The organism is Streptomyces sp. NPDC104831, assembly GCF_055583025.1.
In genome coordinates this window covers 31,458-75,927 of sequence record NZ_JBVJOT010000045.1, presented here as the reverse complement: position 1 = coordinate 75,927, position 44,470 = coordinate 31,458, and the positions used below count along the sequence as shown (strand labels likewise).

Annotated in this window: 36 protein-coding genes; 13 read left to right on the top strand and 23 right to left on the bottom strand. The window is 72.6% G+C overall.

Features of this window, described 5'->3' with window-relative positions:
- Positions 1 to 295: 295 nt before the first annotated feature.
- Entirely contained in the window at positions 296 to 685 is a 390-nt protein-coding gene (locus tag ACZ63H_RS27705) for a peptidase inhibitor family I36 protein (RefSeq protein WP_469869539.1), read from the bottom strand.
- 151 nt (positions 686 to 836) lie between these two features.
- Here ACZ63H_RS27705 and ACZ63H_RS27700 point away from each other — a divergent pair, with 151 nt between their 5' ends.
- A complete protein-coding gene (locus tag ACZ63H_RS27700) occupies positions 837 to 1,796 on the top strand; it encodes a LysR family transcriptional regulator (RefSeq protein ID WP_469869537.1) in 960 nt (319 codons plus the stop codon).
- 436 nt (positions 1,797 to 2,232) lie between these two features.
- Here ACZ63H_RS27700 and ACZ63H_RS27695 read toward each other — a convergent pair whose 3' ends face one another.
- A complete protein-coding gene (locus ACZ63H_RS27695) occupies positions 2,233 to 3,462 on the bottom strand; it encodes a Cmx/CmrA family chloramphenicol efflux MFS transporter (RefSeq protein WP_469869535.1) in 1,230 nt (409 codons plus the stop codon).
- Between the two features lie 175 nt (positions 3,463 to 3,637).
- On the opposite strand from ACZ63H_RS27695, the gene ACZ63H_RS27690 reads away from it, so the two are divergent.
- Both ACZ63H_RS27690 and ACZ63H_RS27685 read left to right on the top strand, forming a co-directional pair.
- Entirely contained in the window at positions 3,638 to 4,048 is a 411-nt protein-coding gene (locus tag ACZ63H_RS27690) for a RidA family protein (RefSeq protein WP_469869533.1), read from the top strand.
- Between the two features lie 50 nt (positions 4,049 to 4,098).
- Positions 4,099 to 4,677, top strand: a complete 579-nt coding sequence (locus tag ACZ63H_RS27685; RefSeq protein WP_469869531.1) for a TetR/AcrR family transcriptional regulator — start codon at positions 4,099 to 4,101, stop codon at positions 4,675 to 4,677.
- 135 nt (positions 4,678 to 4,812) lie between these two features.
- Here the strand turns inward: ACZ63H_RS27685 and ACZ63H_RS27680 are convergent, their stop codons facing one another.
- Genes ACZ63H_RS27680 through ACZ63H_RS27665 form a run of 4 tightly spaced genes read right to left on the bottom strand, consistent with a single transcriptional unit; the run spans position 4,813 to position 11,565 of the window.
- On the bottom strand, positions 4,813 to 7,614 hold the full coding sequence (locus tag ACZ63H_RS27680; protein WP_469869529.1) for a DUF5682 family protein: 2,802 nt from the start codon (positions 7,612 to 7,614) through the stop codon (positions 4,813 to 4,815).
- Positions 7,615 to 7,631: 17 nt separating this feature from the next.
- A complete protein-coding gene (locus ACZ63H_RS27675; RefSeq protein ID WP_469869549.1) occupies positions 7,632 to 8,744 on the bottom strand; it encodes an ATP-binding protein in 1,113 nt (370 codons plus the stop codon).
- Positions 8,745 to 8,794: 50 nt separating this feature from the next.
- Positions 8,795 to 10,216 carry a vWA domain-containing protein gene (locus ACZ63H_RS27670; RefSeq protein WP_469869527.1) on the bottom strand — a complete coding sequence of 474 codons (1,422 nt, stop codon included), beginning with the start codon at positions 10,214 to 10,216 and terminating at the stop codon, positions 8,795 to 8,797.
- A complete protein-coding gene (locus ACZ63H_RS27665; RefSeq protein WP_469869547.1) occupies positions 10,213 to 11,565 on the bottom strand; it encodes a hypothetical protein in 1,353 nt (450 codons plus the stop codon). Before ACZ63H_RS27665 ends, ACZ63H_RS27670 begins: the two co-directional genes overlap by 4 nt.
- Positions 11,566 to 12,405: 840 nt before the next feature.
- On the opposite strand from ACZ63H_RS27665, the gene ACZ63H_RS27660 reads away from it, so the two are divergent.
- The 3 genes from ACZ63H_RS27660 to ACZ63H_RS27650 are packed head-to-tail and all read left to right on the top strand — an operon-like array spanning position 12,406 to position 15,870.
- Entirely contained in the window at positions 12,406 to 13,158 is a 753-nt protein-coding gene (locus tag ACZ63H_RS27660; RefSeq protein WP_469869525.1) for an ABC transporter ATP-binding protein, read from the top strand.
- Positions 13,159 to 13,163: 5 nt separating this feature from the next.
- Positions 13,164 to 14,534, top strand: coding sequence for an FtsX-like permease family protein (locus ACZ63H_RS27655; RefSeq protein ID WP_469869545.1), 1,371 nt, complete (start codon positions 13,164 to 13,166; stop codon positions 14,532 to 14,534).
- Positions 14,527 to 15,870, top strand: coding sequence for a sensor histidine kinase (locus ACZ63H_RS27650; protein ID WP_469869523.1), 1,344 nt, complete (start codon positions 14,527 to 14,529; stop codon positions 15,868 to 15,870). Before ACZ63H_RS27655 ends, ACZ63H_RS27650 begins: the two co-directional genes overlap by 8 nt.
- Positions 15,871 to 15,874: 4 nt before the next feature.
- On the opposite strand, the gene ACZ63H_RS27645 is transcribed toward ACZ63H_RS27650, so the two are convergent.
- A complete protein-coding gene (locus ACZ63H_RS27645) occupies positions 15,875 to 16,540 on the bottom strand; it encodes a LuxR C-terminal-related transcriptional regulator (protein ID WP_469869521.1) in 666 nt (221 codons plus the stop codon).
- A 166-nt stretch (positions 16,541 to 16,706) separates the two neighbouring features.
- Entirely contained in the window at positions 16,707 to 17,660 is a 954-nt protein-coding gene (locus ACZ63H_RS27640; protein ID WP_469869519.1) for a LysR family transcriptional regulator, read from the bottom strand.
- 119 nt (positions 17,661 to 17,779) lie between these two features.
- Between ACZ63H_RS27640 and ACZ63H_RS27635 the strand changes: the two genes are divergently transcribed.
- Positions 17,780 to 18,682, top strand: coding sequence for an alpha/beta fold hydrolase (locus ACZ63H_RS27635; RefSeq protein WP_469869517.1), 903 nt, complete (start codon positions 17,780 to 17,782; stop codon positions 18,680 to 18,682).
- A 105-nt stretch (positions 18,683 to 18,787) separates the two neighbouring features.
- Here the strand turns inward: ACZ63H_RS27635 and ACZ63H_RS27630 are convergent, their stop codons facing one another.
- Positions 18,788 to 20,314 (bottom strand): alpha/beta hydrolase domain-containing protein, encoded by a 1,527-nt coding sequence (locus ACZ63H_RS27630; RefSeq protein WP_469869515.1) that lies wholly within the window; start codon positions 20,312 to 20,314, stop codon positions 18,788 to 18,790.
- Positions 20,315 to 20,563: 249 nt separating this feature from the next.
- On the opposite strand from ACZ63H_RS27630, the gene ACZ63H_RS27625 reads away from it, so the two are divergent.
- Together ACZ63H_RS27625 and ACZ63H_RS27620 are read left to right on the top strand one after the other, a co-directional pair.
- Positions 20,564 to 21,754: an NAD(P)/FAD-dependent oxidoreductase gene (locus tag ACZ63H_RS27625; RefSeq protein WP_469869513.1), complete on the top strand. Its 1,191-nt coding sequence runs from the start codon at positions 20,564 to 20,566 to the stop codon at positions 21,752 to 21,754.
- Positions 21,755 to 21,764: 10 nt separating this feature from the next.
- Complete coding sequence (locus tag ACZ63H_RS27620; RefSeq protein WP_469869511.1) at positions 21,765 to 22,703, top strand: sigma-70 family RNA polymerase sigma factor; 939 nt, start codon at positions 21,765 to 21,767, stop codon at positions 22,701 to 22,703.
- A gap of 435 nt (positions 22,704 to 23,138) precedes the next feature.
- On the opposite strand, the gene ACZ63H_RS27615 is transcribed toward ACZ63H_RS27620, so the two are convergent.
- The gene (locus tag ACZ63H_RS27615) at positions 23,139 to 23,636 is read right to left on the bottom strand and encodes a MarR family winged helix-turn-helix transcriptional regulator (protein ID WP_469869509.1); all 498 of its coding nucleotides are present in this window, start codon (positions 23,634 to 23,636) and stop codon (positions 23,139 to 23,141) included.
- 232 nt (positions 23,637 to 23,868) lie between these two features.
- Between ACZ63H_RS27615 and ACZ63H_RS27610 the strand changes: the two genes are divergently transcribed.
- From ACZ63H_RS27610 to ACZ63H_RS27600, 3 genes are all read left to right on the top strand, one after another.
- Positions 23,869 to 25,401: an MFS transporter gene (locus tag ACZ63H_RS27610; RefSeq protein WP_469869507.1), complete on the top strand. Its 1,533-nt coding sequence runs from the start codon at positions 23,869 to 23,871 to the stop codon at positions 25,399 to 25,401.
- A gap of 248 nt (positions 25,402 to 25,649) precedes the next feature.
- Entirely contained in the window at positions 25,650 to 26,309 is a 660-nt protein-coding gene (locus ACZ63H_RS27605) for a M15 family metallopeptidase (protein WP_469869505.1), read from the top strand.
- A gap of 153 nt (positions 26,310 to 26,462) precedes the next feature.
- Positions 26,463 to 27,302 (top strand): SDR family NAD(P)-dependent oxidoreductase, encoded by an 840-nt coding sequence (locus tag ACZ63H_RS27600; RefSeq protein ID WP_469869503.1) that lies wholly within the window; start codon positions 26,463 to 26,465, stop codon positions 27,300 to 27,302.
- On the opposite strand, the gene ACZ63H_RS27595 is transcribed toward ACZ63H_RS27600, so the two are convergent.
- Both ACZ63H_RS27595 and ACZ63H_RS27590 read right to left on the bottom strand, forming a co-directional pair.
- Complete coding sequence (locus ACZ63H_RS27595) at positions 27,272 to 28,504, bottom strand: MFS transporter (protein WP_469869501.1); 1,233 nt, start codon at positions 28,502 to 28,504, stop codon at positions 27,272 to 27,274. The genes ACZ63H_RS27600 and ACZ63H_RS27595 overlap by 31 nt on opposite strands.
- Positions 28,505 to 28,659: 155 nt before the next feature.
- The gene (locus tag ACZ63H_RS27590) at positions 28,660 to 29,955 is read right to left on the bottom strand and encodes an extracellular catalytic domain type 1 short-chain-length polyhydroxyalkanoate depolymerase (protein WP_469869499.1); all 1,296 of its coding nucleotides are present in this window, start codon (positions 29,953 to 29,955) and stop codon (positions 28,660 to 28,662) included.
- Between the two features lie 241 nt (positions 29,956 to 30,196).
- On the opposite strand from ACZ63H_RS27590, the gene ACZ63H_RS27585 reads away from it, so the two are divergent.
- Entirely contained in the window at positions 30,197 to 31,555 is a 1,359-nt protein-coding gene (locus ACZ63H_RS27585; RefSeq protein WP_469869497.1) for a glycoside hydrolase family 10 protein, read from the top strand.
- A 124-nt stretch (positions 31,556 to 31,679) separates the two neighbouring features.
- On the opposite strand, the gene ACZ63H_RS27580 is transcribed toward ACZ63H_RS27585, so the two are convergent.
- The 11 genes from ACZ63H_RS27580 to lanKC form a co-directional block, all read right to left on the bottom strand.
- Positions 31,680 to 32,042, bottom strand: a complete 363-nt coding sequence (locus ACZ63H_RS27580) for a hypothetical protein (RefSeq protein WP_469869495.1) — start codon at positions 32,040 to 32,042, stop codon at positions 31,680 to 31,682.
- Between the two features lie 155 nt (positions 32,043 to 32,197).
- Positions 32,198 to 33,202, bottom strand: coding sequence for an ABC transporter substrate-binding protein (locus ACZ63H_RS27575; protein ID WP_469869493.1), 1,005 nt, complete (start codon positions 33,200 to 33,202; stop codon positions 32,198 to 32,200).
- A gap of 8 nt (positions 33,203 to 33,210) precedes the next feature.
- Positions 33,211 to 33,978 (bottom strand): ABC transporter ATP-binding protein, encoded by a 768-nt coding sequence (locus ACZ63H_RS27570; protein WP_469869491.1) that lies wholly within the window; start codon positions 33,976 to 33,978, stop codon positions 33,211 to 33,213.
- Positions 33,979 to 33,980: 2 nt separating this feature from the next.
- Entirely contained in the window at positions 33,981 to 35,036 is a 1,056-nt protein-coding gene (locus tag ACZ63H_RS27565) for a FecCD family ABC transporter permease (RefSeq protein ID WP_469869543.1), read from the bottom strand.
- Between the two features lie 397 nt (positions 35,037 to 35,433).
- Positions 35,434 to 36,768 (bottom strand): diaminopimelate decarboxylase, encoded by a 1,335-nt coding sequence (gene lysA, locus ACZ63H_RS27560; protein WP_469869489.1) that lies wholly within the window; start codon positions 36,766 to 36,768, stop codon positions 35,434 to 35,436.
- 13 nt (positions 36,769 to 36,781) lie between these two features.
- A complete protein-coding gene (locus ACZ63H_RS27555; protein WP_469869487.1) occupies positions 36,782 to 37,114 on the bottom strand; it encodes an SAV_915 family protein in 333 nt (110 codons plus the stop codon).
- A 474-nt stretch (positions 37,115 to 37,588) separates the two neighbouring features.
- Positions 37,589 to 39,361, bottom strand: coding sequence for an ABC transporter ATP-binding protein (locus tag ACZ63H_RS27550; protein WP_469869485.1), 1,773 nt, complete (start codon positions 39,359 to 39,361; stop codon positions 37,589 to 37,591).
- Entirely contained in the window at positions 39,358 to 41,097 is a 1,740-nt protein-coding gene (locus ACZ63H_RS27545; RefSeq protein ID WP_469869483.1) for an ABC transporter ATP-binding protein, read from the bottom strand. Before ACZ63H_RS27545 ends, ACZ63H_RS27550 begins: the two co-directional genes overlap by 4 nt.
- Positions 41,098 to 41,248: 151 nt before the next feature.
- Positions 41,249 to 41,359, bottom strand: a complete 111-nt coding sequence (locus ACZ63H_RS27540; protein ID WP_469869481.1) for a SapB/AmfS family lanthipeptide — start codon at positions 41,357 to 41,359, stop codon at positions 41,249 to 41,251.
- 66 nt (positions 41,360 to 41,425) lie between these two features.
- Positions 41,426 to 41,536: a SapB/AmfS family lanthipeptide gene (locus ACZ63H_RS27535; RefSeq protein ID WP_469869479.1), complete on the bottom strand. Its 111-nt coding sequence runs from the start codon at positions 41,534 to 41,536 to the stop codon at positions 41,426 to 41,428.
- Positions 41,508 to 44,201: a class III lanthionine synthetase LanKC gene (lanKC, locus tag ACZ63H_RS27530; protein WP_469869477.1), complete on the bottom strand. Its 2,694-nt coding sequence runs from the start codon at positions 44,199 to 44,201 to the stop codon at positions 41,508 to 41,510. Before lanKC ends, ACZ63H_RS27535 begins: the two co-directional genes overlap by 29 nt.
- Between the last annotated feature and the right edge of the window lie 269 nt (positions 44,202 to 44,470).

Genomic DNA, 44,470 nt, shown 5'->3' with positions numbered 1-44,470 from the left:
GCTTATTCCCGTGGCCCCCCCCCCCCCCCCCCTCCCCCTCCCCCCCCCCCCCCCCCCCCCCCCCCCCCCCCCCCCCCCCCCCCCCCCCCCCCCAGGACCGGAGCGAACCATTCCCATGGGAGTGACCGAACCGGCTTCCCGGCGTCGCGGCGGGTGAGGGCGAGCATAGCGCCGTCGACGGACGGGAGGACGCCCGTGGCTGCCGCCGCCCCCGCGACGGCTTCCAGGCCGGCCGGCACTCGCCTCCTCGCAGGAGGTGCGGCTCGGCAGCCGCGTCACACGACGAGGGTCCCGGTCACTCGTTGACGATGCGGTAGGCGCTGACCCATCCTCCGATCGAGCTGTAGCCGGAACCGTCGATGATGATCGAACCCCCGGTGCAGTTGAAGTTGTCCCACAGCTCCACCCTGCGGTGGGCGACCTCCGTGCGGGCGGAGCGGACTCGGTCGTTCCAGTTGTCGCCGACGTACTTGCACTCCCCCACGTTGCCGAAGAACCACGTGTCCACACCGCCCCATCCCGTGCCGGAGTAGGCGTGCCAGCCGGCGGCCGCCAGCCGGGCGGAGGAGGCGGAGGACGAGGGCGCGAGGTGCCGGGCGGCGGATGACGGCTGGGCCATGACGGCCGTGCCGGCCAGCAGGGCCAGCGTCGCCACGGATGAGGCGATCGTGCGTCGCAGGTTCATGGGATGCCTCCGGTGCTGTGCGGCGGTGCCGGTGCGGGCGGAACCGCCCTGTGGCATGGTCGGGTTCTCGTGTCAGATTCTTGCCGAATGCGGACTTCGTCCACCATGCTCCACCGATGACAAAAGCTACGCGATCCATACACTTCTGGTTATGACGGACTCGAAGGACGGCGGCGGTGGGTGCGGGGCGCCCTCCCTCTCTCGCCCGCCCCGCTCGGAGCCGACCGTGCACCAGTTGCGACTGCTGCTGGTCCTCGCGGAGGAACTGCACTTCGGCCGGGCGGCGGCCAGGCTGTTCATCACGCAGCCCGCGCTGAGCCGGCAGATCACCCTGCTCGAACGACGCCTGGGAATCGCCCTCTTCGCGCGCAGCAGCCGCACCGTGGAGGCCACCGCGGCGTGCCGGGCACTCCTGCCGGAGGCCCGCGCCGCCGTCGAGGCGATGGAACGGCTGCGCCGGTCCGCGGACGCACACCACCGGCAACTCGCCGGACGGCTCGTGGTGGGGTCCATCGGCGCCGAGTCGTCGATACGGCACGCGCGGGCCATCCTGGCGGAGCTGCGCACCCGCCACCCCGAACTCACCGTCGAGCTGCGCAACCAGCATCTCGCCGACCACATGACGGAGTTGCTCAACGGCGAGGTGGACGTGGCGTTCCTGCGCCCGCCGGTTCCCCCGGGCATCCAGATCCGGCACCTGGCCACCGAACCACGCGTCGCCTGCCTGCCCGCCGAGGACGCCCTGGCCTCGCGGCCGGCCATCAGCCTGGCCGACCTCGCCGGCCGCCCCGTCGTGAACCTTCCCGCGCAACTCCCCCGCCTGTGGTGGGACTTCTGGGCTGTCGACCCCCGCCCGGACGGCTCCCCCGTCCGCTACGGGCCGGTCGTCTCCGACATGGAGGCGCTGCTGCACGTCGTCGCGGAAGGCACGGCGATGGCGTTCCTGCCGGCCGCGGCCCGCGAATTCTTCCCCCGCCCCGGCGTGAGCTACGTCGATGTCACCGACCTTCCGCCGAGCACCTCGGCCCTCGCCTGGGCGGCCGCCCATCGCGACCGCCCCGCCGTCGCCGCGATCCGGCAGGCCGCCACCTCGGCCTGGCCGCCTCGCTGATGACGGGGGCGGGAACGGACCCTTCCTGCCCGTGTGCGGCCTGACCGGACCCGGAACAGGCGAGTCCGGGTGCGCCGAGGCACGGGCGGCGAGCGGCTCGTCGCCGGCGACCGTGAGCGGGTCTCCGGGCCGCCGAGCGGGTGCGGGCCCGAGGCGTGGCACAACCCGTCCTGTGCGGGCCGCGGTACCGCCGGATCGTCGGGCCCGGCCCACCCCGCCGCCGCCCCGGTACGCCGGGGCGGCGGGAGCGCCGGTCTGCTCGGTGCCCGCCCGCGGGGCGGGCCCGGCCCGGGCGGCGCTGCTCACCGGGGGCTGTGCGAGGAGGACGCCACACGGTCGATCCGAGCGGGGCGCCGGCGCAAGCGGCCCGGGCGCCGTCCGGGCCCCCGGCGCCGTCTTCGCCCGGGCCGTCCGGAGCCGGGGCCGTCGCGCCGGGTCACGCGGGGGTCCCGGTGCGCTCCCGACCCCGGCGCGCGCCGCTGCCGCCTGCCGTGACCGCACCGCCCCGGGGCGGCCGGGAGCGGTACTGGAGGTGCCCTGCCCACAGGGTGCCGAGGAGGCCGGCGGTGGCGAGCGCGGCTCCGGCCCAGGCCACCGAGGCGAAGCCGAACCCGGCGTCGATGAACATGCCGCCGAGGGCCGGCGCGAGCGTGTTGCCGACGTTGAAGGCGGAGGTGTTGGCGGCGCCGACCAGGGTCGGCGCGCCGGGCGCCACGACGAAGACGCGGGACTGCAGGACCGGGTTGGTGACGTATCCGGCCAGGCCGAGGGCGAAGACCAGGACCACGGTGACGACGGTGTTCTCCGCCAGGACGGCGAGCAGCGCGGAGGCCGCGGCGAGGACGCCGGTGCCGAGCGCGAGCGTGCGGATCGGGTACGCCTCGGCGGTCCTGCCGCCGACGACCAGGCCGAGCAGTCCGCCGACGCCGAACAGCGCCAGCAGGACGGGCACCCAGCCGTCGGCCAGCCCGGTGACATGGGTGAGCACCGAGGCGAGGTAGCTGAACGTGACGATGACGGCACCGAAGGAGAACGCCGTCACGGCGTACGAAAGCCACAGCTGCGGCCGGGCCATGGCCCGCAGTTCGGCACGTACGGTACGCGTCTGCTCCGCGGGGCCCCGCCCGCCGGGGATGGCGAACACCGAGCAGACGAGGCCGGCGAGGGTGAGTACGGCCACGCCCCAGAAGGCGGCTCGCCATCCGGCGAACTGGCTGAGCAGCGTGCCCGCGGGGACGCCGATGATGGTGGCGAGGGTGAGCCCGCCGGCGACGACCGCGACCGCCTTCCCCTTGGCGTTCGCCGGGACGAGGGCGACGGCGGTGGCCACGGCGACGCCCCAGAAGCCCGCGTAGGCGAGGGCGCTGACGACACGCGTGGCGAACAGGACTCCGTAGCCCGGCGCGAGGGCGCCGGCGATGTGCGCGGCGATGAAGACGGCCTGCAGCGCGACCAGGGCAGTGCGGCGGGGCCAGGAGAGCGTGGCGACCGCGAGGAGCGGTGCGCCGACCACCATGCCGATGGCGAACGCCGAGATCAGCAGCCCGGCATCGGGGATGGAGACACCCAGGTCGTCCGCCAGATCGGGGAGCAGGCCGGAGAGCATGAACTCCGATGTGCCCTGGGTGAAGATTCCCAAGCCGAGGACGTAGACGGCAAGGGGCATGGCGTGCCTCCAAGTACGGGGACGCGGAACGGTGTTGTGTCCGGTCGCGAGCGGAAGGGCGACTTCGGGAGCGACGCTAACACTTAATGAAGCATTTGCTTCAAAACAGGGGTGCGGTGTCCTACACTCGCCTTCCGTCAGCCTTCCCCCGCTTTCCCGCTCCAAGGAGGAGTTCATGACCGACGCATCCGGTGCCCCGCAGCGCGTCCGCGTCACCGCCGATCCCGACTGGTACGCCCCCGCGGGCATCGCGCTCGGCATCCGCGTCGGCGACCTCGTCTTCACCTCGGGTCAGGGCCCGATCGACGAGCACGGCACGACGGTCGGCAAGGGCGACTTCGAGGCCCAGGCCCGCCAGGCGCTGGCCAATCTCGCCCTCGTCCTGAAGAACGCCGGTTCCGCTCTGGACCAGGTCGTCAAGGCGACCGTGTTCGTCACCGACATCGCCCGGCAGCAGGACGCCTTCGCGCGCCTGAGGGCCGAGTACCTCGTCCCGCACACGTTCGCCGAGTCCTTCGTCGAGGTCTCCTCCCTCGCCGATCCGGACTGGCTGATAGAGATCGAGGCCGTCGCGGTGGCGGGTTGATCCGCCCCCGCGTTTCCGTGCGACCGCTCCGGCGTTCGTAGACTGCGGGTATGGCCAGGCCCAGGAAGTTCGACGAGACGCAGGCCCTCACCGCCGCCATGGAGACCTTCTGGCGGCGGGGGTACGAGGCGACCTCGACCCGGGACCTGTCCGGCTCGACCGGCCTCGGCCAGTCGAGCCTGTACAACGTCTTCGGCGACAAGCGCGCGTTGTACCTGCGGGCCCTGCGCCGCTACTACGAGACGTACACCGCCGAGCAGACCGCCCTCCTCGGCCGGCCCGGCCCCGTCAAGGACCGGCTGCGGGACCTGATGGTGCGGGCCATCGACACCGACCTGTCGGACCCCGGCGCCTCCGGGTGCTTCTCGATCAACGCGTCGGTCGAGAAAGCCGACGCGGACGACGACGTACGGGAGGAGGTCCGCCGGCACTTCACCACGGTCGAGCAGGCGCTGGCCGAGGCCATCGCCCGGGGGCAGCGCTCCGGCGAGATCTCCCCGGAGCGGAGCGCCGGGACACTCGCCCGCCAGATCCTCAGCACGTACTACGGACTGCGTGTGCTCGCCCGGATCCAGAAGGACAGGGACGCCCTGCTCAGCGTGGTGGAAAGCACCCTCACCGCCCTCTGACACCGGCCCCCGGAGCCCTCGGCGGCGCCACGTCGCGCCGGACGAGCGCCCACCGCGGTGCCGCGGTGCGTCCGGGTGACAGCCGGTCGGGCCCGGGCCGCCGCACCGGCGTGCGGTGGCCCGGCCGCCGGGGTGTCAGGAAGTGGTCAGGAGTTCCTCCAGTGCCTGGGCGGTCCCCGGGTGGCGGGCGAGCAGCACCGCGCCGGTGCCGGGCGGTGCGGGCGTGTGCCAGCCGCCCTCGCAGCCCAGCAGGTCCGCCACCGCGTCGCAGGTCGCGGGGTGGACTGGGAGCAGCGGCACGCCGCCGGGCGCGGCCGTGCCGTCGCGTGACGGGCGGGCCGTCGCCGGGTCGGCCTGCCAGGGTGGTACCCAGGTGTCCAGGGCCGCCAGCCGGCCCGGGAAGATCCGGCCGGCCTCGCGGATCAGCAGGGGCGCCAGGTCGGCGCCGCTGCCCCGCACCGTGGTGATCAGCGTCGGCAGCCAGGGCAGCAGCACCGGGTCGGGCAGCCGCGCGAAGGCGTGGGAGACGGCCTCGACGGCGAAGTCGGCCAGGCCGGGCACCGGTTCCAGGGCGTGCAGGAACCCGCTGAGGTAGCGCGGATAGGCGGGCAGGGTCAGGGGGTTGCCGAGCAGTTCGTCGCAGCGGGCCCGCAGGTCCGCGCGGGAGAGGTGCCCGAGCTGGGTCCTGGCCGCCCACAGCAGTGCCGTCTTGGCGGCCTCCTCGGGGCGGGACCGGGCGACGGCCAGTTCCAGCTGGTTGCGGTCGCAGCCGAGGGAGAGGGCGAGGCCCTCCATGCTGAACAGGAAGCCCAGCATGGCCGCGACCTGGCGGACGCTCGCGTCGTCGTCGGCGAACGCCGTCGGCAGCAGCGTGCAGTAGTGGGCGTAGCCGGTCTTGACGAAGGACTCGATCCAGGCGGGCAGGGACGGCTCGCTGGTGCGGTAGTAGGCCAGCAGTCCGCGCACCCGGCGCAGCACCTCCGGTGCGCCGTCGACGCTCCGCTCGGTCGCCAGCACCTGAAGGGCGTGCCGGCCGAGTTCGTCGGCGAGGCGGTGGCTGCGCAGGTAGAGGGTGGCGTCCTCGACGGCCTCGAGGACGGTCGCCGTGGTCGCGTGCGGGCCGTACGCGGTGCGCCGCAGCCGCTGTTCGAGGACCTGCTCGATGCCGACGCCCTCGTAGCCCAGCTCGATCAGGGCGCGCTGGTGGGTGCCGAGGGCCAGGTCCCAGGACTCCTGGAGGGAGCGCTCGCCGAGCCGCCTCTCGCCCATGACGGTGCGTGCGGCGCCGTGCGGCATCAGGTACCGCAGCATCCACAGCACGTCGGAGCACTGCTGGAGTTCCGGCCGGGACGCCATGTCGAGCAGCGCCCGTTGCACGCCGCGCCGCTGGAGTTCGAGGTTCAGCGGGGCCAGCCGGTCGTGCACGTCGCGGGCGAGGGGCGGCAAGGCGTCGTAGCCGACCCGGCCGACGCGGTCGCCGCCGAGCATGATCTCCACGAGGCGGCGCACATCGCGCCGGCCGGGCACGGTGTCCTTCTCGATGCAGGTGACCGCCGCGTCCTGGAAGTCGTACGGCGTGGGTCTGGCCCGGTCGCGCATCCCGGCGAGCAGGATCGACGTCTCGAACACCGCGATGGCGTCGGCGGTGGAGGCGAGATAGCCGTTGCGGCGGGCGGCGCGCACGATCTCCACGGACCAGCCGAGCAGTTCGGCCTCGTCGAGGCGGTCCAGGACGGGGGGCCGCCGGAGGAATCCGGTGAGCCGGTCCGGGGCGTCGGGTCCGGCGGCCGGTGCCGGGAGGGCGGCCTTCGCGGCCTTCCCGGGCGTCTTCGCACCCGCCTGGCCGGCCAGCCGGTAGGGCTTGACCCGGGTGCGCTTGAGGTTCTTCGCCCACTGGGCCGCGGCGATGGACACCGAGCCGGCGGCGAGGCCGAACTGGGCCTCGATCGCGGCGTGGCTGGAGGGGATCAGCCCGTGCTGCCACTTGGTGGCGCTGGGCGGGCCGATCCGGAAGGTTCCGGCGCCGTGGACGCCGAACTCGGCGACGCGGCTGGCCGCGTGGAAGGCGCCGCACACGTAGAGGGCGTCGGCCGGGTCGGTGCCGGTCGCGGTCATGTGCTCGCGCATCCGCGTCCACATGTACCGCTCGCGGTCCTCGTCGACGCGGACCCGGTGCGCTTCGCCGGGCGCGAGGCGCCGGAAGAGGCTGCCGATCAGCAGCATGACCTGGCGGTAGGTGTCGTGGTCGCTGTCGCCGAGCGGCAGTTCGACGTACTGGTGCCACCACTCCGACCAGTGCCGTACCCGCCCGTGCCGCAGCAGGTGTTCCTCCAGTTCGGCGAAGCGCGGGCGCAGGTCGCCGATCTCGACGCCGACGGCGTCGCCGTGCAGCGCCGCCTCCTCCTCGGCGGGCGGCGCGTCCGGGCCGGCGGGCGCGGCGGAGCCGTCCCCGCTCTCCTGCCACTGGAAGACGTGGTCGGAGGAGCGGTCCACGAGGACGAGTTCGACGCCCGGGGTGTCCAGGGCGTAGGCGATCGCCTGGTACTCGGCCGACGCCTCGGTGATCGGGGCGACGACCGACAGCGGGGCCCATTCGGCGGGGAAGCCGTCGACCTCGGTGGCATAGGCCTGCACCGCGACCGGCAGCCGGCAGTTGCGCAGTTCGGTCAGGAGGGGGGCCATGTCCTCGCAGAGTTCCAGGTAGACCACCTTGGGCTGTTTCTCGCGCAGCCTGCGCGCCATGGCGAGCGCGGAGGCGGGTGAGTGGTGGCAGACCGGGAAGATCTCCAGCGGTTCGCGCACCGCGCGGTCGACGTCGTCGACGATGCCGAGGAGGATGCCCTCCAGGGCGTCGGGCCCGTCGGCGAACGCGGCGGCGGCCTCCTGGAGTTGCGCGCGCAGGGCGGTGAAGGTCCCCTCGTTCACCGTGCTCTCCATGGTGCTGTTCCGGGCGGTCACGACAGGGTGGCGATCGCGTCGCGGCCGCCCTCGAGGAACTCCGGCCAGGGGCCGCCCTCCTCCTTGCTGCGCGGCTCCACGACGCCGTGCAGGTACTTGTTGAGGATGGCCAGGTCCTCCGGTTCGCGCCGGGCGAGGGAACCGACGAGCGAGGAGGCGAGGGTGCGGGCGGTCAGTGCGCGCTCGCCGAAGAAGTCGCCGTGCAGGACCGCGTCCTCCAGGACGCCGATCTGCTCGGCGGTGGAGAGCGCGGACTCCAGCTTCTCGTCGTCGCTGCCGGCCGCGGCGGCCGAGGCGCGCAGGTCGGCGAAGCTCCGCAGCAGCACGTCCAGCAGGGTGGGCGGCACGTCCAGTTCGATCTGGTGGCGGCGCAGGAGTTCCTCGGTGCGGAAGCGGACGATCTCCGCCTCGCTCTTCTTGTTGGTGACCACCGGGATGCGGACGAAGTTGAAGCGGCGCTTGAGCGCGGAGGACAGGTCGTTGACGCCCCGGTCGCGGCTGTTGGCGGTGGCGATGACGGAGAAGCCCGGCTTGGCGAAGACGATGTTGTCGCTGTCGAGTTCGGGGACCGAGATGTACTTCTCGGACAGGATGGAGATCAGGGCGTCCTGGACGTCGCTGGTGGAGCGGGTCAGCTCCTCGAAGCGGCCGATGACACCGTTCTCCATCGCGGTCATGATCGGGGAGGGGATCATCGACTCCCGGGACTGGCCCTTGGCGATGACCATGGACACGTTCCACGAGTACTTGATGTGGTCCTCGGTGGTGCCGGCGGTGCCCTGCACCACGAGCGTGGAGTTGCGGCAGACGGCGGCGGCCAGCAGTTCGGCGAGCCAGCTCTTGCCGGTGCCGGGGTCGCCGATCAGCAGCAGGCCGCGGTCGGAGGCGAGGGTGACGATGGCCCGCTCCACGATGGCGCGGTCGCCGAACCACTTCTGGGAGACCTCGCGGTCGAGGCCGTCGGCCCGCTCGGACCCCAGCACGAACAGCCGGATCATCCTGGGGGACAGCCGCCAGGAGTAGGGCTTGGGGTTGTCGTCGATCGACTCCAGCCAGTCCAGCTCTTCGGCGTACTTGATCTCGGCGGGGGCGCGCAGCAGGTCGGACATGTCCATGGCCTTTCGGTGAGAGGAGAAGAGGGGAGCCGGGGCGGGAGGGCTCAGGTGAGGAAGGTCTTCAGCTCGTGGACGAGCTTGCGGATGTGACCGGAGATCACGGGCGTGCCGAGGTCCTTGAAGCGCTCCCTGAACCACGGGTTGACGCTGCCGCGGCCGGAGCTGGTCACCGAGCCGACGGGGATGAACCTCGCCCCGGAGCGGTGGACGGCCGCCATGCTCTCGAACAGCGGCTCGGACCGCCATTCGTAGAAGTCGGAGATCCACACCACGACCGTGTTGCGCGGTTCGGCGATCTTGGGCTGGGCCAGGGCCATGGCGACCGTGCCGTCGGTGCCGCCGCCGAGGTGGGTGCGCAGCAGGGTCTCGAAGGGGTCGCTCACCCAGGGGGTGAGGTCGAGCGCCTGGGTGTCGTAGGCGATCAGGTGGACGTCCACCTTGGGCAGGCCGGCGAAGATGGACGCCAGGATGGTGCAGTTGACCATCGAGTCGACCATCGAGCCCGACTGGTCGACGACCACGATCAGGCGCTGGGGGGTCGTCCTGCGGACGGTGTGCCGGTAGTAGAGGCGGTCGACGTAGAGCCGCTCCTGTTCGGGGTCCCAGTTGGTGAGGTTCTTCCAGATGGTGCGGTCGAGGTCGAGATTGCGGAAGACCCGTTTGGGCGGGACCGACCGGTCCAGGGCGCCGGCGGAGGCCTTCTCGACCTGGGTGCGCAGGACGCCGGCGACCTCGTCGACGAAGCGGCGGATCAGTGCCTTGGCGTTGGCGAGGGCGACGCCGGAGAGGTTGTTCTTGTCGCGCAGCAGCTGCTCGATGAGCGACATGCTCGGGGTGAGCTGTGCGGCGAGCGCGGGGTCGGCGAGGACTTCGCGCAGGTGCATCCGCTTGACCAGGTCGGCTTCCAGGGCGCCGAGTTCGGGACCGATCTCCGGGACGAGCCGGCCGAGGTCGGGCGTGCGGCCGCCACCGGTGCCGGTCGGGCTCACTCCCCCGCCGCCGCTTCCCGGGCCGTGCCCTGCGTTCCGGCCGCCGCGCAGTTCACCGGGCCCGTGGCCGAGCGCCCGCTCCAGCCATCCGGCGTCGGACTGCCAGCGGGCCAGCTGCCCGGCGGTGACGGTTCCGGTGCCGGTGGCGAACACGTTGAGCAGCACCTTGGAGACGAGGGCGGCGCGGCGCACCTCGGCGGCCCGGTCGCGGCCCTCCTCGTCGGCCTCGGGCACCATCAGGGAGTCGAGTTCGGCGGCCAGCGCGGGGTGGCGCTGCACGATGGCGTCGATGGACGCCCGCGGGTCCAGCAGCGCGGGCGGCAGTCCGAGGTCCTCGACGACGGCGAGGGAGGCGGACTCCAGGGCGGCCTGCTCCTCGTGGTCGAAGAGGCGGGCGAGCAGCCGCCAGTACAGGACCTGCCGGCGGTTCTCGTCGGCGCTGGGCAGCGTGGTCTCCTCGGGGGTGTGGTCGGTCATTTCCGCAGCAGCCTTCCGGCGCGTTCGCGCAGCGCGGCCACCGCGTCGGTGGCGGCCTTCTCGGCCTTGGCTCCGGCCTTGTCGGTGGTGCCCCCGGCCCAGGCGCCGGCGTGCACCGCGACCGGCTTCCTGCGCACGGTGGCCTCCACCGCGAGCGGCTGGAGGCAAAACCGCCCGGCGTCCCAGCGGAGCAGCCCGATGCAGGCGCTGGAGGCGGCGACGGTCTGCGGGGTGAGGGGACCGGCGGCCGGGACGCGGTCGGTGTCGACGGGCAGGCGGTGCGCGGGGAGGGTGAAGGACACCGTGTCGCCGTCCCGGTCGATGCCGTAGCCCTCCAGGAACACGGGCTGGGCGAGACGCACCGGGTGCCGGTCCAGGGGCGCGGCCGGCGCCGAGGTGGCGGTGGGCAGGGCGACGCGCGCGGTGGCGAACGGGTCGGCGGGCTCGCCCGGGCGGGCGTGTTCGTCCTGCCAGATCAGGTCGCCCTCGGCGGTGACGGGCATGTCGGTGAGGTCCATCGAGCGGCCCTCGCCGGCCGCGGCCAGCAGCGTCATGTGCGGGCGCAGCAGCTGCCAGACACCGGCGCCGAGGACGGTGTCGGGCTTGGGCACGGACACACTCGCCCGGACCAGCCGGGCAGCGGTGCCGTCGGCGGGTTCGAACACCGCGTGCACCTGGGCCTGTACGGCGGTGGCGTGTTCCTGGACGTCGACGCCGAGGGGCAGGAGCCGGCCGGTGGCGGTGTCCGTGGCGGGCGCGGCGGTGGCGCCGGGGAGCGTCAGCAGCATGCCGCGTGCCCACAGGTCGGCCCACCTGCGCACCGGTATCCGCTCCAGGGTGGCGCCGGGGCAGGACGCGGCGAGTTCGGCGGCGAAACCGTCGAGGAGGGTCGCCAGACGGCGCAGCTGCGGGTCCGGGAGCATCGCGGAGACGACCTGGGCGGCGCCGGAGACCACGTCGTGGTCGATGCCCTGCCAGCCGGTGCGGGCCAGGTCGCACAGCCAGGAGCGGGCGGCGGCGAGGAGGTTCGGTGCCTGCTCTTCGGCGGCGGCCCGGGCGGTCGCCTCCTCGCGGGCGCGACCGGTGACCTCGTCCGCGCGGGCGGTGAGCGCGTCGTGCGCGGAGCCGAGCAGGGCGGTGCGGGCGGCGGCGAGGGCGACGAGGTGGTCCTCGCCCGCGGCGCCGGCCGCCGCCTTCCCGGCGGCCTCGGCGACCCGGGCGGCGAGCGGGCTCGCGGCGACCGCGTCGGCGAGCGCGGTCAGGCCTTCGGCCTGGGCGGGCCGCGGGCGCAGCAGGCCGCCGGTCAGGGCCCGGTCGAAGGCGTCGACGGCGGTCAGCGCCTCCAGCAGCCCGTCGACGGGTTCCGTGAGCGCGTCGGGGTGTTCCTCCTCGCGCGCGCCGGGCTCCCGCGGGGGCGCTTGCGTGACTTCGGCCCGCGTGGTCGGGAACCACTGCATCTCCGGCAACGGCACGGTGGTGGGCGCGAGTTCCAGGTAGGTCAGGTGGCGCAGGAACCGGCTGAAGACGGAAGCGGCGGCCTTGCTGTCCGCCGGGGACGGACGGGTGGCCCTCATGGTGGTGTCGAGCGTCTGCGCGCCGGCCTCGCCGTCCCCGAGGTCGACCCGCAGGTAGCGGGCGACGCGTTCGGCGCCGTACTGCACCACCGCCTCACCGATCAGGGCGCCGATGTGGTTGCAGAAGCCGCCTCGGGCGCCGCCGCAGGGACGGTTGTTGTTGGTGCTGCACGCGTAGGCGTACGTCCCGGCCTCGACCGAGGAGACGTAGACCCGCTCGATGGCCGAGCCACTGGAGACGACGCCTTGGAGGCGCCCGTCGGCCAGTTCCACGAACGGCACCTTGGCGAGCTTGCGCGGCCGGGCGGGCGGGATCACCCGCGCCGTGCTCGACCTCTCGAAGTCGGACAACGCACCATCTCCTTCGCAGCACAAGGGGAGCCCCAACGCCGGATCGGCGGGACATGGATCAAGTTAGCGGGACCCACTGACAACGCCCTTCGCGCGCGGGCCGGGCCGCGGCGCCGGGGCCGTTCGCGGGGGGCTTCCCGACTTCGCGGCGTACCGCCCGGCCGGACACACCCGCCGTCGGCGTGCGGGGTTCGGTTTCCCGAACCCCCGGTCCGGGGGTGGGCCGGATCGATCGCCGGGTCCCGTCCACCGACGATGGAGGGCATGACTGAGACGGCTACGGACAAGGGACGGGCGATCGCCGCCCGCGCGGAGGACCTGCACCGTGAGTACGGGCGCGGCGCTGCCGCCGTACGGGCCCTGCGCGGGGTGTCGGTGGCCCTCGCGTCCGGCACGTTCACGGCGGTGATGGGGCCCTCGGGCTCCGGCAAGACCACCCTGCTGCACTGCCTGGCGGGGATGGACCGGCCCACTCGGGGGGCTGTCTGGTGGGGCGACACCGAGGTTTCCGGGCTGCCGGAGCGGCGGCTGGCGGAACTCCGGCGCAGCCGGGTCGGTTTCGTCTTCCAGGCGTTCAATCTGATGCCGGCGATGACGGTCGCGCAGAACGTCGAACTTCCCGGCCGGCTGGCCGGCGAGCGGCCCGGGCGGGCCCGGGTGCTGGACGCCCTCGACCGGGTCGGCCTGGCCGGGCGTGAGCGGCACCGGCCCGGACAGTTGTCCGGTGGGCAGCAGCAGCGGGTGGCCATCGCCCGGGCGCTGGTCTCCCGCCCCGACGTGCTCTTCGCCGACGAGCCGACCGGCGCGCTCGACCGGGCCACCGGCCACGAGGTCCTCGCCCTGCTGCGCGACGGCGTGGACCGGGAGGGCCGTACCTGCGTGATGGTGACCCACGACCCGGTGGCCGCCGGGTACGCGGACCGTGTGCTGCTGCTCGCCGACGGCCTCGTGGTGGACGAGCTGGACCGGCCCACCGCCTCCCGGGTCGGCGAGCGCCTGAGCCGGCTGCGCGGGTGAGCACGATGGTCGCGATCGCCCTCGGGCAGCTGCGCCGGCGCCCGGCCGCCTTCGTCGCTCTGGCGGTCGCGCAGTTCCTCGCCATCGCCGCCGTGACGCTGTTCGGCTCGCTGTTCGCCGCCGACGGCACCGCACCCGGGTCCGTCCGCAAGGCGTCCGCAGGGCCGGGACCGAGGGTGATCGCCGGCGCCTTCGGTGAAATCGCCGTCCTGGTGGCGTTCTTCGTCGTGGTCAACGCGTTGGGTTTCGCTCTGCGTCGACAGCACCGCGAGCTGGCCCTGCTGCGCACGATCGCGGCGACGCCCCGGCAGACACGGCGGCTGGTCGGTGTCCAGGTCGTCACGACCACCCTGCTGGTGGCCCTGCCCGGCTGGGTCGTCGGCCGGATGGCGGCCCGTCGCTTCCTCGCCGAGCTGCGGCGACTCGGGTTGGCGGCGCCGGGCACGCGGGTGCCGGGGACACCGGTGCCGATGCTGGTCGGGCTGGCCGCCGCCCTCGCCGTCGGTCTGGTGGCTTCCGCCGTCGCGGCCCGGCGGATCTCGCGGATCGCGCCCGCGGCCGCGCTGACCGCGAGCTCCACCGAGCACGGGCGGACGGGTGCACCGCGCCTGTTCGCCGGAACCGGTGTGCTGGTGGGGGGCGTCCTGCTGCTGCGGCTGGCCGCGACGCGGCCGGCCGGGGAGCCGGACAAGGCGGGGCAGGCGGCCCTGCTCGCCGCGTTGGTGCTGCTGGTCGCGGTCGCCCTGGTGGGGCCGCTCGCGGTGCGTTTCCTGGTGGCCGTCCTGGGGGCACCGGTACGGGTCGTGGCGCCCGGTGCGGGGTGGCTGGCCCACGCCAACCTGTGCGGGTACGCGCGGCGCCTGTCGTCCGCGGTGGTGCCGGTCGCGCTGCTCGTGGGGCTGTCGGGCACCATGCTGATCATGACGAGCACCGCCGAGCACGCCGCGCGGACGACGGCCACGAACGTCACCTCCGCCACGGACGTCTGGCTGCGCCAGGCCGAGGTGGCGCTGCTGGCCTGCTTCGCCGCCGTGTCCACCCTCAGCACCCTGGTCGCCGTGACCGCCGAACGGCGCCGCGAGTTCGCGTTGTTGCGGCTGGCGGGCGCACGCCGGTCGCAGCTGATGCGCATGCTGACCGTGGAAGCGGCGCTGACCACGGCGGTGGGCGTCCTGCTCGGCGCAGCGGTCGCGGGCGCCGCGTCGGTGGCGTTCAGCACGGCGGTGACCGGCTCGGCGGTGCCGTCCGTCCCGGTGGCCGCCTCCTGGTACGTCGTCGCGGGTGCGGCGGCGCTGACCGGCCCGGCTGTCCTGGCCACCGGGCTGCGAGCGGTTCGCGGTCCGGCGGCGGACCTGGTGGGCGGTGACCGTGACTGAGCACGGCGGTGAGCCGGCGGCCGAGGGACCGGCCGGCGAACGCCCGCGCACCCGCCCGGCCCTCGGGCCGCGGTGCGCGGGCCGCCTGCCGGGGCCCCCGGGGCCGGAGTCGGCCGGGCGGCGGCGCTGCCGGTCCGTGCGGGGCGGCGAATGGGCCTTCGCCGTCGTCGGACTGCCGTTCGCGCTGGTCGGAGGCGTCTACGCGCTGGCCGTCCTCTACGCGGGAGCGCTGCTCTCGCTCACCGTGGTCGGCCTGCCGTTCGTGGTCGTCGCGCTGCTGGGCGCGCGTCGCCTCGGTGCGCTGCACCGGTGGCTGGTCGGCCGGCTGCTCGGCGAGTGCGTCGAGGCGCCCGCCGGACCGTCCCGCCCGGTGGGCGTGTTCGCCCGGGGCCGTGCCGCGCTGACCGATCCGGCCGCCTGGCGGGCGCTGCTGTATCTGGTGCTGCGGCTGCCGCTCGGAGTGCTCGGGTTCGCCGCCGCCGTGGCGCTTCCCCTCAGCTGCGCATGGCTGGTCGGCTTTCCCCTCTGGAGCCGCCTGTTCGAAGCCGGCCGGGGGCCGGCCACCTGGCTGGACGCGGGCTCCGTCCTGCTGGGCCTGGTCGTCCTGGCGGCGTTGCCCGGCACGGTCGGGGCACTAAGCACGGTAAACCGGTGGCTCGCTCGGCTGCTGCTCGGCCCGGCCCGTGCCCAGCGGCGGGTCCGGGAACTGGAGACCGCCCGCGCCACCCTGCTCGCGGACAACAGCGACCAGCTCCGCCGCCTGGAGCGGGACCTGCACGACGGCACCCAGGCCCGGCTGGTCGCCCTGGCCATCACCCTCTCGCTGGCCGAGGACGCGCTCGCCGCTCCCGTCGGCCCGGACCTGGACCGGCTGCGCGCGCTGATGGACCGCGCCCGCGGCCAGACCGACGACACCATCACCGAACTGCGGCGGCTCACCCGCGGTATTCACCCACTGGCGCTGGACGGCGGCCTCGGCCAGGCGTTGCCGGACCTCACCGCCACCTCGCCGGTGCCGGTCACCATCCACCTGGACCTGAGGGAACGCCCGCACCAAGTGATCGAACGGGCCGTCTACTTCTGCGCCGCCGAACTCCTCACCAACATCGCCAGGCACAGCGGTGCCCGCTCGGCCGAACTGACCGTGAGCGCGGTCGACGGGCGGGTGCGCCTCAGCGTGCGCGACGACGGTGACGGCGGCGCGGCGCTCGGCGCGGGGACCGGCCTGACGGGGCTGGCCGAGCGGCTCGCGGCGGTGGACGGAGTCCTGCGGGTCGACAGCCCGCCCGGCGGCCCCACGGCAGTCGTCGCCGAGCTGCCGGCGCATGTGCGGTGAGACCTCAGCTGCCGGTCTCCGCGAGGTAGTTGAGGACGGCCTTCACCCGTCGGTTGTCCGCGTCCGTCGCCCGCAGGCCGAACTTGGCGAAGACGGCGGCGACATGCTTCTCCACCGCCCGCTCCGACACCGCCAGCCGCGCGGCGATGGAACGGTTGGAGTGACCTTGCGCCATCAGCTCCAGCACTTCTCGTTCGCGGGGCGTCAGAGTGTCCACCCGCCTGCGCTGTCCGCCCCGCATCAGGCGGGTCACCACCTCCGGTTCGAGCACCGTTCCCCCGCCGGCGACACGGTGCAAGGCGTCGACGAACTCGCCGGTGCGGGCGACGCGTTCCTTCAGCAGGTATCCGATTCCCGCGGCGCCGTCCGCGAGCAGCCGGGAGGCCCAGGCGGTCTCCACGTGCTGGGAGAAGACCAGGATGCCGACCTCGGCCGTCCTCGCACGGATCTCGACGGCGGCGCGAATGCCCTCGTCGGTGTGGGTGGGCGGCATGCGGATGTCGACCACCGCGACGTCGGGCCGGTGGCGGGCCACGGCGGCGAGCAGTTCCGGCGCCGTCCCCGCGGTGGCCACGACCTCGCATCCGCGGGCGGCGAGCAACTCGGCCATTCCGTCACGCAGGACGACGGAGTCCTCGGCCAGTACCACGCGCAGGTGCCCATCGATCACGGACGCCATTATCGGGCCCGGCCGACGGCCGCCGCCGACCGGGCCGGCGAACGCGAAGGCGCGGCCGCGGACATCCGGGCACCCGCGCGGGCAGGCCGCGGCCGTCGACCGCGCGGAATCCGCCAGGCGTCCGTGGCACGAGCGGGTGCCCCCTCATCCGACGGCCTCACCGGCTGCCCGCCTGTCCGCCCCGCACCCGCCCCGTCCGCCGGCCCAGCGCCGCGTCCACACCGGGGCAGTTCCCGCGGACGGTGGCGAGGAAGGCGTCCAGCACCGGGGAGGGGTCCCGGTCGGCGAAGGACAGGACCAGGTCGGGCAGGGCCGTGCGCGGGGTCACCTCGCAGAAGCGGATGCCCGGGCGGGGAGCCGACAGCATGCGGGAGGGGCCGAGACCCACGCCGATCCCGCAGGCGGCCAGGCCGATGATCGTGTGCACGTCCCTGGCGACGGTCGCGCCGTCCAGCGCGGCGGTGTCCTCGCCCAGCAGGTCCCGCAGCACGGCGGGGACCGCGGGTTCGTCCTCCCCGGCGGCCACGATCAGCGGCTGGCGCCGCAGCTGCTCCACGCTGACCGCCGCCTGGCCCGCGTAGGGGTGCGTACTGCCGACGACGGCGATCAGGTGGTCGTGCCCGACCGGGGCGGACACCAGGTGCTCGGCCCCGGCTCCCCGGGGCGGGCCCAGGGTGACGGCCGCGTCCAGTTCCCCGGCGACGAGGGCGGCGGTACTGCGGCTGGACGCCATCTCGTGCAACTCCAGCCGTACGTCGGGCCGCTCCCGGACGAACCGGCCGAGGACGTCCGGCAGCGGGTCGAGCAGCGCGGAGGCGATGAACCCCAGGCGCAGCCGGCCCGTCTCGCCGCGCGCCGCCCGGCCGGCGTCGGCCGTGGCCGCCGCCATCTCCCGCAGCGCGCGCCGCGCCCGGGCGAGGAACGCCTCGCCGGCGGCGGTCGGGAACACGCCCTGGCGCGTACGGTCGAACAGCCGGGCCCCCGTCTCGCGCTCCAGGTCGGCGATCTGTTTGGACAGCGGGGGCTGGGCGATGCCCAGCGCGCGGGCCGCCCGGCCGAAGTGCCCGTGCTCGGCCAGGGCGAGCGCGTACCGCAGATGCCGCGCCTCCACGACCACCACCCCTTACGCCGCACTCCCCCGCATGCCTCTCCATACGTGCGGGGTATCGCCGCTCACCCTGTCATATATCCCGCTGGATGACGCTGCCGCGCATGGGTGGGATGGGGGCCATGACGCCTTCACCGGACGACCACCCGTACGACGACCCGCACGACGGGGTGCGCAGCGATCCGAACCCCGGTCTGGACGACACCGTCTTCGTCCTCGTCCACGGTGCCTGGCACGGATCGTGGCAGTGGGCCGCGACGCAGCGGGCGCTCACCGCTCTCGGCACCGTCGGCGCGGCCGTCGACCTGCCCGGGCACGGCTTCGACGCGCCCCTGCCCAGCGGGTACCTGCTGCCCGGCCGGCCCGGGCTGCCGACCGAGAGATCCCGGCTCGCGGACGTGACGATGGACGACTGCGCCGACGCCGTCCTGGACACGCTGCGCCAAGTCCGCCGCTACGGCCGGGTCGTGCTGGTCGCCCACAGCGCGGGCGGCGGCCCCGCGTCGCTGGCCACCGAGCGCGCGCCCGAACTGGTCGACCGCCTCGTGTACCTCTCGGCGTTCGTCCCCGCAGGCCGTTCGCGGTTCTCCGACTACCTCGGCGCCCCCGAGAACGCCGCCGCGCGGGGTCGAGACCTCACCCTCGGCGATCCCGAGGCGCTGGGCGCCGTACGGATCGACCCTCTCTCGCCCGACCCCGGCTACGTCGAGGAGCTGCGGCAGACCCACTACCACGACACGCCCGCCGACCGCTTCGACCGCTGGCGCTCCGCGCTCAGCCCCGACCTGCCGCTGGCCGTCGTGACGGCACCGGTCGCCCTGACCGCGGCGCGGTGGGGCCGTATCCCGCGCACCTTCCTGCGCTGCGCCGACGACCGGGCGCTGCCGGCGGCCGTGCAGGACCTGATGATCGCGGAGGCGGACCGGGCCATGCCGCGGAAGCCGTTCACCGTCCGCACCCTGCCGGGCGGTCACAGCCCGTTCGCCGCCCGGCCGGGGGAACTCGCCGCGGCCCTGGTCCGGTGAACCGCCGGTGTCGTGGCACGGGGCGGCGGTCGCCCACGGGTCCGCGGTCCCGCGTCCCCGGGGTGCCGGGGAGCGGGACCGCGGACGGCCGGGCGGCCGGTGGGGTCAGCCGCCGATGTCCGAGTCCTGCGCGGCGGCGACGACGGCCGTCGCGTCCTCCGGCAGCAGGTATCCGGCGTCGACGGACCCTTGCGCGGCCGTGCGCACCTTGGCCACGTAGTCGGCGTGGGTGGGGTAGAGCCGGCTGAGCACCGGTTCCGCGGTGATCGGGAAGGACGGGTCGGACGGGTCGCCGTCGTCGTGCCGGTCCCAGGCGTCCGCGCCCGCGTTCCACGGGTCACGGGCGCCGTACAGGCCGCAGAAGACACCGCTGCCGGTGGTGTCGCGCAGACCGGTGAGGGTACGGGTGGGCACCGTGACGTCCGGCAGGCGGACACCGCCGGTGGCGAGGCCCGTGGCCGGGTCGCGCAGGACGGTGCTCAGCGGCTGCCCGCCCGGCGGCCGGGCGCCGCCCCGCGCCCAGTCGGCCAGGTGGCGCAGCGCCGCGTTCATCGCCCAGTGGCCGGGCCCGTCGTTGAAGGGGGCCGAACCGGGGGCGCAGTCGGCCGACGGCGCGGCGGAGCCCGCCGACTTCTGCACGGTCGGGTTGCCGGTGTCGAAGGCCCACTGGTCGCCGTGCGCGGTGCCGGCCAGCTCCCAGTGCACGACGCTGTCGGTGTCCGGCTGCCGTGCGATCGCGGCGCCCGGGACGTCGGTCTCGGTGAGCACGACGAACGTGGGCACCGACAGGTCGGTCCGGATCCGGGACGGGTTCGGCATCAGCAGGGTGTCGGCGAGCACGCCGCTGATCGGAGAGGCGATCGCGCTGTTGCTGTGCACCATGAAGCCGTCGTAGACGCCGGACACGGGCTGGACGGCGTTGACGTAGGTCGTCATGAAGCCCGCCGACTGCGACTCGCCGTCGGCGAGCAGCGTGCGGACCGGGAGCCCGCCGAGCGGGTCGGTCCCGTTCGGGGCGCGCAGCGCCTGGCCCGCCTGGGAGAAGATGTCGTAGGCGAAGGCGTCGCCGGGGTGGACCAGGCTGCCGTAGCGCGCCGGGTCCCAGCCCTTGAGGCCCTTGATCTCGCCCAGCCCGCCGTTGACCCCGACGGCCTGCGCCGAGACGCCGACCCAGGCGTAGCCCCGGCGCAGCAGCTCGTCCCGCTCGAACCAGTAGTCCGGGGAGAGGTCGAGCTGGCCGCTGACGTTGAGCCACTCCACGACCACCGTGCCGTTGAACCCGGCCGGGTCGGCGGGGCGGCGCACCAGCAGGCGGCTCTTGTACGGGGCGGTGCCGGACGCGCGGACGTTCCACCGGCCGTCCGAGGTCCACAGGCCGGACTTGGCGTACGACGTGGCGGTGCCGGAGATGAAGTACTCGCTCTCGGTGTAGCCGAACGAGCCGAGGTCCTCCGCCGCGGCGAGGAACGGGAAGCCGTGGCCGCCGGCGGGCGGGACGGTGACCGTGGGGCTCGCGACCGCGGCGGGCGAGGCCGCGGCGGGGGCCGTCAGCGGGGTGCCGAGGAGGCCGCCGCAGAGCAGCACCCCCAGCACGGCGGCGGTACCGGACCGCCGGGATAACCGAGCAAGCATGCGCACGGGTTGCCTCCGTGAATGCGTCCCAATGGGTTGAGACCGCAGTCTGGGCGAGCCGTGGCGGGCTGCCATCGGTGAATCCACCGGTGTCCCGGCAGCGGTGACCGGCGGCCGCCGAACCGCTTTGCGCCTGACGGAGGCTCAACCGCCCGCCCTCATCCCGTGACCCACGTCACATCGCGCTTCTGTCAGCAATCGGGGCGCCGTCTCGTTCAAGGGGCACGCGAACGAGACAGGAGCATCGCCATGAAGCACCGCATCGTGGTACTCGGCGCCGGTTACGCCGGGGCCTACGCCGCCGGGAACCTCGCCCGTCGGCTGTCCCCCGCCGACGTCGAGATCACCGTCGTCAACGCCGGGCCCGACTTCGTCGAGCGGATGCGGCTCCACCAGCTCGCGACCGGTCAGGACTTCGCGGTCCGGGGGCTCGTCGATGTCTTCGCGGGCACCGGGGTGCGGCTGCGCCCGGCGCGCGTCACCGGGGTGGACCCCGAGCGCAGGACGGTCGCCGTGACCGGCGAGGACGGCGACGGCGAGGTGGCCTATGACACCCTCCTCTACGCGCTCGGCAGCTCCGTGGCCCACCACGGCGTGCCCGGTGTGGCCGAGTACGCCTTCGACGTGACCGGCCGGACTTCCGCGCTGCGGCTGCGCGAGCGCCTGGCCGGTCTGGAGGCGGGCGGCACCGTGCTGGTCGTCGGTGAGGGGCTGACCGGCATCGAGACCTCCGCCGAGATCGCCGCGTGCCGGCCCGACCTCTCGGTCGCCCTCGCCGCCCGCGGCGAGCCGGGCGCGTGGCTCTCCCCGGGGGCCCGCCGTCACCTGCGCCAGGCCTTCGACCGGCTCGGCGTCCGCGTCCACGAGCACACCACCGTCGAAGCCGTCGAGCAGGCACGGGTGATCGCCGCCGGCGGGAGGTCCGTCCCGGCCGACGTCATCGTGTGGTCGGCCGGGTTCGCCGTACCCTCCATCGCGGCCGCCGGCGGCCTGGAGGTCACCGGGGCCGGTCGGATCGTCGTCGACCGCACGATGCGCTCGGTCTCGCACCCGGACGTCTACGCCGCCGGTGACTGCGCCCACGCGATCGGCGAGAACGGCCGGCCGCTGCCCATGTCGTGCGCCTCGGCCGGCTGCACCGCCATGCAGGCGACCGCCGCGATCATCGCGCGCCTGACGGGCGGTGAGGTCCCGGCCGTCGCGCTGAAGTACCACGGCAACCACATCAGCCTCGGGCGGCGGGACGCGATCTTCCAGATGGTGGACGGCGAGGCGCGCCCCAAGTCCTGGTACCTGGGCGGCCGGAGCGCCGCGTGGTTCAAGTCGGGCGTGCTCGCGGGCGCCGGATGGGGCATCGCCCACCCGACCTTCGGCATGCCGAAGCGCAGGCGCCGCCCGGCCGCCGTGCCCGCCCGGGCCGGTGCGCGCGTCGCCGCGTAGGCTGCCGGGCATGGACAGCGCGGCCATCGACCGGTTCGAGGCCAGCCGGGGCCGGCTGGCCTCGCTCGCGTACCGTCTGCTCGGCTCGGCCGCCGACGCCGAGGACGCCGTGCAGGACGCGTTCCTGCGCTGGCAGGCCGCGGACCGCGAACGGGTGGCGGCACCGGAGGCGTGGCTGACCAAGGCCGTCACCAATCTCTGCCTGGACCGGCTCCGCTCGGCGCGGGCGCGCCACGAGCGCCCGGCCGGGGACCGGCTGCCCGAGCCGCTCCTGGAGGGCGACCCGATGCTCGGCCCGGCCGACACCTTCGAGCAGCGCGAATCGGTGTCGCTGGCCGTGCTGACGCTCATGGAGCGCCTCTCGCCGGTCGAGCGGGCCGCTTACGTCCTGCGTGAGGCCTTCTCCTACTCCCACGCCGAGATCGCCGGGATCCTCGACATCACCGAGTCCGCGAGCCAGCAGCACGTCCACCGGGCCCGGCGCCGGGTCACCGCCGAGCGCCGCCGCGGCCGCGAGGTGGACCGCGCGTCGGCGTACCGGATCGTCGAGGAGTTCGTCGCCGCCGCCGCGTCGGGGCGCACCGAACGGCTGGTGGCGATGCTCACCGAGGACGTGACCGCGGTCTCGGACGGCGCCGGACTGGCCAGGCGGCTGCTGCGGTACCGGACGCGCGAGCGCGTCGCCGCCTCGGTACGGGCCGGCTTCAAGCCCACCGGGGCGAAGCGGCGGCTGGCCGGCGGCTCCCCCGCGTTCCACGTCGCGCTGGTCAACGGCTCCCCGGCCGTCCTCGCCGTGGTCGACGACCGGGTCGTGGGCACCGTGGCGTTCGAGGTCCGCGACGGCAAGGTCGCGTCCCTGTGCGGCGTCGCCGCCGCGGACCGGCTCGCGCGGCTCGACGCGGCCTGGCGGCGGCGCGGATCCGACGCGCCGGTCATCGGCGCGTGGTGACCGGCGCCACCGGGATCGAGCAGCGCGTGGTGCCTTCGCCGGGGGAAGGACTCGGTACCGGTCGTCGGTGACTTCCCCGGTCACGGCCCCCGCGCCGGCGCGGCACATCGACTACGCCGTCGAACGCGGCGGGCCCGGACACGTCGGGTCATCGGCCGACTACCATGCGGCCACGAGGACTTCAACGCGATGCCCGAACGGAGCCCGGAGCCGTTCCCCGGCTCCTGCGCCCGCTGGGGGCCGGTCGCCTTCATGCCGCCGGAAGACCTGCCGACCGTCGAAGACGCGCTGCCCGCCCGCGGTTGTCCCGAAGGCGCCGTCACCGCGATCCCGGGCGGCGATCTCCGCCGCGTCGCGGCGCGGGTGTGGCGGCAGCCGCCGGGAGACGGATCCGCCCGGCCGGCCCGCAGCCGCCGCGGCGGCGCCGGGCGCCGTCTACGCCCCCGAGCCCGGCGTCGCCGTCCACGCCGCGACCGACGCCGGGGAGGCCGAGCCGCGCGCCAGATGCAGGGTGAGCAGGGCCTCGGTGAGCGCCTCGGCCGAGGCCTCGTCCAAGGGGGCGAGGAAGTCGCGCTCCACGCGCTCGCGGACCTCCTCCGCCTCCCCGAGGCACGTCCGGCCGGCCGGGGTGAGCGTCACCACATTGCGGCGCCGGTCACGCGCGCTGCGGTGCCGCTCCACGTACCCCTTGTCCTCCAGTGAGTCGATGACGCCGACCATCGTGGTGCGGTCCACACCGAGCCGGGCCGCGATCTCCAGTTGGGACGGCTGCTCCACCGAGGCGCCGATCACCGCCAGCACGCCGAGTTCCCGCGGGACGAGGCGGAAAGGCGCGAGCGCCGTGTCCAGTTCCGCCGCCAGCGCCACGTAGGCGTGCTTCAGGAGATATCCCAGCCGCCGGGAAATTACTTCCGGGGGACGCTCATCCTTCATGCGAGACAGCGTACACTTCACTGATCGTCAGCTCCGCCAACGATCTGCTTCAATGACCGATCATTGGTCCGTTCGGACCACCGGTGAACGGGACACCCGGTATCACCGAGGTCCGCGCAGCACGCACAGGACCGCGCTCCCGGGGGGTGGGCGCCTCATCGACGTGGCGCCCCACCACCTGCGCGCGGAGTACGCACGCCACCATCACGAGCAAGGAAGTGACGTTCACGTCATGAGTGACTCGCCCCCGGCCGAGACCATACGCACGGCTTCGGCCCCCACCGCGCACGGCGCCGCGGACGCTCCCGACCCCCGCCGCTGGTGGGGCCTGGTCGTCATCGCCCTGGCGCAGTTGATGGTGGTCCTCGACGCGACCATCGTGAACATCGCGCTGCCGTCCGCGCAGAAGGCCCTCGGCATGTCCGACGGCAACCGCCAGTGGGTCATCACGGCCTACACCCTCGCCTTCGGCGGCCTGCTGCTGCTCGGCGGCCGCGTCGCCGACCTGGTCGGACGCAAGCGCACCTTCGTCATCGGCCTCATCGGCTTCGCCGTCGCCTCCGCGATCGGCGGCGCGGCCGGCAGCCCCGGCATGCTCTTCGGGGCCCGCGCCCTGCAGGGCGTGTTCGGCGCCGTCCTCGCGCCCTCCGCGCTCTCGCTGATGACCACCACGTTCACCGACCCCCGGGAGCGCGGGAAGGCGTTCGGCATCTACGGCGCCATCGCCGGCGCGGGCGCCGCGATCGGCCTGCTGCTGGGCGGCGTCCTCACCTCGTACGCGAACTGGCGCTGGTGCCTGTACGTGAACATCCCGATCGCGGCCGTCGCGGTGATCGGCGCCCTCGTGCTGCTGCACGACCGCCCGGGCCACCGCGAGGCCAGGCTGGACATCCCCGGTGTGATCCTGGGCTGCGGCGGACTGGTCGCCGTGGTCTACGGCTTCTCGGAGGCCGAGCCGCGCGGCTGGAGCGACGGCCGGGTGGTCGGCCTGCTGATCGGCGGCGTGGTCCTGCTGGCGGCGTTCGTGTTCTGGCAGAGCAAGGCCAAGCACCCGCTGCTGCCGCTGCGCATCCTCGCCGACCGCAACCGCGCGGGCTGCTTCCTGACCATGGGGCTCGCCACGATCGGCATGTTCGGTCTCTTCCTGTTCATGACCTACTACTTCCAGGGCATCCTCGGATACAGCCCGGTCAGGAGCGGTCTGGCGTTCCTGCCGATGTCCGTGATGATCATCGTTGGCTCCACGCAGATCTCCGCGCGGCTGCTGCCCCGCACGCCCCCGCGCCTGCTGATGGTGCCCGGCATGCTGCTCGCCGCGTCGGGCCTCGGGGTGCTCACCCAGCTCGGCGTGGACTCCGCGTACGCCACCCACGTCCTGCCCGCCGAACTCCTGCTCGGCCTCGGCATGGGCCTGACCTTCATGCCGGTCTTCTCCACCGCGACCCACGGGGTGCGCCCGCAGGACGCCGGAGTGACCTCCGCGATGGTCAACACCTCGCAGCAGGTGGGCGGTTCGCTCGGCACCGCGCTGCTGAACACCATCGCCACCTCGGCGACGAGCACGTACGTCGGCCAGCATATGACCAACCCCGCGCAGAAGGCCCAGGTACTGCGCGAGGGCATCGTGCACGGCTACACGCACGCCATCTGGTGGGGCGTGGCCGCGATGCTGCTCGCGGCGGTGGCCTCCGGCATCCTGGTCATCGCCCGGCCGACCGGCCACGGCCGGGGCGGCGCGCCGGCGGGTGCCGCCGCCGCGCACTGACCCCGACCGGCTGATGCGTCCGCGCCCCGCCCCGGCACCGCCGGGGCGGGGCGCGGACGTGCGGAGCGCCGGGCACGGCCGGGGGCCGGCACCGCCGAAGGCCGAAGCGGTAGGCGTACGGTCACGAAACGTGACCCGGCGCGGCAGGCGCTCTCCTCGTGGACCCGGTCCACCGCCCGACGTCTCCGGGTCAGCTCGCCGCCCGCCATCGAGCACGGTGACCACGACTGCTGCGGGATGATCGCGGGATGAGTGAGATCATCTTGATGTCGGATCCACGGGTCGCGGCCGTCCCTGTGCACGAGTGCGGTGAGCCGCTGACCGATGTCCGGGAGAGCGGTCGGCTCCTTGTGGACTCGCGAAAGCGGGACGACTCGGACGCCTTCTTCTTACGGACAGGCGTGCTGACCCGTCTGGTCCAGGCGCAGACGCACCTGCCGTCCGGTCTGAGGTTCCTGGTGGTCGAGGGCTATCGTCCGCCGGAACTGCAACGCCGCTACTTCGAGGAATACGCGGCGGGACTGCGGGCCGGGCGGCCGGGATGGTCCGAGGAGCGGATCCGGTCGGCGGCGAGCCGCTTCGTGTCACCCCCGAATGTCGCACCGCACAGCGCCGGAGCTGCGGTGGATCTGACACTCGCGGACGCGGACGGGCGCGAGCTCGATCTGGGCACGCCCATGAACGCGACTCCCGAGGAGAGCGCCGGAGCCTGTTACACCGGCGCCGCCGGGATCAGCCGGCGGGCGCGCGGGCACCGGGCGATCCTGGGGGCCGCGCTCACGGCCGCGGGTCTGGTGAACTACCCGACGGAGTGGTGGCACTGGTCGTTCGGCGACCGTTACTGGGCGCTGATCACCGGAGCGGCCGGCGCCCGTTACGGACCGTACCGGCCCGGCGCGCGTGTGTGACGCCCCTGCCGGGCGGCGGCAGCCGTGGCGGACACCGGGACCGGGCACCGCCGGGCGTGAAGGCCGCCCGCCGGAGTTTCGGCAGGACGGCGACCGGACACCCGGCCGTTCCCGGCCGCGGGGCGGCGGGATCACCGGGCGAAGGGATCCGTCATGGCGTACGACGAGACAGCGGGCCGAGCCGTGGTGACCGGGGCGTCGTCGGGAATCGGTGCCGAGTACGCCGCCCGGCTGGCCGGGCAGGGCTGGGACGTGGTGCTGGTGGCCCGGCGCGCCGAGCGGCTCCACGCCCTGGCGGGACGGCTGCGGGAGGAGACCGGTGCCGCGGTGGAGCCGCTGGTGGCCGACCTGGCCGAGTCCGCGGACCTCGCCGGGGTAGCGGAGCGGGTCGCCGCCGAGGAGGTGACGCTGCTGGTGAACAACGCCGGGATCAACGGGTACGGGCCCTTCGCCGAGGTCGGTCCCGCCCTCCTCGCCCGGGTGATCGACGTGAACGTCGTGGCACCGACGGTGCTCACCCGCGCCGCGCTTCCCGGCATGCTGGCGCGCGGCCGCGGCGCGGTCGTCAATGTGGCCTCGCTGCTCGCGTTCGCCGGCCCCCTGCCGCCCGGGCCCCTCCCCCACCGGGCCGTGTACGGGGGCACCAAGGGGTACCTGGTGACGTTCACCAGGACGCTCGCCGCCGAACTGGCCGGCACGCCGGTGCGCGTCCAGGTCGTCTGCCCCGGACTCACCGCCACCGAGTTCCACCTGGGCACGGGTGAGGCACCCGTGCCCGGAGAGGCGCGGGTGCACGGCGAGGGTGGGATGGCGGCGGCCGACGTCGTCACCGCGTCCCTCGATGCCCTGGAGTGCGGAGAGGTGATGTGCGTGCCCGGCCTGTCCGACCCCGAGGCGGTGGCCCGGCTCGCCGACGCGGAACTCGCCGTGCGCGATGGCTCCGGCCCCGGCCTGGCCCCCCGCTACCGCGCGGTCGAGCGCGCTCGCGAATGAACCCGGGCGGCGGCCCGCCGTTCCCCCTGCCGCACCACCCACGGCTCGGACAGCAGTACGGCCAGGCCGCCGGCCGCGAGCACACCGCCGGCGAACACCGCGCCTCGTACGCCGAGGCCGGTGGGCAGCAGCAGGCCGCCGACGAGGGAGCCGCCGGCGATGCCGACGTTGAAGACCGACGAGCCGACGGCCGAGGCGATCTCGGTGCTCCCGGGTGCCACGTGAAGGATCCTGCTCTGCAGCGCGGTCGACATGGCCGCCATGGCGAAACCGAGCAGCGCGACCAGGCAGACGGCGGCGACGGAACGGCCGCCGAGCGCGCTCAGCCCGAACATCGTCACCGTCAGCAGGGCCGCGCCCAGCACCAGGGTGCCGCGCGGACGACGGTCCACCCGGGCTCCGGCCAGGGCGGTGCCCGCGATGCCGGCGACGCCCGAGCCCAGGAGCAGGGGCGCCACGGCCGCCTGCGAGAGGCCTGTGACGTCGGTGAGGAAGACGGTGATGTACGTGAACCCGGTGAAGACGCCGCAGATGACGAGGCCCGTCGCCGTCATCAGGACCAGGAACCGGTGGCGGCTCGGCTCGGCGCCCCTCGCGACGCGCCCCTCCTCGCCGGACGCGGACGGCAGGAGGACGGCGACCGCGACGAGGGCGAGGAAACCGAAGCCGCTCATCACCGCGAACGGGATCCGCCACCCGGCCTGCTGACCCAGCCAGGTTCCGGCCGGGACACCCATGACGGCGGCCAGGGAGACCCCGGAGAAGAGCCCGGCGACCACCCGGCCCCGCACCTCCGGCGGGAAGAGGGCCGTGGCGGTGGCCGCGATGACCGACCAGAACACCGAGTGGGTGAGTGCCACCGTGACGCGGGCGGCGAGCAGGACCCAGTAGTCCGGGGCCAGGGCAGAGACGAGGTTCGCCATGACGAACAGGGCCAGCAGTCCGCAGAGCAGGGTGCGGCGCGGCACGCGCCGCACCAGGCGGGTCAACGGCACCGAGGCGACCGCCACGACCATGCCGTACCCGGTCACCAGGCGGCCCGCCTCCGCCTCGGACACGCCCAGGTCGTCGGCGACCAGCGGCAGCAGGCCGACCGGCAGCGTCTCCACGGTACTCAGGGAGAACAGCGCCAGCGCCAGCGCGACCACCACGACCACGGCGGTCGAGACGCGCGGTGACGTTCCCGCTCCGCTGTAGGGCACGGTCGCTGCCTTTCCTGGTGAACCCGTGGGAATGCCATCCGGGATGTCCCGGCGAAGGGGAACCGGCGTCCCGCCCCCGTCGGCCCGGCGGGCGCCGAAGCGGGCGGGTGACGGACGGCCGCGTCGTCACCCGCCGCATTACTCCTGCGCGCACGTCAGCCCGTGGCGCACGCGGCTCCGTTGAGGCTGAAGGACGCCGGGGCGGAGGTGTCGCCGGTGTGGGTGGCCTGGAAGCCGAGGGTGGTCGAGGCGCCCGGGGCCAGGGTGGCGTTGTAGGCGGCGTTCCGCGCCGTGACGGTGCCGCTGGAGGGCGAGAACTGGGCGTTCCAGCCGGAGGTGATGGTCTGTCCGGCCGGCAGGGGGAACGTCAGCGCCCACCCGTCGACCGGTGTGGTGCCGGTGTTGGTCACGGTGATCGCGGCCGTCAGCCCGGTGTTCCAGGTGCTGGTCGTGTAGGTCACCCGGCAGGCGCCGGCCGGCGGGGTGGGAGGGTCGGTCGGCGGCGGGGTGGTCGCGGAGTCCAGTCCGAAGAAGGAGATGGCACGGGCGGCCATGCCCGCGGCCGGCAGGGTGTGCCCGGTGCCCTGGATGCTGATGGCCTCGACGGGGGCCTGGGCGCCGGTGCCGCCGTAGCGGGTGCGGGTCCAGGTGGACTGCGGGTGGTCGGTGGACGCGGGCGTCTGGCTCACGCCGAGGACGTTGGTCCACTGTTTGATCTCTTCACCGAAGTTCTGGTAGCGCAGCGTGGTGTCCTCGGTGCCGTGCCACAACTGCATCCGGGGCCGGGGGCCGCTGTACCCCGGGTAGGCGCCGCGCACCAGGTCGCCCCACTGCTGCGGCGTCTTCGTCACGGTTCCGTTGGCACAGGCGCTGTTCCAGCCGGAGCCGTCCGTGGTGGCGAAGCAGCCGAAGGGCACGCCGGAGAAGGCGGCTCCGGCCTTGAAGACGTCGGGGTAGTCGCCGAGCAGGACATTGGTCATCATCGCGCCCGAGGAGGCGCCGGTGACGTAGACCCGGTCCGGGTCGGCACCGTAGTGCTGTTCGGCGTAGGTGACCATCGACACGATGCCGACGGGGTCGCTGCCGCCGCCGCGTTTGAGCGCCTGCGGCGACGAGACGTCGAAGCACCCGCCGCTGCGGGTCACCGACGGGTAGATGACGACGAAGCCGTACCGGTCGGCCAGCGAGGCGAACTCGGTGCCGGAGTAGAAGGCCGGGCCGGAACCGGTGCAGTAGTGCACGGCCACCAGGACCGCGGGGCGGGCCGGCGCACTGTCCGGACGGTAGACGTACATGCGCAGGTTGCTCGGGTTGGCGCCGAATCCGGTGACCTCCGTCAGGGAGGCCGCGTGGGCGGCCGGCGCCGACAGGGTCAGCGCGGCCAGCAACGGCGCCAGGACGGCGAGCAGGGCTGTCAGCAGGGGCCGTAGCCTCGGCCTTCTCTGGGTCATGTCATCGCCCCTCGTTTCGAAACATTCGATTATCTTTCGGAACGTGCCGCGCCACGTTAAGGGCGCGGAAGAGCGACGTCAACCACTCTCACAGAGGCACAACTCCCCGATGCCGCAAGGAAGGCCGACCTCTGGATGACCTCTTGAAAAGTCGCGCGAACCGTTGACCATCGCCGTTTCAGTTCGTAATCTGCCCGTCACATTCGGCCATGGCTACGAAATTTTCGGAAACGGAGCTGGCATGATCATGCCCAGATCACTGCCCAGGCGGGCCGCCGGGGCCTTCACGTCCGCGCTGCTCGCCGCGACGACGCTCACGGCGCTGGCGCACAGCGCCGCCGCCGCCGACGACACCCTCGGCTCCGCGGCGGCCGCGAAGGGCCGCTACTTCGGTACCGCGGTCGCCGCCAGCCACCTCGGGGAATCCGCCTACGCCGGCACACTGGACCGCGAGTTCACCTCGGTGACGCCCGAGAACGAGATGAAGTGGGACGCCACCGAGTCCACCCGCAACACCTTCACCTTCGGTGCCGCCGACCAGATCGTCAGCCACGCGCAGGGCAAGGGCATGAAGGTCCGCGGGCACACGCTGGTGTGGCACTCCCAGCTGCCCTCCTGGGTCTCCGGTCTGGGCGCCACCGACCTCCGCACGGCGATGAACAACCACATCACCCAGGTCATGCAGCACTACAAGGGCAAGATCTACGCCTGGGACGTGGTCAACGAGGCGTTCCAGGACGGCTCCAGCGGGGCCCGGCGCAGCTCGCCCTTCCAGGACAAGCTCGGCAACGGCTTCATCGAGGAGGCGTTCCGCACCGCCCGGTCCGTCGATCCCGACGCCAAGCTCTGCTACAACGACTACAACACCGACGGCGTCAACGCGAAGAGCAACGCGGTCTACGCCATGGTCAAGGACTTCAAGGCCCGCGGTGTGCCGATCGACTGCGTGGGCTTCCAGTCCCACTTCAACAGCGCCTCCCCGGTGCCGTCCGACTACCAGGCCAACCTCCAGCGCTTCGCCGACCTCGGTGTGGACGTGCAGATCACCGAGCTGGACATCGAGGGGTCCGGCACCGCGCAGGCCAACAACTACGCCAACGTCGTCAAGGCCTGCCTGGCGGTCACGCGCTGCACCGGCCTGACCGTGTGGGGCATCACCGACAAGTACTCCTGGCGCAGCAGCGGCACCCCGCTGCTGTTCGACTCCAACTACGCGGGGAAGCCCGCGTACGACGCCGTCCTGACCACGCTGGGCGGCACCGGGGGCGGCGACGGCGGCGGCAACGGCGGTGACCCGGGAGCCGCGTGCACCATCGCCTACGCCCGGACCGCCGACTGGAACGACGGCTACAACGGCGAGGTCACCGTGACGGCCGGCGCCGCACCGATCACGAGCTGGACCGTGACCCTCACGTTCCCCTCGGGACAGAAGGTGTCCGCGCTGTGGAACGGCAGCCCGACCTGGAGCGGCGACGTGGCGACGGTGCGCTCCACCTACAACGGCGGCCTCGCCGCGGGCGCCTCGACCAGTTTCGGCTTCACGGTCATGAAGAACGGCAGCTCGGCCGCTCCGACGCTCGGGACCTGCACGGCGTCCTGAGCACCGGCCCCGTCCGGCCGTCGCCTCCTCCCCGAACGACCTGGCGACGGCCGGACAGGGCGCCCTCGGCAGGGGGCCGGCCTTCGTGAAGGGGTCGGCGGGTGCCGGCACCGCCCCCCGGCGCTCAGGCCGCGGCTTCCCCGGGGTCCTCCTCCTCGCCGTCCGGGCGGCCGCCCCGCTCGTAACCCGCCACGGGAACGACGCGCCCGTCGGCGAGGGTCCTCGTGTGCCCGGCCACCGGGTGCCTGACGGGGCTCTTCCGCCGCTCGTCCGCATGCGGGGGGCCGGCGACCGGGCCGGTGTCCTCGGTGTCCTCGGGGGCATTTCGTTCCATGGCCGTCCCGGCGGCCACGGCACCGAGGGCCAGCGCCACGACGCCGAGGGCGGTGCCGGCGGCGAGGATCTTCCCCTTGTGCTTTCCGTACAGGTTCTTCGTCTTCTCGACGAAGGAGGCGGGCTCGCCGTCCTCGGGCGCGGATTCGTTCACGCACACACCTCTACCGGACTTGTCCCCCGCCTGTCCGCCGATCACCCGACATCGTCCGGTCGGGTTCGGCTGGGCGATGCCGCGATGCGGTCCGGCGGTGCCAGCACACGATCGGGGGGTGGGGCACGGGATCGCCGGGACGCGCACGGCGGGCCTCATCGGGCGGCCGGTACGGTCCGCAGGTAGGCGCCGAGGCGGGCGATCGCCGACGGGTTGCGGGGGCTCTCGACCAGGTCGGCGTAGTCGAGGGAGACGATCCTGCGGTGCTTGACGGCGGAGACGTTGCGCAACGGGGCGTAGGAGAGCAGGAACTCCTTCTTCTGTTCGGCGCCGACGTCGCCGTAGTCGCAGATGACGATGACGTCCGGGTTCCGCCGGACCACGGTCTCCCAGCCGACCGTGGTCCAGGAGTCCGCCACGTCGTGCATGACGTTGACGCCGCCGGCCTCGGTGATGATCTGTTCCGGGGCGGCGTAGCGGCCGGAGGTGAAGGGGGTGTCGCGGCCGCTGTCGTAGAGGAAGACCGAAGGACGGCCGGGTCCCACGGGCGCCTTGGCCCGCACCTGTGCGATCTGCTTCTTGAAGCCGGCGATCAGCGCGGCCGCCCGCTTCTCGACGCCGAAGAGCCTGCCGAGGTTGGTGAGGTCGGTGTACAGGGCGTCCACCGGCGGCATGATGCCGCGAGAGGTCTTCGAACGGCCGTTGCGGCAGGACTCGGTGAGGACGTACGAGGGGATGCCGAGCTTCTTCAGGGCGTCGGGCGTGAAGCCGCCGTCCTCGCGGAAGCCGTAGTTCCAGCCCGCGAAGACGAGGTCGGCCCGGGCATCGAGGACGTCCTCCTTGGTGAGCTGGTCCTTGGACAGCCAGGTCGTCCTGTCGTAGCCGTCCTTCCAGGGCACACCGTCCAGGTCTCCCTTGTCGTCGGGCATGGCGAAGCCGGCCATGCGGTCTTCCAGGCCCAAGGCGAACATCAGCTCCGTGATGCCGACGTCGTTGGTGACGACCCGCTCGGGGACCTTGTCGTACGTCACCCGGCGCCCGCAGTTGGTGAGGGTCACCGACGACGAGGCCTTCGCGTCCCGTGCCGGTTCCACCGTGGCGCCGCATCCGGTGGCGGTCGCGGCGAGGCAGAGGGCGGTGGCGAGGAGTTGCTTGCGCATGGCGTCCTTCAGGTGGTGGGCGGGAGCAGGTCGAACAGGAGCTGGACGGCGTCCGTCCCGGGGTGCCGGACGGCGTGGGCCCGGACGCCGAACACCTCGGCCAGCAAGGCCGGTCGCAGGACGTCGTGGGGCGGCCCGGAGGCGACGATCCGGCCGCCGTCCAGGACGTACAGGACGTCGCAGTGGGCTGCCGCCAGGTTGAGGTCGTGGAGGGCGGCCAGCACGGTCGGGCCGCTGTCGCGGACCAGGGACAGCACCTCCAGCTGGTGGGCGATGTCCAGGTGGTTGGTGGGCTCGTCGAGGATCAGGATCCTGGGTTGCTGGGCGAGGGCGCGCGCGATGAGGACGCGCTGCTTCTCGCCGCCGGACAAGCCGGGGAACCCCCGGTCGGCGAGGTGGGCGACGCCGGTGCGTTCCATCGCCCGGACGCAGATCTCCCGGTCCGAGGCGGCCGTGCGTCCCTGGTGCGGCAGCCGTCCCATGGCGACCACCTCGGTGACGGTGAAGTCGAACTCGGCCGAGTACTCCTGCGGCAACGCGGCCAGCACCCGGGCGGCGGCTCGTGGGTCCATGGCGTGCAGGTCGTCGCCGTCCAGCCGTACCGCTCCCCCGGACGGCCGCAGCGCCCGGTACAAGGACCGCAGCAGGGTCGACTTGCCGCTGCCGTTGGGGCCGACGAGTCCGACGAACGCCCCGCTTTCCGCGGTGAGTCCGATGTGCTCGACCAGCCGCTTACCGGCCGCCTCGATGGTCACGTCGTCGATGGTGAGTCGCATGCTCAGCGGCCTCCGAACGCGTAGCCGCCCCGCCGCATCAGCAGCAGGAACGCGGGCACGCCGACAACCGCGGTGATCACTCCGACCGGCAGTTCGGCCGGGGCGAACAGCAGCCGGGACAGTACGTCGGCCCACACCAGCAGTACGGCCCCCGCGAGCGGCGCGACGGCCAGGACGCGCCGGTGGTCGGCGCCGACCAGCATCCGCGCCACGTGCGGCACCATCAGCCCGACGAACCCGATGGCCCCGCTGACGGCCACCACCGTCCCGGTCACGGCCGCGGTGACGAGGAACAGCTCGCGGCGCAGCCGGGCCGGTACGACGCCCAGCGCGGCCGCGGTCTCGTCGCCCATGGCGAGCGCGTTGAGCGCCTCGGCCCGTCGGCGCAACCAGGCCCACCCGGCCGCCACGGTGACCGCGGCGAGCGGCACCTGCGCCCAGGTGGCGCCGCCCAGGCTGCCCAGCAGCCACATCATCGCCGACCTGGCCGCCTCGCCCCGGGCCGCGCCGAACACCATGACGGTGGTGACGGCCTCGAAGCCGTACGCCAGTGCCGTGCCGGTCAGGATCAGCCGCAGCGGTGTCAGGCCCCGCGGGGAGCGGGCCACGGCGTACACGAGCGCCATGGCCGCGAGTGCGGAGACGAAGGCCGACGCGGACAGCGCCCACACCCCGAGCCCGGCGAACGCGCCGAGGAGGATGACGGCGTTGGCGCCCACCGCCGCGCCCGAGGAGACGCCGAGGACGAACGGGTCCGCCAAGGCGTTGCGCACCAGTGCCTGCACGGCCACGCCGACTGCCGCGAGGCCCGCTCCGACGACGGCGCCCAGCAGCACCCGCGGCAGCCGGATCTCCCAGACGATGGCGTAAGCGGCCGCGTCGCCCGCGCGCACGGTGCCGCCGCCGAGCCCGGCCCACAGGAGACGCGCCACCTCGGCCCAGCCGATCCCGGCGGCACCGAGACCGACACCGCCCACGAGGGACAACAGGAGCAGCACCGCCAGGGACAGGCTGAGCGGCAGCACGGGTATGCGGCTGGGAGCCGTACTTCGGCGCACGGGGCCGTCCTTCACACGGGCCGCCTGCTGGACGTCGAGCAGGAGGAGCCCGTGCGGCCGTACCCGGCCGGGCGATCCCCTCTCGCAGTCCACGGCGAGCAGTCAACGGGTCGACACACCCCCGCAGGCGATCGGGCTCGCACGGCGACCGGCGGATCCGGTGCCGTGCACACCGTTGCGGGTCAGCGCCGGACTCTCACCGGACTTCCCCCACGGGAGGCAAGGGCAGCCTAACAAACGGACCCCGGCGAGTCCTTCGGCGGAGGAGGCGCCCTTTCCGGACGACCGGCGGCACGGAACGCGAGCGCTGCCCGCCGGCGGCGGTGCCCTGACGGGGCGGGCAGTTCCGGGCGGGGGCGATCGCCGGTCGGCCGACCGGCACGTCGCGAGAGGACCGCTAGAGGCCGACGTCACGGCCGCGGATGTCCTCCAGGGACTCGCGCCGCACGAGGAGGCGGGCGCGGCCGTCGCGTACGGCGGTGACCGGCGGGCGGCCGACCAGGTTGTAGCCGGAGGCCATCGACAGGTGGTAGGCGCCGGCGACGGGAACGGCGAGCAGGTCGCCGGGGCGTACGTCGGCGGGGAGTTCGACGTCGGCCGCGAGCACGTCACCGGCCTCGCAGTGCCGGCCGACGACGGTGACCGGGGCCCGGTCGGCCGTGGTGGGGCGGCCGATGAGCCGGGGCGCGTAACGCACGCCGTACAGGGCGGGGCGGGGGTTGTCGCTCATGCCGCCGTCGACGGCGACGTACGTGCGGGTGCCGGTCCGCTTGACGGCGAGGACGCGGTACAGGGCGATCCCCGCCGGTCCGGCGATGGCCCGTCCCGGTTCAAGGGTCAGGCGGGGCACGGGCAGGCCGGCCGCCGCGCACGCGCCGGTCAGCTCGGTGCGGACCTTGCGGGCCAGGGCGGTCAGGTCCAGGGCCGGTTCGCCGGGGCGGTAGGCGATGCCGTGGCCGCCGCCGAGGTCGAGTTCGGGCAGCACGAGACCGTGCTGCTCGTGCAGGCGGGCCATCAGGCCGACGACCCGCCGCACCGCGACCAGGTACGGCTTGACGCTGGTGATCTGCGACCCCAGGTGGCAGTGCAGGCCGGTGAGTTCCAGTCGCGGCTGGTCGATGATCCGGGCGATCGCGTGCTGGGCGTACCCGTCGCGGATGCCGAGACCGAACTTCTGGTCCGCCGTCCCGGTGCGGATCTTCTCGTGGCCGCCGGCGCTGATCCCGGGCACCACCCGGACCATGACCTTCTGCCGGCCGCGGGGACCGACAGCGGCGGCCAGCCGGGCGATCTCCGACGGGCTGTCGATGACGATGCGGCCCACGCCGAGGCGCAGCGCGGACTCCAGGTCGCGGGGGGACTTGGCGTTGCCGTGCAGCACCATCCTCCCGGGCGGGAACCCGGCGATGACGGCGAGTTCCAGCTCGCCCGCCGAACAGACGTCGAGCCCGAGGCCCTCCTCGTGCATCCAGTGGACCATCGCGCGGCACAGGAACGCCTTGGCCGCGTACATGATCTCGGCGTCCGGGAAGGCGTCCCGGTAGGTGCGGCAGCGGTTCCGGACCTCCGCCTCGTCGAGGACGTAGACGGGGGTGCCGAAGCGCCGGGCGACCTCGGCGAGCGGTACGCCGCCCACCAGAAGGTCGCCCGGGCGGGGCTCGGCGGTCGACGCGGGCCAGACCGCGAGGTCGCCGGCCATGGGGGTGACGGTACGGTCGTGGGCGGTGGTCATGGTGGTGTCCCTTTCAGCCGACGCGCACGGTGAGCGCGGGCACGGGGTTCGTCGGCCGGGGCGCGCGGGCCGCGAAGCGGGGGTCCACCGTGACGGTGGTGACGCCGAGCGGTTCGGTCAGCGCGCGCAGCGCGGACTCGGCGAGCCTGATCCACGGCTGCCGGGGGCCGAGCGTCGCGGTCAGCAGGTTCTCGGAGGTGAAGCCGACGGCCGTACGGTCGCCGACGGGTGTGCGGAAGACGCGCGTCACACACCCCGTGGGCCCCGGCCGGACGGGAACGAACAGGGGTCCGGCCGGGAGCCGATCAGAGGGTTCGGGGTCGTCGCCGCACAGGATGTCTGCCATGGGATACCTCCGGAGACCGGCACCCCAGGGTTCCGGCCGGTCGGTTCGGGTTGCCTGACGGCCCCGAACGCGGGGAGGCGGAACGGGGCTCGTCACCGACGCTATGCCGCCCGGCCCGGTGCTCCGCAGCCTCCTGACGCAACGCTGACGCACACCGGGCAAACGCTGACGCGGCGCTGACACCGGCGGTGACCGACCGCTCCCTGTGGCCAGGTCGAATCCGGTGCCGCCGTCAGTGAACTGCGGCACCAAGCCGTACCGCGCATCGATGTGTGGTGCCTCACCGCCGTCTCGAACACCCGCTCAGCGGACCGACCTCCAGCGAGTCGGTCCCACGGAGAACCGACGCCGCCCTGCTCGTATGCCTGTAGGACGATGAAGACGCGCGTGAGCGACTACTCCGCAAGACCGCCGGCTCACTGGCCATCACCGGTGAACGGACCACAGCCTGGCCTGGAGGTCAGGCCCTTCGGGTCAAGTGGCCGCGCTCTTCGCGGACCACAGCCCGACGAGGTCTCGGTAGAGATCGGACTCCGCAAGCATCCTGCTATGGCTCCCGATCCGTGGCGTCCCGCCGTCCAGCACCATCACCCGGTCCGCAGCCCGTGCCGAACTGATCCGGTGCGCGATGACGATCAGGGTGCCCGGACGCCTCCGCATCGTCTCCTCCGCGCGTGCCTCGGCTGCTGGGTCCATATGACACGTCGCCTCGTCGAGTACGATCAGCCGGGCCGGAGACAGGTAGGCGCGGGCCAGGGCGATCATTTGGCGCTGACCCGCGGAAAGAGTGTGGGGGACGACCAGACCGTCGTAACCACCGGTAGTGGACATCAGCTCCGCCAAGCCGAACTCCTTGACCGCACAGTCCATCCGACGTTCGTCCGCTGAACCATCCGTCAGGTATCCGAGGTTTTCACGAAGCGTCCCGGTGAAGACGTAGGCTTCCTGGGGCAAATAAGCGCGCGCAACCGCCTGTTGACCGGGTGCGAGCGAGGTGAGGTCGACGTCGTCGATGAGAACTCTGCCGCGGGTGGGTCGGTGGGTGCCGGCCAGTAAGGAGGCCAGTGTCGACTTGCCTATGCCACTGGGGCCCACGACGGCGATGTGTTCGCCGGGGTGCACGCGCAGGTTGATGCCGCTGAGCACGTCGTTCGCACTCCCCGGGTAGGAAAAGGACACCGCCTCCAGGACCACCTCGGCCCCGGCGGTTTCATGTCCTGCTTCGGCGAAGGGCGGCGGGGCAGGGACGGGCGGCACAGGTGGCGACCCGGCCCCGCCCGGCTGTGGCGCCAAGGCATCCAACAGCCGCCCGAGCGTGACGAACAACCTGATGCCCGTGGTGCCCAGCCCCTGGACCAGGGCTTGCACCGCGGGGCGCAGGTTGTGGGCGATGTAGGTCAGCACGCCCAGGATCACGCCCGCGCTCATGCCTTGTGCACCCCACCGGACCCACAGCAGGACCAGGACCAGCGGGACCCAACCGCCCAGCCCGAGGGCGAGGGTGCGCAGCGCCGTCAGGCGGGCGAGCGCGGTTTCCGCGGACGCGTTCTCCTTCGCGATATCGTCGAACCGTCGCAGAGCCGGTTCCGCGAGGCCGTACGCCGTGATGTCCCGTAGTCCCGCAGAGAGCTTCCAAGCCTCATGTGCGAGGGACTCGGTCGCCAGGATGCTGCGCACCTGGGCGCGTACCACCCCGCGCAAGGACACCACATACCAACCGACGCCGACAGCCACGGGGACAAAAACCAGCAGGGCGACCGTCGGCTCCAGGGTGAGGGTACCGACGCATACGCCGACGAAAGAGAAGGCAAAGCGACACATCACTGCCAACAGGCCACCCGCCGCTTCCCGCACGATCTCGACCTGGCGGGTGAGCCGTGCGACGCCGGACCGATCCTGCTCCACACGGGCGCCGGTCAGGGCCTGACGTAGCGTGACCTCCACAGTGTGGGTCACCAACGCGTCCCTTAGCGGCTCGACGACGGCAGCAGTACTGAGGAGCGATCCACGGGCCCCGAGGGCACCTACCACCGAGACAATCGCGAGGAGGGCCAGCCATCCGATGCCCACCAGTGGTTCATCGCTCAGAAATCCCCGGTCGACCGCCAAGGCCACGACGCGTCCAGACACGAGGGCGGGCAGGGACTCCACGCCTGTCCATACCAGGACTCGGATCAGCGTCCGCCGCTCGCCGCGTAATCGCTGCCGCAGATACCGCCCGGCAGCATGGCGACCTATGGCGTTCATCGGGTCGCTCCCGCCGCGTCCAGGTGAGTGGGGGGCTCGGATCGTTCCTGGAAGATCGCCCGGTAGCCAGACAGTTTCCACAGCTCTCCATGGGTACCGATGGCGCGCACGTGCCCGGCATCGAGCCAGATCACCGTGTCGGCGCGAGCCGCACTGGAAGCCCGGTGGGCGACGATCACCCGCGTCGCCCCCGAGGTGCCGGTGGCCAGCGCCTGGTCGATCTCGTACTCCGTCGCCATGTCCAGGCTCGATGTGGCGTCATCAAGTAGCACTAGCCGGGCGGGCCGTACGAAGGCCCGCGCCAGACCGAGCCGCTGCAACTCGCCCCCTGACAGGACCACGGATTCGACGCTGGTGCGGTATCCGTCCGGCATTTTCTCTATGAAGGACGCAGCGTGCGCGAGTCCGGCGGCGCGAGCCACGTCGTCGAGCGTGGCGTTCGGCGCACCGGCCGCAATGGTGTCCGCGATGTCGTCACCGAGCAACTCGGGCCGCTCGAAGGAGAAGACGACCGATCGCCGCAGCGCCTCCCTCGATAGCCTCTGCGCGGGTACCCCTCCGAGGAGCACAGCGCCGCAATCGGGGTCGAAGAGCCGGCCCATGAGCGCCGCCACCGTGGACTTTCCCGAGCCCGAACGCCCGACCAGCGCCACCACGCCGCCGGGCGGCACGGTGATGTCAATACCTGACAGGACCGTCTGCTCGGCATGCCGCACGGTCACGTTTCTCAATTCCACGCCCAGACCTGCAGAGGTAGCAGGGTCGGGTAGTTCCTCCAGCCCGTACTCCATGGGCGGAAGCGCCACATACGTCTCCAGTTGCTTCGCCCCGGACCGAGCACGGGCGAGCTGGTTGGCGAACAGCACGCTCATACCAAGGCCCGTGCCCATAGCCGCGTACTCCGACGCGGCCAGCAACTGCCCGGACGTGATGCGCCCGTGGCCGAGTTCGAGCCCGGCGGTGGCAACGACTGCGAGGTGAAGGAGAGGGAAGAGCACATTCCCCTGTGCGGTAATTTTGGCCTGGAGCCTCCAGAGAGCGTCCCCGTTGCTGCGTAGCCGCGGTAACGGCTCCACCACGCGGGCAACTTCACGTTCCAAGGTGTGGGACGCGGCAATGGTGCGGGCTCCACCGAGAGCCTCTGCGAGTCTGCTCGACACCGTGCTCTGCTCCTCAAGGTAGCGGGTGACCAGGAGCGAGCTGTCGACGGTGAATGACCTGAGACACCAGGCAACAATGGGGAGGCCACAACTGAAGACGAGCCCGATCCACACGTCCGTCCACCACAACATGAACAGGCACACCAGCGTCGGAAGCAGGGAAAGCGCGAGCCACACGGCCGCGTTGATCCCCATGGCGGCCGCAGCCGCGCCTTCCAGGACGCAGGCCGCGAAGCCGCCCGGCCCCCCGTCGGTCCGAACGCGCGGGCCCGCTCCCACCAGCCGGTTGGCGGCCGCCCGGCGGAAGAAGAGCGCGGAGCGCGCCTGTACCACCCCGGCCCGGTAGTCGCTGTACACCTCGAAGGCCACGTAGATGACCACCAGGCCCAGGCAAGCCACCAGCCACCGGCTGAAGCCCATGCCTCCGACCAGTCCGTCGACCGCCTTGCCCAGTACTGCCGGCAGGGCGAGCTGGGCGGCGGCACTTACACATCCTGTGGTGATGAGGACGGCCGCACCGGTGGCCTGGGCGCGCGCCGCGTCGCGCAGCAGTCGTGTTCCGATACCACCCAGCACTGGTCTCCCCATTGCTCGTGTGGGTCGTCCGGGCCGTGCACCGGCCCCTTTACGTGGCTAGCGCCTCGGGGCCTGTTTGTCTCCCCGAGGCGCTGCCTGCGGTCCGGCGGCGGTCACAATGGGCCGCCGTCCACCCGGACGGTCAATTCGATCAGTTGCAGCCCACCCAGCTGTGGCTGGAGCAAGCCAGGCTGGTCGAGCTGCCCAGCGGCTGCGCGGATGTGTCCGGCAGCTCGAGGCCCTGCAGGTCGAGGATCGCCATGAGATTCCCTCCCCTCGGTTCGCTTGTCATCGTCACGGCCCGTATGGCCGTGACGACGGTTCATGACTAGTTGCAGAAGATGTAGCTGGAGTTGCTGCAGTTCCTGCTGGTGCCGCTCATAGGCGCCATGTCGTCGCCCTCGGGCAGCTCAAGTCCCTGAAGGTCGAGCAGAGCCATCGGGTTCACCTCCTTTCGCCGATCGGTCTGTACCGACCCGCCCGTGGACCGGGCGGGAAGTCTTGGCTGTGCCGTGGGGGCAGGTGACGGACAGAAAAGGAAGTCCGGGGTGTTCCTGGCCCAGGGCTACCGCGAGGGCGGTGAGTACGCCCGCGTTGCCGGTCGACAGATCCATGGACAGCCGCATGAGCATTTCGCCGGGGAAGGCGAGGCCGTCCGCATAAGACAGCGCGTGCAAGTTGAGCAGACCGAGCTGGCGGTCTAGGTCGGCGCGACCGGCCGCACTGGGGCGCGTCCTGCTGCGTTCGGCGAGGTACAGGATGATTCCCGCTCTCCCGTTGAACAGGTCGGACTGCACGTAGAACTGGGAGGAGGCGGCACGTGCGATCGCGTCCGAAGCCGTGACCAGGCGTTCGTCCATGTCGTACTGGAGGTACTGGTCCAGGACGAGGCCAATGCCGACGCTGCCGGTCGCGAGGTACGGCATGGTCCGCCATCCCTCGTTCACATGCATCATCCCGTTATCGCGCGTGATGCAGCGGCGCAGGTCCTGTTCGAGCGCGGTGCGGGATAATCGCAGGTACTCGCGGTCGCCAGTTCTTTCGTACAAGCGCAGGAAAAAGAGGGCGGGGCCGGAGGAACCGCGCATCAGCCCAGCGTAGGGGTGCGTGCCCCCGCTGGTGGTGGCAACGGAATCGGCGGTGCCCAGACGGTCGGCGATGAGCTCGGCGATGCGCAGGTGATGGGTGTCGCCTGTTCCCTCGCTGAACGCCATGAGATTGAGCCCGATGCCGGAGAGTCCGCCCTTGAGATCGGTGCCGAGCATCTCCCATTTTTCCTTGAGGCACATGGCGAGGAGTTCGCGTCCGGTGTCCTCGACGCCGAGCCTCAGCAGGGCGTAGGCCACCCCGTGCATGCCGTCGTAAAGGCCGAGCCGGTCCTGCGGACGGGGCATCAAGGCCCGGTGCGCGAGCCAAGTACGGTACTCGTGCGGGAAATCAACCCCGGCATCCAAGAGCGCGAGGAGCACTCCGGCGGCGCCGTGCTGGAGGTTCAGGGCCCCGGTGTGGAACTGCTCGATGTCACCGGGGAACAACCGGTCGTCGCGCAAGGGGGTCGCGCTGCGCAAAATGGACCGGCTGATCGCGTCTCGCAGCCGCGGCCACTGCTTGGGGTCGGCGGTGACCTGCGGCACTCGGTCCAGCAGGGTCTCCGGCCGGTGACGAGCGGCGGCTGCCTGGCGGACTCCGGTGATTCTTTCGACGGCTTCGTCAAGGTAGTCTGGCGGTACTGGGAACACCCGTCTGATGTATTCGACGAAGTGACGTGCTTTCGCGAAGTCGTGTCGAAGCAAGGTGGTGAGCGGCATGAACAGTGAGAGCCGCAGACAGCCGAGCGCGTAGTGGTCATGGTCGAATCCGACCCGGTCGGCCGGCGCCGCGAACGCCGGGTTCACGAGGCTGGGTTTCACTCCTGCCTCGATGTCCGACGCCACCTCGTAGTCGATGAGCGAGACTTTGCCGTCGTCACTCACCAGGATGTTGAAAGGGTGCAGGTCTCCGAAGACGATGCCGCGTCCGTGAATCTCAGCGACGATAGCCTCTGTCTGCCGTGACACCTCCAAGGCCCACTTGGTGTAACGCGCAGCTTCGGCGGGGTCCGTCTCCCCCTCGTTGAGCGGGTAGCGTGAAGCGAAGTTCCTGCTGAGCGTCTCCCCTTCGATGAACTCCTGTACGAGGAAGTGGTGACCTCCCCACTCGAAGTAGTCGATGAGCTCGGGCACACCGGTGATGCCCTTGAGTCGGTGCAGGATGTCACGCTCGTGGCATAGCCGGTGAACGGCGTCCGCCGAATCCATCGTCAGCCCCGCGTGGGGGCGGGCTTCCTTGAGAATTACCTTGCGGCCACTCTCCCGGTGCCGGGCCTCGTACAGTCCTCCCGCGTTGGAGAAGTGCACCGCCCGTTCGACGGTGTAGGCGATGTCATTCGTGGTGCCACTTTTGCGCGCTTCGATGTGGGGGGTGAAGAATTCTGGCACAGTGACCCACGGCGGGACGTAGAAGACCGGGTCGCGACGGTCGGGCACCAGGGTGCCGTGGTCATCCTCGATGGCGCCGACGAGTGCGCCCGTCTCCGATATACAGTGCCGCTCGATAAATCCGCCGTAGCGCACGTACAAAGGACCACTTCCCCAGCGTAAATCGCTCAGGATGTACGGCCCCTCCTGGCCGTCGAGCTCTTTGCCCAGCTCCTCAAGTACGGATCGCAGGATTTGTTCGTCCAGAGGGTAGATGGTGATGAATTTCCCGCTGGATCCGCGGTCAGAGTACTTGAGGTTGCGATTTTTCAACACGTGGCGTCCGGACAGGTATTTGAAGGCTATCTCCCGCGGCACGCAGTGGTGGTACACGGTTTCCAGTACGGCATCCGCGTTCGCGCCTGTCGCCGAGACGTGGATCTTCCAACCCTGCATCGGAAGCTGTTGCCCGGGAGGGTTGCATACAGTCCATTCCTCCTTGGCGGACTTCGTCCATCCCGAAGGGAGTTCCATGGAGTCTGCGACGAAGGCGAGATTGGCAAGCTCGTCGGCGGTCGCTTTCCGGTCCGGCAGATCGTAGAAATAGCGGTCTGCCAGACAGTAGACGTCGTAGCGTTTGTCCACCATTCCTCCTGGGATCTTCCCGGCCGTTTCGCTGACAGGAATATATTCGCTCTGCGAGAGACATCGAACAAGCGTGTTCCTCATGTTTGTACTCGTGGGTTTCCCATGCGAGGAGCGACCCGGTTCATAGATCTGGTTCTGGGTCAACGGGGAATGGAAGGGGCCGGGGGGGGGGGAGGGTGTGCCCCCGGGTGGTGGAGGACACTATCCTGGTGCTTGCTTCTCTCCTTCCCTTCCCACCCCCCCGCGGGGGGAGGCGGAAGCGAGGTGGG

Coding starts and splice junctions, on each gene's coding strand:
- ACZ63H_RS27590 (WP_469869499.1), bottom strand. CDS start 29,955: ATGACCCAGAGAAGGCCGAGGCTACGGCCCCTGCTGACAGCCCTGCTC.
- ACZ63H_RS27575 (WP_469869493.1), bottom strand. CDS start 33,202: ATGCGCAAGCAACTCCTCGCCACCGCCCTCTGCCTCGCCGCGACCGCC.
- ACZ63H_RS27655 (WP_469869545.1), top strand. CDS start 13,164: ATGGTCGCGATCGCCCTCGGGCAGCTGCGCCGGCGCCCGGCCGCCTTC.
- ACZ63H_RS27540 (WP_469869481.1), bottom strand. CDS start 41,359: ATGGCGATCCTCGACCTGCAGGGCCTCGAGCTGCCGGACACATCCGCG.
- ACZ63H_RS27630 (WP_469869515.1), bottom strand. CDS start 20,314: ATGCTTGCTCGGTTATCCCGGCGGTCCGGTACCGCCGCCGTGCTGGGG.
- lysA (WP_469869489.1), bottom strand. CDS start 36,768: ATGACCACCGCCCACGACCGTACCGTCACCCCCATGGCCGGCGACCTC.
- ACZ63H_RS27695 (WP_469869535.1), bottom strand. CDS start 3,462: ATGCCCCTTGCCGTCTACGTCCTCGGCTTGGGAATCTTCACCCAGGGC.
- ACZ63H_RS27700 (WP_469869537.1), top strand. CDS start 837: ATGACGGACTCGAAGGACGGCGGCGGTGGGTGCGGGGCGCCCTCCCTC.
- ACZ63H_RS27680 (WP_469869529.1), bottom strand. CDS start 7,614: ATGGAGAGCACGGTGAACGAGGGGACCTTCACCGCCCTGCGCGCGCAA.
- ACZ63H_RS27635 (WP_469869517.1), top strand. CDS start 17,780: ATGACGCCTTCACCGGACGACCACCCGTACGACGACCCGCACGACGGG.
- ACZ63H_RS27705 (WP_469869539.1), bottom strand. CDS start 685: ATGAACCTGCGACGCACGATCGCCTCATCCGTGGCGACGCTGGCCCTG.
- ACZ63H_RS27675 (WP_469869549.1), bottom strand. CDS start 8,744: ATGTCCGACCTGCTGCGCGCCCCCGCCGAGATCAAGTACGCCGAAGAG.
- ACZ63H_RS27625 (WP_469869513.1), top strand. CDS start 20,564: ATGAAGCACCGCATCGTGGTACTCGGCGCCGGTTACGCCGGGGCCTAC.
- ACZ63H_RS27620 (WP_469869511.1), top strand. CDS start 21,765: ATGGACAGCGCGGCCATCGACCGGTTCGAGGCCAGCCGGGGCCGGCTG.
- ACZ63H_RS27600 (WP_469869503.1), top strand. CDS start 26,463: ATGGCGTACGACGAGACAGCGGGCCGAGCCGTGGTGACCGGGGCGTCG.
- ACZ63H_RS27670 (WP_469869527.1), bottom strand. CDS start 10,216: ATGACCGACCACACCCCCGAGGAGACCACGCTGCCCAGCGCCGACGAG.
- ACZ63H_RS27605 (WP_469869505.1), top strand. CDS start 25,650: ATGAGTGAGATCATCTTGATGTCGGATCCACGGGTCGCGGCCGTCCCT.
- ACZ63H_RS27685 (WP_469869531.1), top strand. CDS start 4,099: ATGGCCAGGCCCAGGAAGTTCGACGAGACGCAGGCCCTCACCGCCGCC.
- ACZ63H_RS27660 (WP_469869525.1), top strand. CDS start 12,406: ATGACTGAGACGGCTACGGACAAGGGACGGGCGATCGCCGCCCGCGCG.
- ACZ63H_RS27535 (WP_469869479.1), bottom strand. CDS start 41,536: ATGGCTCTGCTCGACCTTCAGGGACTTGAGCTGCCCGAGGGCGACGAC.
- ACZ63H_RS27555 (WP_469869487.1), bottom strand. CDS start 37,114: ATGGCAGACATCCTGTGCGGCGACGACCCCGAACCCTCTGATCGGCTC.
- ACZ63H_RS27570 (WP_469869491.1), bottom strand. CDS start 33,978: ATGCGACTCACCATCGACGACGTGACCATCGAGGCGGCCGGTAAGCGG.
- ACZ63H_RS27615 (WP_469869509.1), bottom strand. CDS start 23,636: ATGAAGGATGAGCGTCCCCCGGAAGTAATTTCCCGGCGGCTGGGATAT.
- ACZ63H_RS27690 (WP_469869533.1), top strand. CDS start 3,638: ATGACCGACGCATCCGGTGCCCCGCAGCGCGTCCGCGTCACCGCCGAT.
- lanKC (WP_469869477.1), bottom strand. CDS start 44,201: ATGGTGGACAAACGCTACGACGTCTACTGTCTGGCAGACCGCTATTTC.
- ACZ63H_RS27550 (WP_469869485.1), bottom strand. CDS start 39,361: ATGAACGCCATAGGTCGCCATGCTGCCGGGCGGTATCTGCGGCAGCGA.
- ACZ63H_RS27585 (WP_469869497.1), top strand. CDS start 30,197: ATGATCATGCCCAGATCACTGCCCAGGCGGGCCGCCGGGGCCTTCACG.
- ACZ63H_RS27610 (WP_469869507.1), top strand. CDS start 23,869: ATGAGTGACTCGCCCCCGGCCGAGACCATACGCACGGCTTCGGCCCCC.